General features: G+C 61.7%; 57 protein-coding genes and 3 pseudogenes (1 of these 60 cut by a window edge). 34 read left to right on the forward strand and 26 right to left on the reverse strand.

Features of this window, described 5'->3' with window-relative positions; genetic code table 11:
- Positions 1 to 209, reverse strand: a pseudogene (locus WKB25_RS13985) (hypothetical protein) (its annotated part extends 70 nt beyond the left edge of the window); the annotation flags it as partial.
- 158 nt (positions 210 to 367) lie between these two features.
- Between WKB25_RS13985 and WKB25_RS13990 the strand changes: the two are divergent.
- From WKB25_RS13990 to WKB25_RS14030, 9 genes are all read left to right on the forward strand, one after another.
- The gene (locus tag WKB25_RS13990) at positions 368 to 1,396 is read left to right on the forward strand and encodes an alpha/beta hydrolase-fold protein (protein WP_340571265.1); all 1,029 of its coding nucleotides are present in this window, start codon (positions 368 to 370) and stop codon (positions 1,394 to 1,396) included.
- Between the two features lie 121 nt (positions 1,397 to 1,517).
- Positions 1,518 to 2,897, forward strand: coding sequence for an ATP-binding protein (locus tag WKB25_RS13995; protein ID WP_340571266.1), 1,380 nt, complete (start codon positions 1,518 to 1,520; stop codon positions 2,895 to 2,897).
- 50 nt (positions 2,898 to 2,947) lie between these two features.
- Positions 2,948 to 3,994, forward strand: a complete 1,047-nt coding sequence (locus tag WKB25_RS14000) for an ABC transporter substrate-binding protein (RefSeq protein WP_340571267.1) — start codon at positions 2,948 to 2,950, stop codon at positions 3,992 to 3,994.
- On the forward strand, positions 3,991 to 5,034 hold the full coding sequence (locus tag WKB25_RS14005; RefSeq protein WP_089241109.1) for an iron ABC transporter permease: 1,044 nt from the start codon (positions 3,991 to 3,993) through the stop codon (positions 5,032 to 5,034). Before WKB25_RS14000 ends, WKB25_RS14005 begins: the two co-directional genes overlap by 4 nt.
- Entirely contained in the window at positions 5,031 to 5,792 is a 762-nt protein-coding gene (locus WKB25_RS14010; RefSeq protein ID WP_340571268.1) for a heme ABC transporter ATP-binding protein, read from the forward strand. Before WKB25_RS14005 ends, WKB25_RS14010 begins: the two co-directional genes overlap by 4 nt.
- Positions 5,793 to 5,859: 67 nt before the next feature.
- Positions 5,860 to 6,609 (forward strand): hypothetical protein, encoded by a 750-nt coding sequence (locus WKB25_RS14015; RefSeq protein ID WP_340571269.1) that lies wholly within the window; start codon positions 5,860 to 5,862, stop codon positions 6,607 to 6,609.
- A 366-nt stretch (positions 6,610 to 6,975) separates the two neighbouring features.
- Positions 6,976 to 9,012: an elongation factor G gene (fusA, locus tag WKB25_RS14020; RefSeq protein ID WP_340571270.1), complete on the forward strand. Its 2,037-nt coding sequence runs from the start codon at positions 6,976 to 6,978 to the stop codon at positions 9,010 to 9,012.
- A gap of 301 nt (positions 9,013 to 9,313) precedes the next feature.
- A complete protein-coding gene (locus WKB25_RS14025) occupies positions 9,314 to 9,586 on the forward strand; it encodes a hypothetical protein (protein ID WP_025877210.1) in 273 nt (90 codons plus the stop codon).
- 111 nt (positions 9,587 to 9,697) lie between these two features.
- Entirely contained in the window at positions 9,698 to 10,453 is a 756-nt protein-coding gene (locus tag WKB25_RS14030; RefSeq protein WP_089241308.1) for a SapC family protein, read from the forward strand.
- A 1-nt stretch (position 10,454) separates the two neighbouring features.
- Here WKB25_RS14030 and WKB25_RS14035 read toward each other — a convergent pair whose 3' ends face one another.
- From WKB25_RS14035 to WKB25_RS14045, 3 genes are read right to left on the reverse strand one after another with little or no spacing between them, the layout of a single operon-like run.
- Positions 10,455 to 11,684 carry an ATP-binding protein gene (locus WKB25_RS14035; protein WP_340571271.1) on the reverse strand — a complete coding sequence of 410 codons (1,230 nt, stop codon included), beginning with the start codon at positions 11,682 to 11,684 and terminating at the stop codon, positions 10,455 to 10,457.
- 27 nt (positions 11,685 to 11,711) lie between these two features.
- Complete coding sequence (locus tag WKB25_RS14040) at positions 11,712 to 12,782, reverse strand: transporter substrate-binding domain-containing protein (protein ID WP_340571273.1); 1,071 nt, start codon at positions 12,780 to 12,782, stop codon at positions 11,712 to 11,714.
- Complete coding sequence (locus WKB25_RS14045) at positions 12,779 to 13,405, reverse strand: response regulator transcription factor (protein ID WP_340571274.1); 627 nt, start codon at positions 13,403 to 13,405, stop codon at positions 12,779 to 12,781. The genes WKB25_RS14040 and WKB25_RS14045 overlap by 4 nt, the downstream gene beginning before the upstream one ends.
- Positions 13,406 to 13,619: 214 nt before the next feature.
- Between WKB25_RS14045 and WKB25_RS14050 the strand changes: the two genes are divergently transcribed.
- Both WKB25_RS14050 and WKB25_RS14055 read left to right on the forward strand, forming a co-directional pair.
- Complete coding sequence (locus tag WKB25_RS14050; RefSeq protein ID WP_340571275.1) at positions 13,620 to 14,372, forward strand: hypothetical protein; 753 nt, start codon at positions 13,620 to 13,622, stop codon at positions 14,370 to 14,372.
- Between the two features lie 52 nt (positions 14,373 to 14,424).
- Positions 14,425 to 14,772 carry a hypothetical protein gene (locus tag WKB25_RS14055; RefSeq protein ID WP_340571276.1) on the forward strand — a complete coding sequence of 116 codons (348 nt, stop codon included), beginning with the start codon at positions 14,425 to 14,427 and terminating at the stop codon, positions 14,770 to 14,772.
- Between the two features lie 70 nt (positions 14,773 to 14,842).
- On the opposite strand, the gene WKB25_RS14060 is transcribed toward WKB25_RS14055, so the two are convergent.
- The gene (locus tag WKB25_RS14060; RefSeq protein WP_340571277.1) at positions 14,843 to 15,454 is read right to left on the reverse strand and encodes a DUF3693 domain-containing protein; all 612 of its coding nucleotides are present in this window, start codon (positions 15,452 to 15,454) and stop codon (positions 14,843 to 14,845) included.
- A 300-nt stretch (positions 15,455 to 15,754) separates the two neighbouring features.
- On the opposite strand from WKB25_RS14060, the gene WKB25_RS14065 reads away from it, so the two are divergent.
- From WKB25_RS14065 to WKB25_RS14110, 10 genes are all read left to right on the forward strand, one after another.
- Positions 15,755 to 15,877 (forward strand): hypothetical protein, encoded by a 123-nt coding sequence (locus WKB25_RS14065; RefSeq protein WP_340571279.1) that lies wholly within the window; start codon positions 15,755 to 15,757, stop codon positions 15,875 to 15,877.
- A complete protein-coding gene (locus WKB25_RS14070) occupies positions 15,867 to 16,034 on the forward strand; it encodes a hypothetical protein (protein ID WP_340571281.1) in 168 nt (55 codons plus the stop codon). Before WKB25_RS14065 ends, WKB25_RS14070 begins: the two co-directional genes overlap by 11 nt.
- Positions 16,035 to 16,339: 305 nt before the next feature.
- Positions 16,340 to 16,513, forward strand: a complete 174-nt coding sequence (locus WKB25_RS14075; protein WP_340571282.1) for a hypothetical protein — start codon at positions 16,340 to 16,342, stop codon at positions 16,511 to 16,513.
- Between the two features lie 211 nt (positions 16,514 to 16,724).
- Complete coding sequence (locus WKB25_RS14080) at positions 16,725 to 17,570, forward strand: adhesin (RefSeq protein ID WP_340571283.1); 846 nt, start codon at positions 16,725 to 16,727, stop codon at positions 17,568 to 17,570.
- A 2-nt stretch (positions 17,571 to 17,572) separates the two neighbouring features.
- Entirely contained in the window at positions 17,573 to 17,899 is a 327-nt protein-coding gene (locus WKB25_RS14085; protein ID WP_340571284.1) for a single-stranded DNA-binding protein, read from the forward strand.
- A 247-nt stretch (positions 17,900 to 18,146) separates the two neighbouring features.
- Entirely contained in the window at positions 18,147 to 18,407 is a 261-nt protein-coding gene (locus WKB25_RS14090; protein ID WP_340571285.1) for a hypothetical protein, read from the forward strand.
- Between the two features lie 588 nt (positions 18,408 to 18,995).
- Positions 18,996 to 19,523 (forward strand): hypothetical protein, encoded by a 528-nt coding sequence (locus WKB25_RS14095; protein ID WP_340571286.1) that lies wholly within the window; start codon positions 18,996 to 18,998, stop codon positions 19,521 to 19,523.
- A gap of 80 nt (positions 19,524 to 19,603) precedes the next feature.
- The gene (locus tag WKB25_RS14100) at positions 19,604 to 19,909 is read left to right on the forward strand and encodes a hypothetical protein (protein WP_340571287.1); all 306 of its coding nucleotides are present in this window, start codon (positions 19,604 to 19,606) and stop codon (positions 19,907 to 19,909) included.
- Positions 19,909 to 20,193: a DUF2523 family protein gene (locus WKB25_RS14105; RefSeq protein ID WP_340571288.1), complete on the forward strand. Its 285-nt coding sequence runs from the start codon at positions 19,909 to 19,911 to the stop codon at positions 20,191 to 20,193. Before WKB25_RS14100 ends, WKB25_RS14105 begins: the two co-directional genes overlap by 1 nt.
- Positions 20,194 to 20,203: 10 nt before the next feature.
- The gene (locus WKB25_RS14110; protein ID WP_340571289.1) at positions 20,204 to 21,319 is read left to right on the forward strand and encodes a zonular occludens toxin domain-containing protein; all 1,116 of its coding nucleotides are present in this window, start codon (positions 20,204 to 20,206) and stop codon (positions 21,317 to 21,319) included.
- On the opposite strand, the gene WKB25_RS14115 is transcribed toward WKB25_RS14110, so the two are convergent.
- Together WKB25_RS14115 and WKB25_RS14120 are read right to left on the reverse strand one after the other, a co-directional pair.
- Positions 21,214 to 21,549: a DUF3653 domain-containing protein gene (locus WKB25_RS14115; RefSeq protein ID WP_340571290.1), complete on the reverse strand. Its 336-nt coding sequence runs from the start codon at positions 21,547 to 21,549 to the stop codon at positions 21,214 to 21,216. The genes WKB25_RS14110 and WKB25_RS14115 overlap by 106 nt on opposite strands.
- A 3-nt stretch (positions 21,550 to 21,552) precedes the next feature.
- Positions 21,553 to 22,005: a DUF3693 domain-containing protein gene (locus tag WKB25_RS14120; RefSeq protein ID WP_340571293.1), complete on the reverse strand. Its 453-nt coding sequence runs from the start codon at positions 22,003 to 22,005 to the stop codon at positions 21,553 to 21,555.
- Positions 22,006 to 22,305: 300 nt separating this feature from the next.
- Here WKB25_RS14120 and WKB25_RS14125 point away from each other — a divergent pair, with 300 nt between their 5' ends.
- From WKB25_RS14125 to WKB25_RS14170, 10 genes are all read left to right on the forward strand, one after another.
- A complete protein-coding gene (locus WKB25_RS14125) occupies positions 22,306 to 22,428 on the forward strand; it encodes a hypothetical protein (RefSeq protein ID WP_340571279.1) in 123 nt (40 codons plus the stop codon).
- A complete protein-coding gene (locus WKB25_RS14130) occupies positions 22,418 to 22,585 on the forward strand; it encodes a hypothetical protein (protein ID WP_340571281.1) in 168 nt (55 codons plus the stop codon). Before WKB25_RS14125 ends, WKB25_RS14130 begins: the two co-directional genes overlap by 11 nt.
- A 305-nt stretch (positions 22,586 to 22,890) precedes the next feature.
- On the forward strand, positions 22,891 to 23,064 hold the full coding sequence (locus tag WKB25_RS14135) for a hypothetical protein (RefSeq protein WP_340571282.1): 174 nt from the start codon (positions 22,891 to 22,893) through the stop codon (positions 23,062 to 23,064).
- A 211-nt stretch (positions 23,065 to 23,275) separates the two neighbouring features.
- Positions 23,276 to 24,121: an adhesin gene (locus WKB25_RS14140; RefSeq protein WP_340571283.1), complete on the forward strand. Its 846-nt coding sequence runs from the start codon at positions 23,276 to 23,278 to the stop codon at positions 24,119 to 24,121.
- A 2-nt stretch (positions 24,122 to 24,123) separates the two neighbouring features.
- Positions 24,124 to 24,450 (forward strand): single-stranded DNA-binding protein, encoded by a 327-nt coding sequence (locus tag WKB25_RS14145; RefSeq protein ID WP_340571284.1) that lies wholly within the window; start codon positions 24,124 to 24,126, stop codon positions 24,448 to 24,450.
- A gap of 247 nt (positions 24,451 to 24,697) precedes the next feature.
- Positions 24,698 to 24,958 (forward strand): hypothetical protein, encoded by a 261-nt coding sequence (locus WKB25_RS14150; protein WP_340571285.1) that lies wholly within the window; start codon positions 24,698 to 24,700, stop codon positions 24,956 to 24,958.
- Between the two features lie 588 nt (positions 24,959 to 25,546).
- On the forward strand, positions 25,547 to 26,074 hold the full coding sequence (locus WKB25_RS14155; protein WP_340571286.1) for a hypothetical protein: 528 nt from the start codon (positions 25,547 to 25,549) through the stop codon (positions 26,072 to 26,074).
- Positions 26,075 to 26,154: 80 nt separating this feature from the next.
- Positions 26,155 to 26,460, forward strand: a complete 306-nt coding sequence (locus WKB25_RS14160; RefSeq protein ID WP_340571287.1) for a hypothetical protein — start codon at positions 26,155 to 26,157, stop codon at positions 26,458 to 26,460.
- On the forward strand, positions 26,460 to 26,744 hold the full coding sequence (locus tag WKB25_RS14165) for a DUF2523 family protein (RefSeq protein ID WP_340571288.1): 285 nt from the start codon (positions 26,460 to 26,462) through the stop codon (positions 26,742 to 26,744). The genes WKB25_RS14160 and WKB25_RS14165 overlap by 1 nt, the downstream gene beginning before the upstream one ends.
- Positions 26,745 to 26,754: 10 nt before the next feature.
- A complete protein-coding gene (locus tag WKB25_RS14170) occupies positions 26,755 to 27,870 on the forward strand; it encodes a zonular occludens toxin domain-containing protein (protein ID WP_340571289.1) in 1,116 nt (371 codons plus the stop codon).
- Here the strand turns inward: WKB25_RS14170 and WKB25_RS14175 are convergent.
- Entirely contained in the window at positions 27,765 to 28,100 is a 336-nt protein-coding gene (locus WKB25_RS14175; RefSeq protein ID WP_340571290.1) for a DUF3653 domain-containing protein, read from the reverse strand. The two genes, WKB25_RS14170 and WKB25_RS14175, sit on opposite strands and share 106 nt — an antisense overlap.
- A gap of 623 nt (positions 28,101 to 28,723) precedes the next feature.
- The gene (locus WKB25_RS14180; protein WP_340571295.1) at positions 28,724 to 29,317 is read right to left on the reverse strand and encodes a hypothetical protein; all 594 of its coding nucleotides are present in this window, start codon (positions 29,315 to 29,317) and stop codon (positions 28,724 to 28,726) included.
- Between the two features lie 836 nt (positions 29,318 to 30,153).
- Between WKB25_RS14180 and WKB25_RS14185 the strand changes: the two genes are divergently transcribed.
- The 3 genes from WKB25_RS14185 (at position 30,154) to WKB25_RS14195 (ending at position 35,649) form a co-directional block, all read left to right on the forward strand.
- On the forward strand, positions 30,154 to 33,972 hold the full coding sequence (locus WKB25_RS14185) for a hypothetical protein (protein ID WP_340571296.1): 3,819 nt from the start codon (positions 30,154 to 30,156) through the stop codon (positions 33,970 to 33,972).
- An 819-nt stretch (positions 33,973 to 34,791) separates the two neighbouring features.
- On the forward strand, positions 34,792 to 35,148 hold the full coding sequence (locus tag WKB25_RS14190; RefSeq protein WP_340571299.1) for a hypothetical protein: 357 nt from the start codon (positions 34,792 to 34,794) through the stop codon (positions 35,146 to 35,148).
- A 24-nt stretch (positions 35,149 to 35,172) separates the two neighbouring features.
- A complete protein-coding gene (locus tag WKB25_RS14195; RefSeq protein WP_340571300.1) occupies positions 35,173 to 35,649 on the forward strand; it encodes a hypothetical protein in 477 nt (158 codons plus the stop codon).
- 342 nt (positions 35,650 to 35,991) lie between these two features.
- Here WKB25_RS14195 and WKB25_RS14200 read toward each other — a convergent pair whose 3' ends face one another.
- From WKB25_RS14200 to WKB25_RS14280, 17 genes and pseudogenes are all read right to left on the reverse strand, one after another.
- The gene (locus WKB25_RS14200; RefSeq protein ID WP_340571302.1) at positions 35,992 to 36,468 is read right to left on the reverse strand and encodes a nuclear transport factor 2 family protein; all 477 of its coding nucleotides are present in this window, start codon (positions 36,466 to 36,468) and stop codon (positions 35,992 to 35,994) included.
- A 62-nt stretch (positions 36,469 to 36,530) separates the two neighbouring features.
- Complete coding sequence (locus WKB25_RS14205; RefSeq protein WP_340571303.1) at positions 36,531 to 37,100, reverse strand: TetR family transcriptional regulator; 570 nt, start codon at positions 37,098 to 37,100, stop codon at positions 36,531 to 36,533.
- Between the two features lie 105 nt (positions 37,101 to 37,205).
- The gene (locus WKB25_RS14210; protein ID WP_340571304.1) at positions 37,206 to 37,547 is read right to left on the reverse strand and encodes an ATP-binding protein; all 342 of its coding nucleotides are present in this window, start codon (positions 37,545 to 37,547) and stop codon (positions 37,206 to 37,208) included.
- A 69-nt stretch (positions 37,548 to 37,616) separates the two neighbouring features.
- Positions 37,617 to 37,733 (reverse strand): annotated as a pseudogene (locus WKB25_RS14215) (winged helix-turn-helix domain-containing protein); the annotation flags it as partial.
- A 41-nt stretch (positions 37,734 to 37,774) separates the two neighbouring features.
- Positions 37,775 to 38,428, reverse strand: a complete 654-nt coding sequence (locus WKB25_RS14220; protein WP_340571305.1) for a DUF1345 domain-containing protein — start codon at positions 38,426 to 38,428, stop codon at positions 37,775 to 37,777.
- 24 nt (positions 38,429 to 38,452) lie between these two features.
- The gene (locus WKB25_RS14225; protein ID WP_340571307.1) at positions 38,453 to 38,998 is read right to left on the reverse strand and encodes a mechanosensitive ion channel domain-containing protein; all 546 of its coding nucleotides are present in this window, start codon (positions 38,996 to 38,998) and stop codon (positions 38,453 to 38,455) included.
- A 1-nt stretch (position 38,999) separates the two neighbouring features.
- Positions 39,000 to 39,950, reverse strand: a complete 951-nt coding sequence (locus WKB25_RS14230; RefSeq protein WP_340571309.1) for a Dyp-type peroxidase — start codon at positions 39,948 to 39,950, stop codon at positions 39,000 to 39,002.
- Between the two features lie 19 nt (positions 39,951 to 39,969).
- Entirely contained in the window at positions 39,970 to 40,248 is a 279-nt protein-coding gene (locus WKB25_RS14235; RefSeq protein ID WP_340571311.1) for a chaperone modulator CbpM, read from the reverse strand.
- Entirely contained in the window at positions 40,245 to 41,150 is a 906-nt protein-coding gene (locus WKB25_RS14240) for a DnaJ C-terminal domain-containing protein (RefSeq protein WP_340571312.1), read from the reverse strand. Before WKB25_RS14240 ends, WKB25_RS14235 begins: the two co-directional genes overlap by 4 nt.
- On the reverse strand, positions 41,147 to 43,201 hold the full coding sequence (locus tag WKB25_RS14245) for a cache domain-containing protein (RefSeq protein WP_340571313.1): 2,055 nt from the start codon (positions 43,199 to 43,201) through the stop codon (positions 41,147 to 41,149). The genes WKB25_RS14240 and WKB25_RS14245 overlap by 4 nt, the downstream gene beginning before the upstream one ends.
- Before the next feature lie 9 nt (positions 43,202 to 43,210).
- Positions 43,211 to 44,608 (reverse strand): sigma-54 dependent transcriptional regulator, encoded by a 1,398-nt coding sequence (locus WKB25_RS14250; protein WP_340571315.1) that lies wholly within the window; start codon positions 44,606 to 44,608, stop codon positions 43,211 to 43,213.
- A gap of 117 nt (positions 44,609 to 44,725) precedes the next feature.
- A complete protein-coding gene (locus WKB25_RS14255) occupies positions 44,726 to 45,631 on the reverse strand; it encodes a bestrophin family protein (RefSeq protein ID WP_340571317.1) in 906 nt (301 codons plus the stop codon).
- Between the two features lie 342 nt (positions 45,632 to 45,973).
- Positions 45,974 to 46,615 (reverse strand): annotated as a pseudogene (locus tag WKB25_RS14260) (ATP-binding cassette domain-containing protein); the annotation flags it as partial.
- Positions 46,605 to 47,288 carry a molybdate ABC transporter permease subunit gene (gene modB, locus WKB25_RS14265; protein ID WP_340571318.1) on the reverse strand — a complete coding sequence of 228 codons (684 nt, stop codon included), beginning with the start codon at positions 47,286 to 47,288 and terminating at the stop codon, positions 46,605 to 46,607. The gene modB and the pseudogene WKB25_RS14260, both read right to left, overlap by 11 nt.
- A 3-nt stretch (positions 47,289 to 47,291) precedes the next feature.
- Positions 47,292 to 48,035 carry a molybdate ABC transporter substrate-binding protein gene (gene modA / locus WKB25_RS14270; RefSeq protein ID WP_340571319.1) on the reverse strand — a complete coding sequence of 248 codons (744 nt, stop codon included), beginning with the start codon at positions 48,033 to 48,035 and terminating at the stop codon, positions 47,292 to 47,294.
- An 86-nt stretch (positions 48,036 to 48,121) separates the two neighbouring features.
- Positions 48,122 to 48,490, reverse strand: a complete 369-nt coding sequence (locus tag WKB25_RS14275; RefSeq protein WP_340571321.1) for a hypothetical protein — start codon at positions 48,488 to 48,490, stop codon at positions 48,122 to 48,124.
- On the reverse strand, positions 48,487 to 48,883 hold a 397-nt coding region (locus tag WKB25_RS14280), incomplete at its 5' end, for an NTP transferase domain-containing protein (RefSeq protein WP_340571322.1). The genes WKB25_RS14280 and WKB25_RS14275, both read right to left, overlap by 4 nt.

Consider the following 48,883-nt stretch of genomic DNA (forward strand, 5'->3'; position numbering starts at 1 on the left):
GTGAAGGAGACGCCTTCCTCCATCGCTGCCAGCTTGGCGTTCTGCTCGTCATCGGAAGCGGTCAGGCGGGCCAGCACCTGACCATCTTCGTCGCCGGCTTCCAGGACCGGCTCGCCCTGCAGGTTGCTGGAGGCGCCCAGGCTCACCGCCGTGAACTGCACGGTCTGGTTGAGCTCTTCCAGCCCAAGGGAGGAATGGCCGGCCTCCTCAATGGCGGGAAAAGTAGATGAACACGGACTTCCGGCGCAAGCGCTGCCGCGCGCGTGATACACAGTGTGACGTTTGATCGATGTGATAATCATTCGCGTTTAAGGTAGACTGCGGTCCCTTGTGAACCGGTGGCCGCGTGCCGCTTTCGCCGTCACTGATGAAGTCTTCCGTCCTGCCACCGCGCCGTGGCCCGCTGGTATCCGGCCTGGCCGCCTTGATGATGGGTCTGCTCCTGGCTACCCCGTACGCATACGCGCAGCAACGCAATCCGCTGCAGAAGATGGGCCAGACCGTGCTCGACGCACCGGCGGCCAGCTATCGCTTCGAGCGTTTCGTGATCGATAGCCCCGATCGGCAGCGCCGCTGGCGGGTCAATGTCGCGCTCCCGGCCAAGGCCTCGAAGACCCCAGCGCCGGTGCTGTACGCGCTGGACGGCAATGCCGTGGCAATGGTGCTGGACCAGCCGCTGCTGGCCGAACTGGCCGCACGCAAGGCACCGCCGGTGCTGGTGCTGATCGGCTACGACAACGACCTGCGCATCGATTCGGCTTCGCGTACCCGCGACTACACCGCATGGATCGATCGCGCCGATGATGAGAGCGGCAGGACGCAGGCTGTCGGCGGCGGCGCAGCGGCATTCCTGGACATGATCGAGCGCCGCATCAAGCCCGAAGTCGAGCGCCGGGCAAAGATCGACACCCAGCAACAGGCGCTGTGGGGGCATTCGCTGGGGGGCCTGTTCGTGCTCAGCAGCCTGTACACCCGTCCGGCCGCCTTCCAGTACTACCTCAGCGCCAGCCCGTCTTTGTGGTGGAGCCAGGGCGCGCCGCTGGGTGACGCCGAGCAGCAATTCGTGCAGAACGCACACGGCCAGCCTGCGAAGGTGTGGTTGATGCTGGGTGGCGCCGAGCGCGTCGGCGACCGCGGCAAGCGTGATATGACCAATCCGCGCGTGGTCGCGCATCTGCGCCGCATTGGTGGCGCCACCCCGGATGCGGCGATGCAGCTGTCCGAACGCCTGGGCAAAGTACCGGGGCTGAGCGTGCAGTACCGCGAGTTCCCCGGCCTCGGCCATGGCCCGATGCTGCCTGCGTCCTTCCACGCGGCGCTGCACGAGCTGTATGGCGTGACCGACCGCAGCGCCGCCGACGGCCAGCCGGCCGGTGGAGACAACGCCGCCGAATGACCCCCTCGCACGGCAGCGCCGTGCGACCCCACTACCCAGGCGGACTGTCGATGTGCAGCGGCCAAGGCAACCGATGAATCCCGCGCCACCAGGCGCGGCCTACGTGTGCAAGGAGCCTTCCATGTCATTCCGTCCGTCTTTCCGTCTCACTTCCCTGGCCGCCGGCCTGCTGCTGGCAGTGACCGCCAGCGCACAGCCGGTGTTCGACCAGCCGGCCAGCGCCACCTTCAAGGGCCAGGTTGTCTCACGTGGTGAGAACGTGGTTCCCGGCAGCACCGCCGATGTCACCGGCCGCGGCTTCGTGCCGGGCCAGCAGGTCAGCCTGCTGCGTGGCGACAGCGTGCTCAACAGCCAGCCGGTGGTGGTCGATGCCGATGGCAACTTCAAGACCCAGCTGGCCATTCCGGCCGACGCGGTGCCGGGTACCCACCCGGTAGTGGTGCGCGCCAGCCAGCCGGCCGCCGCTGCCGTGCTGAAGCTGCGTGTGTCGCCGCAGTTGCCGCTGTCGGGCCAGGCGAAGTTCGTCACCCAGTCCAACAAGCTGGTGCCGGGCTTGTACCAGTCGGCCTACAGCGCTGCCAGCAATGCCGTGTTCGTGACCTCGGCCGTCGGCCGTCCGCCGGTCACCCAGTCACAGCTGCTGAAGCTGGACCCGAAGTCGCTGAAGGTGACCAAGGCCATCACCCCGGCGCAGGTGCCGGGCAGCACCAACGGTGCGGTGTTCGCGGTGTACGGCGTGGGCGTGGATGATGCCAACGGCAACGTCTGGGTCAGCAACACTCGCCAGGACACCGTGGCCGTCTATCGCCAGGCGGATCTGTCGCTGGTCCACCAGTTCCCGGTCGGCACCGTGCCGCACGCCCGCGACGTCGTGGTCGACAGCACGCACGGCAAGGTGTTCGCCTCGGCCAGCGGCGAAGACCACCTGTCGGTGTTTGATGCAAAGACGCTGAAGGCGCTGGAGCCGATCACCCTGGCCTCCGGCGTGGACGACGAGAAGTTCGTGCCGATGAGCCTGGTGCTGGATGAGCCCAGCGGCAAGCTGTTCACGGTCAGCATCGGTACGCCGGAAGCGGCGGTGATCGATGTAGCCAGCGGCAAGGTCGACAAGGTGATCGACCTGGGCAATTCAATCAGCGCCTCGGGCGTGGCTTTCGATGCCCAGCGCAACCGCCTCTACGTGGCCTCGCAGGGCACCGACAACCTGCTGATCGTGGACGTGGCCAGCGGCAAGGTCGTGCACGACGTGCCGGTCGGCGCCGGTGCACTGAACGTCGCCTTCGATGCGAAGAGCGGCCTGGCCTACGTCACCAATCGCGGCGCCGGCACGGTCACTGCCGTTGATCGCGATGGCAAGGTAGTCGGCAATCTCGATGGCGGCACCTTCCCCAACCACGTCCGCGCCGATGGCAAGGGCAATGTCTTTGCCGTGAACAAGTCGCGTGGCGCTGAAGATCCGAAGGGTGACCGCATCACCCGCATCAGCCTGCGCCAGCCGTAAGCCACAGGGCAGGGCGGCACCCCGCCGTCCTGCCAGCAAGGAGAACCTGCATGAACATCGCTTCCCGCCTGCGCCTGTGCGCGCTCCCGCTTGCCGTTTCACTGGTGCTGGCCGCCTGTGGCGACAAGGCACCGCCGTCTTCGGGCAACCCCGACGCAGCTGCGCCGGCTGCCGCCACCGCCGAGGTCGGGGCACTTCCCGCAGGCTGGCAGCGGGTGGCGGGCAATGACGTGCCGACCCTGCCGGGGCAGCAGGCGGTGTTGCCGAGCAAGGTCCAGTCCGACGATGGCGCCGGTGTGGAGGTGGACGACACCAGCCGGATCATTGCCGGCGGTGACGACATCATCGCGGTGATCGAAGCACTGGGGCTGGGCAATCAGGTGTTCGCCGCACCGACCAACACCACCACCGAGGCAGGCCTGGCTGCGCCGCACCAGTTCCTCTTCAACCGCACGACCGGCGTGGAAGGCGTGCTGAGCCTGCAGGGCTCGTTGTTCATCGGCAACAGCCTGCGCCGCCACACCGAGCTGGCAAAGAAGCTGCGCGAAGTGGGCGAGCCTGCGGTAGTGATTGATGACCTGCAGCCCGCACCGGACAAGGTGCGCAAGATTGCCGCCGTGCTCGGCGTGGCCGACGCAGGGCAGACCCTGGCCACCCAGGTACAGCGCCAACTGGATGAGGCTGCCGCGATCGGCAAGGGACTGGGGCATGCACCGCGGGTGATCCATGTCTCGGCGACGGGTGCAGGCGGTTCACCGACCGTGGCCGGTGCCGACAGCGCGTCGGCCAAGCTGATCGCGCTGGCCGGCGGCATCAACATCGGCACCGAGGCCGGCGTGGCCAACTATTCGCAGCTGAGCAACGAAGGCGTGGTCGCGGCGGCGCCCGAAGTGATCCTGGTGACCGAGCATGACCTGCACTTGTTCGGTGGCGCCGAGGGCCTGTGGAAGGCCTACCCGACGCTGAAGCAAACCCCGGCCGGACAGGCCAACCGGGTCTGGGTGATGCCGGATGCGCAGCTGAAGTACGCCAGCATCGGTTCCGGTGCGGGCGCGTTGGCCCTGGCCCAGGCGCTGGCGGCGCTGCCGAAAGCATGAGTCCTGCGGATCGACGCCGCCGTCGCGGGCGGACGATGTTGTTGATTGCGCTGGTCGCGCTGCTGGGTGCGGTGCTGGCGTCGTTTGCCGTGGGGCCGCTGCGGCTGCCGCCGCTGGAAGTGATGCAGGCGCTGGCGGTAAAGCTGGGCCTGCTGGATCCGCAATCGGTCAGCAGCCGTGACCTGGCCGTGGTGTGGCAGCTGCGCATTCCGCGTGCGCTGCTGGGTGCCATGGTGGGGGCGGCGCTGGCGATGGCCGGTGCCAGCCTGCAGGGTCTGTTCGGCAATCCGCTGGCCGATCCGGGCATTGTGGGTGTCAGCCAGGGTGCTGCGTTGGGCGCGGTGGCGGCGATCGTGCTCGGTGCCGCGGGTGCAGCCGGTTGGCTGGTGCCGGTGGCGGCATTCGGAGGCGGCGCTGCCGCGATCGGGTTGACCTACGCGCTGGCACGGCCGGGCAAGGGCAGCGGCAATGCCACGCTGTTGCTGGTGGGCATTGCGATGGCCGCATTCTGCTCGGCGCTGATCGGTTTCCTCACCTACATCGCCAACGAAAGCGAGCTGCAATCGCTGGTGTTCTGGCAGATGGGCTCGTTGGCGCGCGCCAACTGGGCCGATGTCGTCGCGGTGTTGCCGCTGTTTGCCATCGGTGCATTCGCGCTGCAGCGCCTGGCCACGCCGCTGGACATGCTGGCGCTGGGCGAGCGTCAGGCGCAGCACCTGGGCCTGGATGTGGCGCGTACACGCCGCCTGCTGGTGGCGTTCAGTGCGCTGCTGGTTGGCTCTGCGGTGGCGTTCGCCGGCTCGATCAGTTTCGTAGGCCTGGTGGTGCCGCACGTGGCGCGGTTGCTGGTGGGCCCCGGCCATCGCTGGCTGCTGCCGTTGTCCGGCCTGCTGGGGGCGCTGCTGATCGTGGTGGCCGACACCGCTGCACGCACCCTGGACCCGCCTGCCGAAATTCCACTGGGCCTGTTCTCCGCCGCGCTGGGCGCGCCGTTCTTCCTGTGGCTGGTGCTGCAGCAGCGTCGCAAGGCAGCCGCATGAGCGCCTTTCTGCAACTGCGCGACGTGCTGGTGCGCCGCCAGCAGCGCGAGATCCTGCATGGCGTCACCCTCGCATTCCAGCCCGGTACGGTGACGGCGCTGGTGGGGCCCAATGGCGCCGGCAAGTCCACCCTGTTGGGCGTGGCGGCCGGCGATCTGCGCGCCGACGGTGGCGACGTGCATCTGCGTGGGCGCCCGCTGCGCGACTACAAATCCGGTCCCTTGGCGCGCGAGCGGGCGGTGATGCCTCAGGAACATGGCGTGCGTTTCGCCTTCAGCGTGGAAGAAGTGGTGGCAATGGGGCGCCTGCCGCATCCGCCGGATCCTCAGGTGGACGATGTGCAGGTGGAACGCGCGATCGATGCTGCCGAACTGCAGGCGCTGCGCCTGCGCGAAGTGCAGCAGCTATCGGGCGGTGAATCGGCGCGGACCACCTTTGCCCGCGTGCTGGCGCAGGACACACCCTTGCTGTTGCTGGATGAGCCCACGGCTGCATTGGATCTGCGCCACCAGGAGCGCACCCTGCGCAGCGTGCGTGCCTGCGCCGAAGCGGGCGCGTGCGTGATCGTGGTGCTGCATGACCTCAATCTGGCGGCCGGTTACTCCGATCGCATCGTGCTGCTGGAGCAGGGCAGGGTGGCGGCTGATGGCACGCCTTCGGAGGTGCTGACTGAAGCCAACCTGCAGCGCGTCTACCAGCAGGACGTGGTGGTGCTGCAGCATCCGCGCCGCGGTGTGCCGCTGGTGGTGGTTGCCTGAGGCGAAGCGGGCACGCCAGGCTGTGCCGCGTATCATGTGCGGCTTGTTTTCTCAAAGGAATGGCCTGATGAATCTCTTCCGTCCGCGTTGCGCGCTGTTTGTCGCCTTGATCGGTGTTGTCGGCGCTGCAAACGCCGCTGCGACCAGCAAGGTCTCGCTGATGACGGCGTCCGAGCAGGCGTCGCTGATTGAGACGCGGCATTCGATCGGCGAGGATGCCGCGGTTTCATCGTTCACCACCGAGTACTTCGGCAATGGTGAGATCGGCATGGCCTGGGAGGACAAGCGTGTGCTGCTGCTGTGCAAGAAGGCGGCCTATCTCAACCTGCCTGGCATGAAGCCCGACGCCAGCAAGCTGTCGGTCGAACAGCGGCAGATGGTGGCTTACGAGGCGATGATGGCCGGCTTCGGCGGCATCGCTGCGCTGGGCGCGGTCACCGGCGAGTCGATCGAAGTGGCCGATGACGGCACCGAGACGCGTCGCCCCGGTGAATCCAAGTGGGCCTACGGCGTGGAGCGCTACGAGGTGGCGACCCAGCGCATGCCGGACGGCGTCCTGCGTGTGCGCGTGCGCAAGCAGGCGACGGTCAACAACGCAAAGCCGTCCTCGCCGGGCGACACCTTCAGTACCGATGAAGACCAGGCCGCGCGCCTGGCTGAGCTGGCACCCACCGGCAGCTGGACCGAAGTGCTGATCCATGGCGGGCCGCGCAAACCGCGCACCGACCCGGCGATGTCTCTGAAGGGCTGGGTGTCGACCGTCGAGCAGCAGGCGGCGACCGTAGGTGATGCGCGCCGTCTGCACGGTTGCAAGTAACGAACCGGTTTGCAGCTCATTGTTCCATCCATGTGCGCAATATTCACTTGCGCGCCAGATTCACAGCTCTAGAATGCGCCGCATGAACCGGATGCCGCTCCTGAAGTTTTTCACCCTGACCCGCGCAAGCGCGGAACGGGCGTGTCTGCCTGGAGCCCCACGAGGCCGCTGATCGCGGCCTTCGCTGGACCATCCACAGAGCGCCCTCCGGGGCGCTCTTTTCGTTTTCGCTTTCCACCCCTCAACCCGCTCCACCGCAAGGAGAACGTGCCATGCACCAGATCGCCGAGACCGAACGTCAGCCGCACATCCTGTAGCCAACCGGGGTGTGCGGCCCCCGAAGTTGGCCCAGCAGGAACCCATCTCATGAACACCCATACTCTGTCGCGTCTTCGCAACCTCGGCATCATTGCCCACATCGACGCAGGCAAAACCACTCTTACCGAACGCCTTCTGTGGAAGACCGGCGAGATCCACCGCGTCGGCGAAGTGCACGACGGCAATGCGACCACCGACTTCTCGGCGATCGAGCGCGAGCGTGGCATCACCATCGGCGCCGCTGCCGTGCACGCGCAATGGGCGCCGCGCGATCTGCCGTTGCATCAGCTGACCCTGATCGACACCCCCGGCCACATCGACTTCGCCATTGAGGTCGAGCGCTCGCTGCGCGTGCTCGACGGTGCCGTGGCCGTGTTCTCGGCCGTGGACGGCGTGCAGCCGCAATCGGAAACCGTGTGGCGCCAGGCGCGCCGGCATGGCGTGCCGTTGATTGCGTTCGTCAACAAGATGGATCGCATCGGTGCCTCGTTCGAGCGCGTGCTGGAGCAGCTGCAGGACAAGCTGCGGGCGCGGCCGTGGGCGCTGGGCGTACCGTTGGGCAGTGAAGGTGACTTCCATGGCTGGGTCGACCTGGTCGATGGCCGCGTGCTGCACTGGCAGGACGGTGGCGCGGCGACAGTGACGGCATGGAGCGACGCCGAGCGCGTGCAATGGCAGCCGCAGCGCAATGCGCTGGTGGAGGCCGTGGCCGACCATGATGATGTGCTGGCAACGGCATGGCTGGAAGGCCGTGACATCGACGCGGCGATGCTGCGCGCAGCGATGCGTCGCGCGACGCTGTCTGGTGCCGGCGTGCCGGTGCTGGCTGGCGCTGCCTTCAAGGACAAGGGCATAGAAACGCTGCTGGATGCGGTTGTCGATTACCTGCCGTCGCCGCTGGATCGTCCTGCCGTTAGCGCTGAAAGCGAGGGCGGCGACGTCCTGTTGCCGCCGGACCCGGACGGCCCGTTGGCGGGCCTGCTGTTCAAGATCACTCACCAGCAGCACGGCGCATTGAGCTTCGTGCGGCTGTACTCGGGCACCTTGAAGGTGGGCGACAACGTGGCCAGTTCGCAGCACCCGCAAGGGCGCCGCATCAGCCGGCTGGTACGCGTGCAGGCCGACCAGACCCAGGACATCGGGCAGGCCGTAGCCGGCGACATCGTTGCAGTGCTGGGCTGGAAGGATGCGGTCAGCGGTGAAACGCTGAGCGGGCGAGGGCAGCCGTTGCGTCTGGAGAGCATCCAGGCGCAGGCCCCGGTGCTTGCGTGGCGGCTGGAACCGGCCCGTGCGGCCGACCTGATCCGATTGGCGCAGGGGCTGGCCAGCCTGGCCCAGGAAGATCCCTCGTTCCGGGTGGAAACCGATCGCGACACCGGTGAAACCCTGGCCTGGGGCATGGGCGAGCTGCACCTGGAAGTGATGGTCGAGCGCCTGCGCAGCGAATGGAAGCTGGACATCGGCATTGGCGCGCCGCGCGTGGCGTACCAGGAGACACCGCAGCGTGCCGTTGAAGGTGTGGTTGGGCGGTTGGTCAAGCAGACCGGTGGCCAGGGCCAGTTTGCGCACGTGGTGCTGGATGTGGCGCCGCGCGACGACGGCGAGGTCGTGTTCAATGACCGCATCGTTGGTGGCGTGGTGCCGCGCAACTTCATCGCTGCGGTGGAGAAGGGCGTTCGTGCCGCGCTGTCGGAAGGCCCCCAGGGCCATCCGGTGGTCGGCATCGAGGTCAGCCTGGTGGATGGCCAGGCCCACGCGAAGGATTCGTCGGAGATGGCGTTCCATCGGGCGGGCAGCGAGGGCATCAAGGCTGCACTGGCGGCCAGCGGTACGCAGCTGCTGGAGCCGGTGATGGCGGTGACGGTGCATTCGCCGTCCGCCTCGGTGGGTGACGTGGTGGGCGATCTGAACCGTCGCCATGGTCGCGTCGCCCGCATCGACGACCAGGACGGTCGCGCCGAAGTCAGCGGGTTCGCGCCGCTGGCGCAGCTGGTCGGTTACACGACCTCGCTGCGTTCGCTGAGCCAGGGGCGGGCCAGCAGCGAATCGCATCTGCACGGCTACGAGCCGATGCGTGCGTCGTAAGGAAGGAGCAGGGGAGCCCGTTCGCGGGTTCCCCTTTTTGCGTATTGGCGGGGGGCTTATCCACGCATGGCGTGGATCTACCAATCTTGTATGGGCGGGGTCGTATCCACGCATGGCGTGGATCTACTGCAAAGCTGGCCTTGCTGGCCTTCGGTAGATCCACGCCATGCGTGGATGAGGCCATCCGTGCACCACGCACCTGCACTGCATTGCAATAAAACTGCAGAAAAAGCTGGATTAAAGTGATGCCTCACGATAAATTGCGCACCCCCCGTTGCTTGCCGCCGCCCGCACCCTGCCCATGCGTGATGACAATGATCCCGGAACCCTGGAGCTGACCCTGCCGCGCAAACGCGGTCGGCCGCCCAAGTTCGGGTACGCAATGAGCGACGCACAGCGGGCCGCACGCTATCGGGCGCGCCGCGCAGGACAAGCCAACCATGCCGATGTGCGGCACTGCAGCGACATGGTCCTGCTGGACAAGATCCGCGCGGCCGTCAGTGCGCGCGATACCGAGCTGGCCGGCTTCCTGGTCCACGTTCTGTGGCAGCGTTACCCGTTGCAGCTGAAATAAGTCGGCTGCGGGGTGGCCGTTGTCACCTACCTTGTTGATAATGCGGGATTCAGGTTGTTCCCGCTGGCGCGCCCGGGATGGCAGGCGCGCATGATCGACATGGTTTCCACGATGACCACCACCAGCGACACCACCACCGAAGCTGCGCCGAGCAGCGCGCCCCTGTTCTACACCCGTCCGGTGCCGCTGCAGGCAGACCTGCACGCCGATCTGCGCATCCTGCCGGGCAAGCTTGAGTTCGCTGCCAGCAGCAACTCGATCCCGCTGGTGCTGGGCGAATTCTCGCTGGCGCTGCACCACTTCCCGATCCTGTTCGCAGGCCCGAGCGCAGTGCCGATGGCCGCCGTGGGTGTGACCACCGACAACCTGTTCATCACCGATGGCCTGTGGGACGACGAGACCTACATCCCGGCCTACCTGCGCCGCCATCCCTTCATCTTCATCGACACCGGCGCGGACAATGACTTCCTGCTCGGTATCGACGAAGACAGCCCGCGCATCGTCCGTGGCGGCGAAGAAGGCCAGCCGCTGTTCGTCGATGGCAAGGCCACCGACATGGTGCAGCAGGCGCTCGAGTTCTGCGGCCAGTTCACCCGCGAGCACGAACAGACCCAGGCGTTCTCCAAGGCGCTGGTCGACAACGGCCTGCTGGTCGAGCGCAACGCCACCGTGCGCCTGCCGGATGGTCGCGAGTTCAACCTCAACGGCTTCTTCGTGGTTGACGTGGAGAAGTTCATTGCACTGCCGGACGCGACCGTCGTCGAATGGCATCGCAACGGCTGGCTGGCGCTGATCCACCAGCACCTGATGTCGCTGGGTCGCTTCAACGACCTGACCCGCCGCCAGGCGGGCCGAAACGCCGCCTGATTCAGGCCGCCGGCGTGGCTTCCGTACTGCGGGAGCCACGCCAGCTTTGCATCTCCGCCAGCACCTGGCGCGCATCGTCCCACCTGGGGGGCACGCAGTCGCCCAACTCCCAGAGTTCACCGGCAAGCGCCGCCATGCCGCCCGCGCCGAGCATCTGCAGCGCTCCCTGCAGTCGATGCGCGTGATGGCGCAATCGCGCGGCATCACGACGAACGATCGCCTCATGTAGGCATTGCAGCTCGTGATCGATATCTTCTTCGTAGGCGGCCACCAGTTCGTCGGCACCATCCGCGCTGGTGTTGGCCGACACAGGCTGATCCAGCGCTTCCAGCAGCGCATCGACCTGCAGCGGCTTGACCAGCGCCGCGTCGATGCCGGCCGCCTGGCAGCGCAGCGCGTGGTCACGACCGGTGAAGGCGGAGAGCGCAAGCAGGCGGGTGCGAGGTACGCCTTCCGTCTCACACAGCCGCAATTGCCGGGCCAGCGCGTAGCCATCCATTCCCGGCAGGCCGATATCCAGCATCACCAGCGGGCAAGGCGCCTCCTTCTGGAGTGCCAATGCATCGTCGGCGTTGGCAGCCTCCTGCACCGTCGCACCCCAACACCGCAGTTGGGCTGCAATGACCTGTCGGTTCAACGCGTGGTCCTCGACCAGCAGGATGCGCATGCCGTCCAGCCGGGGCAGGGTGGGTGTGGCTGCAGTGGTCCGCGCAATTTCCCGCACCCGCTGCACGGGTAGGCAAAGAATGAAACGACTGCCACGGCCATGCACGCTATGGACATCCAGAGTGCCGCCCATGGCTTCGGCCAGTGTGCGACAGATCGACAGACCCAGTCCGCTGCCTCCGCGCTGCCTGCCAGCGTCGGCCTGCTGGAAGGGGGCGAACAGCCTTTTCATCTGCGCTGGCGCGATGCCGATGCCACTATCGATGACTTCTATCAGCAGTGATGCGGGCTTTGCTGGCGTATCCAGCTGCAGGCGCAGTTCAATGCCGCCTACATCGGTGAACTTGACGGCATTGCCGAGCAGGTTGTCGAGGAGTTGTCGCAGGCAGTACGGGTCCGTTGCCAGTAAAGGAAATGGCGCCTGCGGCGCGGACAGCTGCAGGCGCAGCGCCTTCTTCTGCGCCTCCGGCGCAATGGCCTGCAGCGCCTGCGTGCATACCGCATGAGCGTCGCAGGGCAGCAGCTTCGGCCGGAAAGTGCCACTGGCCAAACGGGAAAAATCCACTGTGCGATTGAGCAGTCCGCGCAGTGCCTAGCCCGCATTTGCAGCGGCGGCCACCAGCTCGCGCTGGCCAGCTGGCAATGGCGCCTGGCCCAGCAGGTCGATTGACGCCATGACCGCCTGGGCCGAATTGCGCACCTCATGGCTGATCATGCCGGCCACCTGGATCTGCTTCTGATCAAGCCCCCGCTGCAGGCGTAGTCTGCGCGCAGCCAGCAACGGAATCGCCAGCAGCAGCGTGGCGACGGGGAAGAGCCAAAGCGAAGCGCCATCGAGGCCCTCGCGGACCTTCTGGCTGAACGCTATCGGCAGCGCCTGCTGGGCCCAGCGCTGCAGGAGCTGGGCGTGCTCGTCGATGGTGATGTCATCCAATGCCACTTCGATACGATCAAGCAGCTTCTGGTCTTCGTGCCTGGCAAGCAGGTGCAGCTGGGTGGGAAAACTGGCATCAAGAACCTGCAGGCGCAGGCTGCGGGAGAAGTGCCGCCGCGTCATCGCACGCGCAGTGGATTCCAGGCCGATCGCTACGTCGGCGATGCCGGCATCCACCGCAGCCAATGCCGCGCGCATGCTGGGCTGGGGCAGGACGGTTGCTGCAGGGTGGTGTTCGGCCAGCCACGCCGGATAGGGGCCGCCTTCAACGGCTGCGATCCGCAGCGTGCCGACATCGGCAACCCGGCGCGGCAAGCGCTCGCCAATGCGGCCAGCCAGGATGCTCGCGCCACCATGAAAGCTGCGCGAGGGCGCCAGGCTGGGGCAGGGCAGGCGTGCGCCATCGCCGTCGGCCTGCACCAGTACAAGGTCCGCCCGTCCGTCACAGACGGCTGCCATCGCTGCGAGGGTGCTGGGAAACGGGACTTCGACGAAGGTCAGGCCGGAATGGCGGGCGACGAGCGCAGCATAGCCATGCGCCAGCGTCTGCAGCACCTCGGGGTCGGCCGCATCTTCCGGGGCGGGATGCAGTGTGGGGCCCGCGGCCACCCGGACCTCGCGTCCAGGCGCCCAGACTCCGTGCTGGACGTCGCCTGCGGACGTGCAGGGAAGCAGGGCAAACAGCGCCAGCAGCATGAACCTGCGTGCGCGCTTGAACAGCGCAGTCACAGTGCCTCCAGCTGCTGGCGCATCGCGAAGATCTCCGCATCATTGCGCAGGCCCAGCTTGCGCAGAGCCGCGATCTTCTGCGTGCTGACGGTCTTGACGCTGCGGTGCCGGTGCAGGGCGATTTCCGAGACGGTCAGCCCGTCCAGAACCAATCGAATGACCTCGCGCTCATTACGGCTCAGGGCATCGCAGGGCGTCAGCAACTTGCACGAAGGCGGTATCCGGCAAAGCCCTTGGGAGACGCGCACAACCGCGTCGGAGAGTTCAGCCAAAGGCTCGGATTTGCCGACAAAGCCGCTGATTCCCGCATCCAGCAGGTGGTTGATGATCGCCACCGAGTTCTGCCCGGCGAAGCCAAGCAGCGTTACCCGCGGCAGCGCCTGTCGCAGATGCTGGACGAGCTCGGCTCCGCTGATATCACCCGGCTCCAGAGTGATGTCGATGATCGCCACATCCGCGTGGCACTGCTGCAGGGCCAGCACGAAGGCCTGGCTGTCACTGTGGCTGGCGACGATCTCGAAGCGGCTGTCGTTGCCAAGATGAAAGGCCGTGCCGCGGCGGACGACGTCATGGTCATCGAGCAGTGCCAGGCGAAGCCGGCGCGGTGCAGGGAATCCGTTCATGCGCAGCAGTGTTGTCAGCGCCGAGTGGCGTGGTGCCTATTCTGGCGCTGCTGTCGCGTCGAGCATCGAAAACGTTCGATTTTTGAGACTTTTCTTAGAGCGCAATTAGGAAAAATTGAAGTTTTATGTCGGGATCGGCACCGGGTATCTGTAGCGAAGTAGTCTGTTGCGTCTGCCAACTTCTGAACAATGTCTGCAAGGAGTGTGTTGAGCCATGGACACCTGTTTCTCTGATATCCGCAACGCCGATCTGCAGCGCCGGATGGATGCGTCCGGCACCCTGTCGATCTTCGATGCACTGTTCGTAGCCCGCTCACCACTGCTGTTGAAAGCCTTGTTCCCGAAACTGGAAGCAGCGCATGCGGAAGGTGCGCTGGAGGATCGCGTCGTTTCGACGTACCAGCGACAACTGCAACGGGAACTGCGGCAACTGCATGCGGCAGTGGAAGACGCCGAGTCGGCCGATCGCGACTGCCGCATCGAGAAGGCAAAGATCGACGCTCTTGGCCGTCGGCCTGCAGTGGACTCCCTCGGTGCATTCCTGACGATGTGTGATCGGCTTTGGCCGGGTGTCCGCGACCTGCGCGTGCAACGCTGCCAGCAGCTTCAGCCTGACAAGGATGCGAAGGCCTATGTGGATCGGCATTGCCACGTGTTCGAGATAGGGGCACTGCTTTACCAGGAGTACCTGGACAGGCGAGGGCTGCTTGATCGTTTCCACGCCCCCTTTGCAAGCGAGCTGGCGGCGATCTACAAGGGCAGGGGCGTTGATCTTGCGGCGACCGACCAGCAGTTCGACAAGTACAAGCTGCTTTCACTCAACAAGCCTCTGCGTATTGTGAACGAGAAGGCATTCCAAGGACTTTCACATGAGGGCTGGGGCCTGTACTTCGGCATCGAGGTACCCCGGCAAGCCGTTCCAGCTGACGGATCTGCAGGCCCCGTCGCTATCGAAGTTCTATGGTGACAGCTGTTATGACGACGCGCTCTGGATCAAGATCGAGCAGAACCCGCCGAGCATGACGTTTGAAGAGCTGTGCGCCGACGTGCCAGCGCTGGATGGCCAGGTGGTTACACAGGTGGTGCACCTGCAGTTCGCTGGAGCCGCCGGGCAGGAGGTCATCTACCACCTTGATCACGAATACATCCTGTACTCCGAGGCCGACCATGCACGCCGCCGGCAGGACGCCCGCATCAAGGGCAATGCCCGGTACAAGACGTTCAAGATCGATGATGCGCGCATTCCAATCGATTTCCAGGTCGACGGGCGCTACTTTCTGTACCTGGTGCTGGACGCATTCTTCGAGAACAAGGCGCTGATCCGTGAGTACTTTGGGGTGATCGACGGCTCTGGTGGCGCCAATTAACGTGACGCATCACGGTGAATGCGGGGATGCGTAGTGTTGAAATCTGCAAGGCTGAGAGCCTGGATGGTCCTCAGAATTCAACGTTCGTCCAGTTCGGAATGCCTGGCGCGTTGGTGGCGTGCGTGCGGGTTGAGGCCGGGGTGTGCTGCAAAGCTGTGCTGACCTTGCGTGGCTGTTCGTAGTTGCGTGGGAGCGGTTGCCGCAGGTGCTCTGGTCCAGCTGCGGCTTTGGCGATGTACGAGGCGTTGGGGTGAGAGGCTGAAGGGCTGGAGGTTGGAACCGACTGCCAGTCCTCGTTGAACATAATATACATACCGCCGTTCTCGGCACCGCTAACCGCCTGAATTTGGGCGGTTTTTGCGTTTGCGAGGCCCGGCATCGACAGCGCTACCAGCGCGACGACCGCAGCCGCCGCGCTCAGCCTGTCCAGCATTAGGCGCCACAGGGCACGTTCCGTTGCTGTGGTGGCTCGCTCCGCGTGTACCAGTGCAATCCATGTCGGTCCATCAAGCTTTGCCAGTGCGCAGATTTGCGCAATTCGTTCGTCTGCCAGCGGCGTGTCCCCTTTCCGCCACCTGGACACCAGCGAGCGTGTGACCGTCAGCCGTTCGGCCAAAGCCATGTCTGACGCGAGGTTCAGGCGGTTTTTCACGTTGTCAAGTAGTTCGTTGACGGCGGTCATGGCGGCTCCAGTTGATCGATCAGTTGACACGTGTTTCCCGATCAGTTTACATGCGCCTCGTTGAGTGATCACTCAACACCCGCCCCCGGCCTCCCCTGTGCCGGTGAGGCGGGGTCTACAGGGACACAGGGACGCGTAGGGGGCTCTATGAGCTTGTGGCTGGCGGTACAGCCACCGGGGGTTCTACTTCTCCTCGGGGCTTTCGTGACACTCATGGCGCTGGGGGCAGCGCTCACGGCGGTTCGGCTCTACCGCTACTGGCAGTGGGCCAGGTCAGCGGAGCAACGTCAGCGGGATTTCATGGTCGTAGCCGTCGCCGCCACGCTGGCCGCGGGAGCTGCCGCATCGACCGACACAACGCCACCCGATGAGCCGGAAACGGTCGCCGAGCTGCAGCAGGGGAGGGTGGGTTATGGCGACTGACACCACGTCCACCGTCGAGGTGGTTGGGGCTCCGCCTCTTGGCTTCCCTGAATCTCTTATCGAACAGAACCGAGACCTGATTGGTGCCATCGCACTCGGCGTGGCGCTTCTGTGGGCCTTGTTTGCCGATCTGCAGCGCCGCAAGCGCATGCGCTAGGTCCATGGCGGGCGCTACTTGCAACGCAAGTTGCGTTCGACGTGGACCCAGCACCGGGCCGATTCACCTCACTACTGCAGCAACCCCACACCGGGGCTTACAGGGGCTTTCTATGACGCGTACCGAATGGAAACAGGCGTGGCACCTCGCGCGCCTCTACGACTACGAAACCGTTGGCATTTCGCCTCTGGCGAAGCGTGTTCGTGCCGCGTGGAAGTGCCTGCAATGCCGCGAGGCGCGTAGCGCCGAGCTGGGCTTGTCTCCTTATCCGACAAGTCATAAGTAATCAGGACGCCACCGCAGCCATGAACCAAAATCCTTTCTTCAAGCTGTTGAAGGTTGTTGCAACCATCGCAGCCGCAGCGCTGGCCTACACGGCGCTTTGCATCGCATCCCCTGAGTTGGCCGTGGGTCTGTTCGCCCTGGCAGTCATCACCGCCCCGTGGTGGTACGGCGCAGTGCGCCGGGGTGGTCGCTAATGGCTACTCAGGTTCAATGGCGCGTTGATCCGATTCCCGCCCGTGGTTTTGGGCCGCATCAGGTCATGGTCTACGTGGCTTCCGTCTATCTCGGCACTTGCTGCCTTGACTCCGTTGTCTGCGCTCGTAGGAGCGACGCCCGCAATCTCGCCATCGAGATGGCCATGCAGCATCACAACGTTCGCCTTGCGCGGCCTGCGGGGGCTGAGTGATGGAAATCACTACTGCCTCCATGAAGCAAGCTCGCCTCACAAAGCTGGCGAAAGGCGTCAAGGCGTCGGCCCTCTCCATCGATCTGAAGTTTCGTGATGCGTTCGGTGCACCGATTCTCAGGCAGGGCGGGAAGAAGGGTATCTATGCGCGCAACAGTCCTTATCGAGTGGCTTTGATCACGCTCACGTACCGTCATGACGGCCAGTGGGATCCGGGTCATATCTCGCTGCTGTTGAACCACTACCGCAACTGGTTTCGCCGTAATGCGAAGGGAAAAGACGTTCCGGAGTTCCACTACGTGTGGGTGATGGAACTGACCGAAATTGGTCGTCCGCACTATCACATCGTGGCGTGGTTCCCGAAGGGTGTTACTCCGCCGTTGCCCGATCAGCAAGGTTGGTGGCCACATGGCTCAACCAATGCCGTGTTCGCAAAGTCCCCTGTTGGTTACATCACTAAGTACGCGAGCAAAGCTGAGTCGAAGTCGGGGCATCACTTGCCCAAGGGTGCGCGTCTGTGGGGCTTCGGCGGTTTGAAGATGCTGGAGCGTGCACCGGTTGCGTTCGCCACTGCGCCCAGGTGGTTGAAGGGCGTGATTCATCACGAAAGCCATCCCAAGAAAAAGCACATCTCGATCACTGAAAAAACCAAGTACGGCGCCTCTGTTACTACCAAGGTGTCTGCGTGGGTTCTCACGGCTGGCCTGTCCTCAGGTTGGGCCTTCTTCTCGCCGTTCGATTACGACGGCTTCACCGGTACCGGTATCGCCCTTAGCCATCGGGGTCATATCGAAGTGCTTACACCCGATGGCGATCAATTCCACATACAGCACAGGAGCGCATAGCTATGTCCGACGTTCGCATTGAAATCGTGTCGAAGGCCGTCAACACCCTTGAGGGTGTCTCAAAGTCCAGCGGCAAGCCCTACAAGATGCACAAGCAAGAGGCCTACCTCCACAACGGTCATCACTACCCCGACCGCTTTGAAATCAGTCTCCAGGACAGTGACCTTGGCCCGGTCGCTTATGAGCCCGGTTTCTACACGCTTGCTCCCGGTTCCATTTCGGTGAACCGCGAGTACGGCAATCTCGAAATCAACCGTTACGAAATGAAGCTGCTCCGCATCGAAGACGCACCGGGTAAGCCTGCTGCTACTTCCAAGGTCGGGGGCTAAGTGTCATGGCCGGTACTGAGCACACAGTGACCAAGTACGCGGCCTGTGCAGAGTTCGATTCCAGCAGCGGGCAGTGCACCACCGTTGTCTGGGTCGATCCGCCTACGTCCATTCCGCCTCTCACAGCAGAGCAGGGTGCGGCCCTCGGTGGGGCCACGATCCTTGTGTGGGTCGGCGTGGTGGCGGCGGTGTTGGTTCGCAAAGGTGCACGCCTTGATCGTTAACCCATCAAAACAGGAGTGTTGCAATGGAAAAGAACATCGTGCTCGTCGCCAAGCGTCCGTCCTTCAAGGCCCGTGCAAAGGCTGCTGCGTCGAAGATGACTGCAGTGGTTGTGGGCTCCATGGTTTCTGCCTCGGCGTTCGCACAGAGCGAGATGCCGACCAGCGTGGACGATGCTGCCTCGTTCATCACCACCAAGGGCCTCATTGCCATTGCGGTCGCTGCCGCAATCACGCTGATCGTCCTGGGCATCAGTGCCGCCAAGCTGCCGCGTAAGGGCACCTGATCGCGGTGCATCGCGGGGAGCCCTTCGGGGCTCCCTTTTTTTGTTTCGAAGGGAGGCTTTATGGAACTGCTACAGCATCCTTACATCGGTTACTTCGTGTACGTCTGCATGGTTGGCGCCATGTGGCTCGGCAGTCAGGAGTTAGAGTGATGGGCGCCCGTTGGTTAGTGGCATTGCTGTTTCTATCCCCGGCTGTTGCTTGGGCTGACTGCAGCCCGGCTTATCCGCCTGATAGGGATTCGGGTTGTGCTGATCAGGGCATGGCTTACGCCGCTGCGGCTTCAGCTGCAGCTATGGCCAAATCGAAGATGGATATACCGAGTCAGACGTATCAGTACTGCCTTACATCGGCAACGGCCGGTGAGGTGCAATTTGTAGTTGCCCTCAATAGTTGCACCTCGGGCATCAATCGCACTGTGATCGGTCGTCTATACCCTTCTGGAAGCTTGTGTTTGTCGCGCCCTGAAGAAACCGGCTGGGCTTCTAGCACTCAGCGTGTTTGCCACAACGGCTGCACCTATGGGTTGTATGGCGATGGCGCTGGCGGTCACTACTACTCCACCTTCAACGACGCAACCGGTGCAGGCTATGGCATGTGTACCGCGTCTGCTGAAGCGCCAGCACCTACGCCTGATACCGGCATTGATCCCGGTGATGGTGGGGGTGATGGTGGGGGTGATGGTGGGGGTGATGGCGGCGGTGATGGTGGCGGTGATGGTGGTGGTGATGGAGGTGGTGGTGGGGACGGCGGTACCGAGCCTGAGCCGTGCCCGGCTGGCTCTACTGGTACCGATGGGAAGCCATGTCCAGGAGATGGCGGCGGGACAGATCCCGGTGGTGGTACCGATCCCGGTAGCGGCGGTGGGTCTGGTACCGGCAGCAGTACCTGTTCGCAACCTCCTGCTTGCAGCGGTGATGCGATCCAGTGTGCGCAGCTATTCCAGCAATGGCGTGCTGGGTGCCAAGCGGAAGGCTTGGGCGGCAAGGTCACTGGCAACCCGGGTGATTGCAAGGCCACGTACACGTGCGAAGGCAACGCGGTTGCCTGCGCTCAGGTTGCGGTTGTTCGTCAGCAGTTGTGCGGCACCGGTCAGGGGGACGGCGACGGCACACTGACCGGTGACGGCACATGTGCGCAGCAGTTTGTATGCACTGGCGGCGATCCCGTTGCATGTGCTGAGTTGAAGCAAGTGCATATGCTGCGTTGTGCCGTGGAAAAGCTCACGAAAGAGGGCAACGGTGATGAGGACTATGGCGAGTCTCTCGACCCAGCAGACTTCGTTGGCATCAGCGATAGCGTCGGCATTGATGGCCTCGATGCGGGCGGTTGGCTCGGTGGCGGCTCTTGTCCCGCATTGAACAACACAGTTCTGTCTCAGATGGGCGTTAAAGGCCTTGACGTGTTGTGCCAGGGCGCTTCAGTTCTCGCTGCGTACGTGCTGTTCCTCGGGTGGCTGCACGCTTCCGTGATCCTTGGTCGTTCACTCACAGGGGGTGGCTAATGTGGGCTCCATTGTTGGCCGGTCTTTCCCGGCTGTTCGGTACACGGGTCGGTCAGTGGATCTTGTCGGCGCTTGCGTTCTTGGGCATCAATTTCATGACCCAGACCTTTGCGGTAACGCCACTGCTGGATCAGATTAAAGCGTCGATGAATGGCGCGCCCGGCGAAATTCTTGCGTGGGTTGGCTTCCTCAACGTGGATAGGTACGTCACGTTGGTGTTGTCGGCGTACGCCACTGCAGCAGCTGCAGGCGCGCTGAAAATGCGCCTTGCTAAGAAGAAGTAGGGGGTAGGGCATGCTGCACTTGATTACCGGTCAGAACGGCGCAGGCAAGTCGCTACGTGCAATTCAAATGATGTACCGGCGTCACGGCGAAGGCATGGATGTGTATGCGTTCGGCTTCCGTGGGCTAAGGGCGCCTTTCGTCAAGCCTTTCGAAGATCCGCGTCGGTGGCGTGAGTTACCTTCTAACGCGGTGTTGTTCATTGATGAGGCTCAGAACGTCTGGCGCCAGCGTGCTGGCGGTCGTCCTGTTCCGCCCGAAGTGCTCGATCTGGAAACGCATCGGCATCAGGGCATTGATATCTATCTGATCACACAGAGTCCCATGTACCTGGACTCGCACTTGCGTCCGCTGATTTCATCGCATGAACACCTCATCAGCTACGACAAGGGGTCTGCTCGACTGTTCCGCTTCACTGAGTGCTATGAAGACGTCAAGTCATCAGCCTTGCGTAGCAAGGCTCAGTTCGAAGTTTGGAAATACCCCACCGAGCATTACGCTGACTACGATTCGGCCGAGGTCCACACGGCCAAGGCGAAGGTTCCTTGGCGCCAGCGCATCGCCAAGCTGTTTTTCGTGATGGCCGCACTGTTGATCCTTGGTGGGCTAGGGTGGTTCTTTTGGGGGCCGAGCACACCTAAGCCGGAAGCTGCAGCTGCAGCTTCGCCTAAGCAATCTTCGTCTGCAGGTTCCTTGTGGGGTGGTATGGGTGCAGCTTTGGCTCAACCTTCAGAAAAGCGCTACAGCAACACCCAGGACTATCTGGCTGCTCACACACCGCGCTTGGCACAGCTTCCGTGGTCCATGCCGGCAATGGATGGCCGCGAGGTCAAGTCGGAGCCTCGGCTCTACTGCATGTCATCTGGTGAAGGGATCGACCGCACGTGTACCTGCCTCACGGAGCAAGGCACGAAATGGCAGATCCGCATTGATCAGTGCGTGCAGATGGCCCGCTGGGGCCCGGCCTACAATCCGTATAAGGAAGCGGCTGGGGCGGCGCCTGCTGCGGCGCCTGTGGCTGCTCAGGAGCTGCGCGGTGGCAAGATGGCCAGTGGCGGCACACCCGGTGCCGTGATCGGCGCTGAGGGCACTTTTGAGCGGGTCGAGCCCATACCGTCGCTGTGGTGACGGTCGGCTATGGCGTCGGCAAGGCAGACCACGCTGGCTGCAGTGAACGGACGGGGCTTGGCTGGCCTCCGGCGTCCTTCCATCAAGCGACGCCATTCCTGTGCCTGTGCTGCAGTCAGTGACAGCCAGGCCAGATCCTGCGGTTCCAGCTCGCGACCTTCGGGCGTCACCAGTCGGCCGCCCTTAAACGAAAAACCGGCCCAAGGGCCGGTCAGTTTCCGATCACGCATTGATCAGGCTCCATGCCAACGTAGGAGCCGTGGGGTGGGCAAGATGCGTGCCAGCCACCCCTGCAGGATCTTGAACATAATATACATACCGCCGTTCTCGGCACCGCTAACCGCCTGAATTTGGGCGGTTTTTGCGTTTGCGAGGCCCGGCATCGACAGCGCTACCAGCGCGACGACCGCAGCCGCCGCGCTCAGCCTGTCCAGCATTAGGCGCCACAGGGCACGTTCCGTTGCTGTGGTGGCTCGCTCCGCGTGTACCAGTGCAATCCATGTCGGTCCATCAAGCTTTGCCAGTGCGCAGATTTGCGCAATTCGTTCGTCTGCCAGCGGCGTGTCCCCTTTCCGCCACCTGGACACCAGCGAGCGTGTGACCGTCAGCCGTTCGGCCAAAGCCATGTCTGACGCGAGGTTCAGGCGGTTTTTCACGTTGTCAAGTAGTTCGTTGACGGCGGTCATGGCGGCTCCAGTTGATCGATCAGTTGACACGTGTTTCCCGATCAGTTTACATGCGCCTCGTTGAGTGATCACTCAACACCCGCCCCCGGCCTCCCCTGTGCCGGTGAGGCGGGGTCTACAGGGACACAGGGACGCGTAGGGGGCTCTATGAGCTTGTGGCTGGCGGTACAGCCACCGGGGGTTCTACTTCTCCTCGGGGCTTTCGTGACACTCATGGCGCTGGGGGCAGCGCTCACGGCGGTTCGGCTCTACCGCTACTGGCAGTGGGCCAGGTCAGCGGAGCAACGTCAGCGGGATTTCATGGTCGTAGCCGTCGCCGCCACGCTGGCCGCGGGAGCTGCCGCATCGACCGACACAACGCCACCCGATGAGCCGGAAACGGTCGCCGAGCTGCAGCAGGGGAGGGTGGGTTATGGCGACTGACACCACGTCCACCGTCGAGGTGGTTGGGGCTCCGCCTCTTGGCTTCCCTGAATCTCTTATCGAACAGAACCGAGACCTGATTGGTGCCATCGCACTCGGCGTGGCGCTTCTGTGGGCCTTGTTTGCCGATCTGCAGCGCCGCAAGCGCATGCGCTAGGTCCATGGCGGGCGCTACTTGCAACGCAAGTTGCGTTCGACGTGGACCCAGCACCGGGCCGATTCACCTCACTACTGCAGCAACCCCACACCGGGGCTTACAGGGGCTTTCTATGACGCGTACCGAATGGAAACAGGCGTGGCACCTCGCGCGCCTCTACGACTACGAAACCGTTGGCATTTCGCCTCTGGCGAAGCGTGTTCGTGCCGCGTGGAAGTGCCTGCAATGCCGCGAGGCGCGTAGCGCCGAGCTGGGCTTGTCTCCTTATCCGACAAGTCATAAGTAATCAGGACGCCACCGCAGCCATGAACCAAAATCCTTTCTTCAAGCTGTTGAAGGTTGTTGCAACCATCGCAGCCGCAGCGCTGGCCTACACGGCGCTTTGCATCGCATCCCCTGAGTTGGCCGTGGGTCTGTTCGCCCTGGCAGTCATCACCGCCCCGTGGTGGTACGGCGCAGTGCGCCGGGGTGGTCGCTAATGGCTACTCAGGTTCAATGGCGCGTTGATCCGATTCCCGCCCGTGGTTTTGGGCCGCATCAGGTCATGGTCTACGTGGCTTCCGTCTATCTCGGCACTTGCTGCCTTGACTCCGTTGTCTGCGCTCGTAGGAGCGACGCCCGCAATCTCGCCATCGAGATGGCCATGCAGCATCACAACGTTCGCCTTGCGCGGCCTGCGGGGGCTGAGTGATGGAAATCACTACTGCCTCCATGAAGCAAGCTCGCCTCACAAAGCTGGCGAAAGGCGTCAAGGCGTCGGCCCTCTCCATCGATCTGAAGTTTCGTGATGCGTTCGGTGCACCGATTCTCAGGCAGGGCGGGAAGAAGGGTATCTATGCGCGCAACAGTCCTTATCGAGTGGCTTTGATCACGCTCACGTACCGTCATGACGGCCAGTGGGATCCGGGTCATATCTCGCTGCTGTTGAACCACTACCGCAACTGGTTTCGCCGTAATGCGAAGGGAAAAGACGTTCCGGAGTTCCACTACGTGTGGGTGATGGAACTGACCGAAATTGGTCGTCCGCACTATCACATCGTGGCGTGGTTCCCGAAGGGTGTTACTCCGCCGTTGCCCGATCAGCAAGGTTGGTGGCCACATGGCTCAACCAATGCCGTGTTCGCAAAGTCCCCTGTTGGTTACATCACTAAGTACGCGAGCAAAGCTGAGTCGAAGTCGGGGCATCACTTGCCCAAGGGTGCGCGTCTGTGGGGCTTCGGCGGTTTGAAGATGCTGGAGCGTGCACCGGTTGCGTTCGCCACTGCGCCCAGGTGGTTGAAGGGCGTGATTCATCACGAAAGCCATCCCAAGAAAAAGCACATCTCGATCACTGAAAAAACCAAGTACGGCGCCTCTGTTACTACCAAGGTGTCTGCGTGGGTTCTCACGGCTGGCCTGTCCTCAGGTTGGGCCTTCTTCTCGCCGTTCGATTACGACGGCTTCACCGGTACCGGTATCGCCCTTAGCCATCGGGGTCATATCGAAGTGCTTACACCCGATGGCGATCAATTCCACATACAGCACAGGAGCGCATAGCTATGTCCGACGTTCGCATTGAAATCGTGTCGAAGGCCGTCAACACCCTTGAGGGTGTCTCAAAGTCCAGCGGCAAGCCCTACAAGATGCACAAGCAAGAGGCCTACCTCCACAACGGTCATCACTACCCCGACCGCTTTGAAATCAGTCTCCAGGACAGTGACCTTGGCCCGGTCGCTTATGAGCCCGGTTTCTACACGCTTGCTCCCGGTTCCATTTCGGTGAACCGCGAGTACGGCAATCTCGAAATCAACCGTTACGAAATGAAGCTGCTCCGCATCGAAGACGCACCGGGTAAGCCTGCTGCTACTTCCAAGGTCGGGGGCTAAGTGTCATGGCCGGTACTGAGCACACAGTGACCAAGTACGCGGCCTGTGCAGAGTTCGATTCCAGCAGCGGGCAGTGCACCACCGTTGTCTGGGTCGATCCGCCTACGTCCATTCCGCCTCTCACAGCAGAGCAGGGTGCGGCCCTCGGTGGGGCCACGATCCTTGTGTGGGTCGGCGTGGTGGCGGCGGTGTTGGTTCGCAAAGGTGCACGCCTTGATCGTTAACCCATCAAAACAGGAGTGTTGCAATGGAAAAGAACATCGTGCTCGTCGCCAAGCGTCCGTCCTTCAAGGCCCGTGCAAAGGCTGCTGCGTCGAAGATGACTGCAGTGGTTGTGGGCTCCATGGTTTCTGCCTCGGCGTTCGCACAGAGCGAGATGCCGACCAGCGTGGACGATGCTGCCTCGTTCATCACCACCAAGGGCCTCATTGCCATTGCGGTCGCTGCCGCAATCACGCTGATCGTCCTGGGCATCAGTGCCGCCAAGCTGCCGCGTAAGGGCACCTGATCGCGGTGCATCGCGGGGAGCCCTTCGGGGCTCCCTTTTTTTGTTTCGAAGGGAGGCTTTATGGAACTGCTACAGCATCCTTACATCGGTTACTTCGTGTACGTCTGCATGGTTGGCGCCATGTGGCTCGGCAGTCAGGAGTTAGAGTGATGGGCGCCCGTTGGTTAGTGGCATTGCTGTTTCTATCCCCGGCTGTTGCTTGGGCTGACTGCAGCCCGGCTTATCCGCCTGATAGGGATTCGGGTTGTGCTGATCAGGGCATGGCTTACGCCGCTGCGGCTTCAGCTGCAGCTATGGCCAAATCGAAGATGGATATACCGAGTCAGACGTATCAGTACTGCCTTACATCGGCAACGGCCGGTGAGGTGCAATTTGTAGTTGCCCTCAATAGTTGCACCTCGGGCATCAATCGCACTGTGATCGGTCGTCTATACCCTTCTGGAAGCTTGTGTTTGTCGCGCCCTGAAGAAACCGGCTGGGCTTCTAGCACTCAGCGTGTTTGCCACAACGGCTGCACCTATGGGTTGTATGGCGATGGCGCTGGCGGTCACTACTACTCCACCTTCAACGACGCAACCGGTGCAGGCTATGGCATGTGTACCGCGTCTGCTGAAGCGCCAGCACCTACGCCTGATACCGGCATTGATCCCGGTGATGGTGGGGGTGATGGTGGGGGTGATGGTGGGGGTGATGGCGGCGGTGATGGTGGCGGTGATGGTGGTGGTGATGGAGGTGGTGGTGGGGACGGCGGTACCGAGCCTGAGCCGTGCCCGGCTGGCTCTACTGGTACCGATGGGAAGCCATGTCCAGGAGATGGCGGCGGGACAGATCCCGGTGGTGGTACCGATCCCGGTAGCGGCGGTGGGTCTGGTACCGGCAGCAGTACCTGTTCGCAACCTCCTGCTTGCAGCGGTGATGCGATCCAGTGTGCGCAGCTATTCCAGCAATGGCGTGCTGGGTGCCAAGCGGAAGGCTTGGGCGGCAAGGTCACTGGCAACCCGGGTGATTGCAAGGCCACGTACACGTGCGAAGGCAACGCGGTTGCCTGCGCTCAGGTTGCGGTTGTTCGTCAGCAGTTGTGCGGCACCGGTCAGGGGGACGGCGACGGCACACTGACCGGTGACGGCACATGTGCGCAGCAGTTTGTATGCACTGGCGGCGATCCCGTTGCATGTGCTGAGTTGAAGCAAGTGCATATGCTGCGTTGTGCCGTGGAAAAGCTCACGAAAGAGGGCAACGGTGATGAGGACTATGGCGAGTCTCTCGACCCAGCAGACTTCGTTGGCATCAGCGATAGCGTCGGCATTGATGGCCTCGATGCGGGCGGTTGGCTCGGTGGCGGCTCTTGTCCCGCATTGAACAACACAGTTCTGTCTCAGATGGGCGTTAAAGGCCTTGACGTGTTGTGCCAGGGCGCTTCAGTTCTCGCTGCGTACGTGCTGTTCCTCGGGTGGCTGCACGCTTCCGTGATCCTTGGTCGTTCACTCACAGGGGGTGGCTAATGTGGGCTCCATTGTTGGCCGGTCTTTCCCGGCTGTTCGGTACACGGGTCGGTCAGTGGATCTTGTCGGCGCTTGCGTTCTTGGGCATCAATTTCATGACCCAGACCTTTGCGGTAACGCCACTGCTGGATCAGATTAAAGCGTCGATGAATGGCGCGCCCGGCGAAATTCTTGCGTGGGTTGGCTTCCTCAACGTGGATAGGTACGTCACGTTGGTGTTGTCGGCGTACGCCACTGCAGCAGCTGCAGGCGCGCTGAAAATGCGCCTTGCTAAGAAGAAGTAGGGGGTAGGGCATGCTGCACTTGATTACCGGTCAGAACGGCGCAGGCAAGTCGCTACGTGCAATTCAAATGATGTACCGGCGTCACGGCGAAGGCATGGATGTGTATGCGTTCGGCTTCCGTGGGCTAAGGGCGCCTTTCGTCAAGCCTTTCGAAGATCCGCGTCGGTGGCGTGAGTTACCTTCTAACGCGGTGTTGTTCATTGATGAGGCTCAGAACGTCTGGCGCCAGCGTGCTGGCGGTCGTCCTGTTCCGCCCGAAGTGCTCGATCTGGAAACGCATCGGCATCAGGGCATTGATATCTATCTGATCACACAGAGTCCCATGTACCTGGACTCGCACTTGCGTCCGCTGATTTCATCGCATGAACACCTCATCAGCTACGACAAGGGGTCTGCTCGACTGTTCCGCTTCACTGAGTGCTATGAAGACGTCAAGTCATCAGCCTTGCGTAGCAAGGCTCAGTTCGAAGTTTGGAAATACCCCACCGAGCATTACGCTGACTACGATTCGGCCGAGGTCCACACGGCCAAGGCGAAGGTTCCTTGGCGCCAGCGCATCGCCAAGCTGTTTTTCGTGATGGCCGCACTGTTGATCCTTGGTGGGCTAGGGTGGTTCTTTTGGGGGCCGAGCACACCTAAGCCGGAAGCTGCAGCTGCAGCTTCGCCTAAGCAATCTTCGTCTGCAGGTTCCTTGTGGGGTGGTATGGGTGCAGCTTTGGCTCAACCTTCAGAAAAGCGCTACAGCAACACCCAGGACTATCTGGCTGCTCACACACCGCGCTTGGCACAGCTTCCGTGGTCCATGCCGGCAATGGATGGCCGCGAGGTCAAGTCGGAGCCTCGGCTCTACTGCATGTCATCTGGTGAAGGGATCGACCGCACGTGTACCTGCCTCACGGAGCAAGGCACGAAATGGCAGATCCGCATTGATCAGTGCGTGCAGATGGCCCGCTGGGGCCCGGCCTACAATCCGTATAAGGAAGCGGCTGGGGCGGCGCCTGCTGCGGCGCCTGTGGCTGCTCAGGAGCTGCGCGGTGGCAAGATGGCCAGTGGCGGCACACCCGGTGCCGTGATCGGCGCTGAGGGCACTTTTGAGCGGGTCGAGCCCATACCGTCGCTGTGGTGACGGTCGGCTATGGCGTCGGCAAGGCAGACCACGCTGGCTGCAGTGAACGGACGGGGCTTGGCTGGCCTCCGGCGTCCTTCCATCAAGCGACGCCATTCCTGTGCCTGTGCTGCAGTCAGTGACAGCCAGGCCAGATCCTGCGGTTCCAGCTCGCGACCTTCGGGCGTCACCAGTCGGCCGCCCTTAAACGAAAAACCGGCCCAAGGGCCGGTCAGTTTCCGATCACGCATTGATCAGGCTCCATGCCAACGTAGGAGCCGTGGGGTGGGCAAGATGCGTGCCAGCCACCCCTGCAGGATCTTGAACATAATATACATTATGCGAAATCAAGGATCTCCCGAATCCACACCTTCGCGGGCTCCGCATGGCAATGGCTGCGGCTGTGGCTCGGCTCTTGCCTGCCCGCTAGCTCACCCGACAAGGACGAGCTCGCAGCATGATCAAGATCGATCCGCACGACCGCATAGATCTGACCGGCCCTTGGGCCGGTTTCGGCTTTCAGGGCGGCCACATGTTCACCCCCGAGGGGTCACCAGCTTGAACCCTGCGATATGGCCAGGTGGTCCCTGACCTGCAACATTGCACGGGAATGGCGGCTGATGATGGCTGAGGAACGGACCGAGGTGGTCACCCGATCGGTACGGCCCCGGCAGGCTTCTGCTGCAACGAAATCCAGCGCCATCCACCTTGCCGATGCCCTCAGAATTCGCCGAGAGCGGCGATTGGGCACGGATGTGTCCGGTTCCGACGGCGAACCGTCCAATGAGTTCTATGAGTTCTACATGAGCCATGGGCCGAGGCCACGCCAGCGCGTGTAAGGCGCTTTCGTAGTGGCGCCGTCCCCATACCCCCATCAAGCAATTGGCGTGGAAAGTGCCGCTATGAGCATGGCATCAAGCCTCTGGAAGCTGTCGACTGCAAGTTTATGTGAGCTTCGAATTGAATCTGTATACATAACCATGGCTTCAGCGCGTTGCTTGAGCTCTACGCCATTAGCCTCTGTTGGATTTCGCATAAATTCCAAGTGCGCGGCCTCGTGATTGCCTACGAGCTCGTTGTTGAAGCGGTAAGTGTCAATCAGCGACTTGGTGAGCGTGTAGCACTCAATGATTGCGGTGCGAAGTGCAACGTTTGGGACGTGTCCAATGTGGTCGGCGTTCTCCCGAAATACAGTGAAATAGTCCTCTGCAATCGGATAATAAATCTGTAGAGGTTGGCCCTCCGGAAGGTGTTCAATCCGCACGGTCATCGTCAACTCGTAAAGCCTGTGTACCGTTCGAACCTCAACGTGAATTGCCTGAAGCGTTGCCCTGATCAACGACCTAGCATCGTCGGCAGCCTGCATCCGCTGTGACCTAAGCGTGAGCCAAGTTCCAAGCAGGGAAGCGCCACCACCAATGACGGCGCCAAAGATTGCGCCAACGAAACCTTCGTTCCAGATATCCATCCCCTACCCCCTAATGTAAGTAGACCCTGTTGATCCAGTTCGTCCTGCAGATCGCTTAGCGTTCGCGGCAACGCTGCCAGCCGCCTGCGGGAGCGTGGATCTGCTCCCAGCCGTTCGGCAGTTTTCGGAATGCCTGACCACCGATGCAGGCGGTTCCCGAGCGTTTGGAAGCCTCCGACCCCAAGGGCGGCAGGCCGATAACGCTGCTCGATGGACCTGGCCGCCCAGCGCGCTGGGCTTCACTCGACAGAGTGCGTGCCTCAACTTGTTCGCAGTACGCCTTCATACCCGGATGCGGATGATTCGGCCATGCCGATTCTTGGCAGTTGAAGGGCGTGGTGCTCTTCGACATTGAGTTGTAGGCAGCCTTGGGCGCGGGCGGCAATGGCTTGGCTCTTGGGCCCGTTGCGGACTGCAACTGAGCCTGCGCAGAGCAGGCAAGCGAAATAAGCAGCAATCCTGCTGAAATCCTTTTAAGCATGAGCTTCCCCTTATAATTGCGGGAAGCTTATCGCCTCAGCCCTGCCGCTGGCGAGCGAACGCCCGATCCATAGCGATGCTCACGCTTCCGTTGCAGTGGGCGGCGTCGCTTGGCAGCAATGCGAAATCTCCATCTGCTCAATGGCCTCGTTTGTGTCATTGGAAATCCAATTGTCCGGTTAGGTAATGGCACGCCGGACATAATCCGGGAACCTGATGGAGTGAGGGCTGTTGAAGATCGCAGGGCGCCCAACGGGAGTGCGGCACCGAAGGCCGAGCCCCCGGCCGACCACTGTTTCCACGCCTCGGCCTGCGCTACGCTTGGCATATCGCATGAGGCACTTGGACAGGAAGTCATGAACGGCCAAAACTCGCCTGAGGACGGATTTCAGGATGCGTCGATCCCCTCCCTCAGCTCAGATGCTGTATTCGTAGAAGCCGCTACTGGGAAGGAAGAGCACGAGTACCCGGAGGAGTCCCCTCCCTTGGGGTTGTTGCCTCTTACCCCAGAATACGAGGAAGCTGACCACGGGGTGTACTTCAGAGAGATTCAGCATGCGCTCGGCAACCAGAGCGTGCGCAATATTGCCCTTTCTGGCAACTATGGCGTCGGCAAGAGCAGTATTCTCAAGCGTATAGTGCAGCAAGCGCCTGACAAGGTCGTGGAGATCTCCCTTTCAGCACTTTCGCCTGCGGCTCCAGGACTGGATCCTGCAGATGTGTCCAATAGTGTTACCAATCGAATTCAGCGCGAGATCGTCAAGCAGCTTCTCTATCGGGAAGATCCGCGGAGGACGCCAGCCTCCAGATTCAAGCGAATCGAGCACTTCGACACGTCCTGGGAGGTCGCTGCCGCGTGCCTGATAGGTGTCGCGGTCTCAGTTGGATTTATGCTTCTGGGGTGGTCAGACAAGCTTGCCGACGCACTCAGCTGGAGTGGCTCGTCCCAATGGGCCCATCTCAATGTGTTCGCCGCGTCGGCAGTTTTCGCCTTTTCATTCAGGCGGCTTACCTACGGCAGGTTGACGGTAAAACAGCTTTCGGCGGGACCCGCAACCGTTACGTTGGATAAGCACAATCCGACTTACTTCGACCAGTACCTTGACGAGATCTTCTACTTCTTCGACGTGTCCGGGAGGAACATCGTTGTCTTTGAGGACATCGACCGGTTCGACGATACGCACATATTTGAGACACTGAGAGCGCTGAATACCTTGCTCAATGCTCGTCGCAATAGCCCAGTGCGCTTCATCTATGCAATGAAGGACAGCATCTTTGAGAAGCTGGGCGCGGACGCCGAGGCGGAGCCCGTCAAAGCGACGCATTTTACCGACGGCACGAATCCCGATAAGGGCTCGCCCGGTGAACAGAAGCCGCCGACGCACTGGATACAGGAGGTCAACGGACTTATTGGACTGGATGGCGATGACGCTGCAGAGTCGCATCTGGAGAGCAGTCGTGCGAACAGGACCAAGTTCTTTGACTTGGTCATTCCTGTTGTTCCGTTCATAACTCATTACAACGCCAAGAACGTTGCTATCCGGCTCTTCGGCTCCAACGACTTTGAAATCAGCCCTGAGCTAATCGATCTGGTTAGTCGCTACGTGCCAGACATGCGGCTACTCAAGAACGTCCGTAACGAGTTCATCTTGTTCCGCGAGCGGATTCGATCAGGGGACGGAAAGCGCCTTCTTATATCTGAAAGCGAGCTGTTTGCAATGATGCTCTACAAGAGCACGCACCTATCTGACTTCGAAGCCATCCGTCTTGGAGCGAGTCGCCTTGATGCACTCTACAGGGTTGGACGAAAGTTGTCGGGCGATGGGTTGCGGTCGGTAGCGATTGAATCGGCGAGCCTGTCTGAGCGCATCTCCACCATCGATGGGATTGAGGGGCGGAGCAAAGTCTTAGGAACGAAGCTCTCGGCGTTTGTCCAGCAGGTCGCCAAGGCGAGCGAGTACGCCTTTGATCGCATTTTGATGCTTAGAGGCGGGAGCTCTGTTTCGGACGAGGACGTCCAAGGCGCTTCGTTCTGGCGCGATTTCATCGAGGCTACAGACGATACTTTGATCCAGGCGCAGCTGTATTTCCGTCAAAGTCACATTGCCACTCTATCGTTTCAACGTGAAAACCTTCAGGCAGCCATCGGCCCCTTTTCTAAAGACGAATGGGACAAGAGCGATCGCGACTCCGTTGTGGCATCCCTGTCCGCGCTGGGGGACGTTGCGGGATTCCTTCGGCGCGCGGATATCCATGAGCTGATAGCGCGCCGTGATCTGTGGCCGCGCCTCGGTGTCGGTGACCTGCGTGAGTTGGTGCGTAAGGTGCTCCCCTCTCGGCTTGCCTTTGAGCTGGTGCGTGCGGGCCACATCAATCGCAACTTCGCGCTCTGTACCGCAATTTTCCACGGAACTCGCACCACATCTGCCGCGATGAACTTCGTTGTCCATCATTTTCAGCGAGCAGAGGCAGATATCAATTTCCAGCTGGAGGAAGAGGACGCGAAGGCTGTCATCCTCGAAGTCGGTGCGGGTTCCCTAGCCGATTCTGCGCTTTACAACATACGACTTCTTGATTACCTCCTGCGTGACAAGGCTCGCGCAAGCCTCGCGAAGGTCATGATCGAGTCCATTGCTGAAGGTGGAGAGGCTCAGCTCGCCTTCGTGAGAGCTTATGTGAGTGGCGGCGAGTTCAGCGGCGAACTCATCCGACAGCTAGCGCCTCTAACGCCTAGTGTTCTCACATGGTTGGTCGCGCTTGACCCGATCACCGATACTCTGCAGAGAGAGCTGGTCGGGATTGCCCTGGCTTCGTTGAAGGCTGGCGTTGACTACAAGACTGATCTGCCCGTCCGCCATTATCTGGCCGAGAACTACTCCAAGCTCCCCGACCTATTGAGCGAGAACGTACAAGTTCAGGATGTTGCCGCAAAGGTCGCATGGCTTTTCGCGAAAGCCCAGTTGAAGCTTGTTGATCTGACCCCGCTACCTCGCGCATTGGTCCAAGAGCTTGCGTCACGCAACCTCTATGCCATCAGCCGGGATAACCTTGCGCGCATCAATGACGGGGATTTAGATATCGCACTGGATGTTCTGCTCGGCAAGCACATCTATGTGTACAACTATCTTATCGCCAATCTTCCAGTTTATGTCCAGTTGCTGGAGCCAAAAGAGCGGTCCATTCGATCTGTCGAACGATTCACTCAGATCCTTCAGGATGTCCGTCAGCGGCCCATGCCACTGATTGCCACGCTCGTAGAGCACTCTTCTACCGAGTGTGTTGTGGATGACTTAAGCAATGCACCACCCCCCGTGTACCCTGTATTGGCCGCCCAACGAAGATTTCCTGCGTCCCTTCGCAATGTTATTGCCTATCTTGATCACTACGGTAAGGTTGATGAGGGTTTGGCTGCGGTGCTGAAGCGCGAGCGTGGCATCAGAGTGGAGAGCGATTCGGGGTCGGAGCAGAAGTCCAGGGCGGCCATGGCAGTGCTTCAGGCCAAAGCTACGCTAGCAGCCAAGCTGCGCGCCTTGATCGTACGGAAGCTTGACGTAGTGTTCGCCGCAGAAGATGTGCCGGTTGAGGATGGGGACCTGTTCCCGCTCCTTGTAAAGAACAAGATCATTAAGGACGAGGCTGCGACGTATGAGCATCTGAAAGCCGCTTCGTGGGACACCCGAGAGCGCGTCATATCAGTGTCTAATGGCTTTGTGCAGTATATGAGCCCGGCCTTGGTTGGACCTGACCTGCCCAAGCTGATGGCAAGCGCCTTGGTCGACGTGACTGTAAAGCATGCGGTCATGGAGAATTCTGTTACGTATGCTGAGGGAACAAGCCTGCCAGCGATGGTGGAGATCGCTCGGTATGCTGCAACGGATGGGTGGGAACTTCCTTTAGAGCTAATGATCAAGTTCGCCCAGGCCGGAGTGTCTCCGACCCTAATGGTTCACTTGCTTGGGGATCACTTGGATAGCATCGCGGAAGATCAGCTGAAGGCGATACTTGTTGGCATGCGTGATCCTTACCGGAAATTAGCCAAGCCTGGTCGAGACAATCCTAGCGTGCCGGATGATCCGGCCCATGTTGCTCTGCTTACGCACCTCAAGATTCGAGGAATCGTTAGCACTTGGAACCCGAAGAAGGGACGGCTCATCGTTTTCAAGAAGCGGCGCTAACTGAGTTTGCTCAATCTCTCGCCTTGCAGCAGAGAATAATTTGCGACTTTGCTCGACCTGCACTAGTAATTCGGATCTGTCGCGATCAAAGGCCAAGCTTGACTCCAGATCGTGAACACTAACAGAGTGCTTGAAAGCCCTAAAACTGATGTAGGCAGATGCAAGGCTGACCATCAACGCCAAGGCCGCAATTGCGTCTGAAGTTCCCATAGACCCCTGACTATCTGTTGAATGACCCCGTATTTCCGCTCGATCTTAGGGCGATCGGGTGCGGCTAACAAGCGATCGTATCGCCTGGCTCTGTGGTGGGGTCCAATACCGTCTAGCTGGATCGAGCTGAGGCGACGACAAAAGGGCTTCTAACGAGCCCCGACTCTGCCGACCAGTTGTCGCATCTGCCCCACCCGCGAGACCGTAAGACGGGCGGCAGCAACAACATCCCCAGTAAATGGCAATAGTCGAAAACCCTTACAGGCCAAGCCTCTAGCGCCCTTCCCTGCTATGCAACGATTCTGAAAACGTCGAAAACGGTGACGGCATTGCCCTTACTGTATTGGCATCGCGCACAACCGGGCGTATTCCTTGCCATGCCACCGAACACCGGTGGTCGGGCTTCGAAACCCCGGTTGTACGCTGATGTTTACGCTTGCCAGCCGGCACCACCGCGCGTGGTGCCGGCTGGCAATCCGTCTGCCGGCTATGGCGGGCGGTGCGTGGGGGCCTTGTGCCCGCCGGTTTAGCGTACGCCGGGTTTCGAACCACGCATCGTCCGCCACCTTTATCGGTGGCGGCTTCTGCCTGCACGCAAGGAGCCCTGCCATGACCACGCCCTACTCCCCTGCCCCTCAGCCTATCCACGAGGCACCCTCGGCCGGGCCTGCCGTGGATCCCAACACCCTCATCGCGCTGTTGCACAGCATCGGCTCGGGCGTGGCCGCCAACGGCCAGCCCTGGCCAGAGCGGCACCAGCTAGGTGGCCGGCAGATGGCGCTAGCCGATGCCGACTGCTCGCTGACAGGCCTGCGCGTGGTGCTGGAAGTGCTGCTGGCTGCCGAACGCGCCCGCCAGAACGGCGAGCCGGAGCAGTACGTCGGCGACCGGGTGATGGAAGGGCTGATCATGGCCGGCCTGGGGCTCGCAGCGCACGCAAGCGAACGGCTGCAGCCTGCAGAGTGAAGGATCACTTCGGTGGGGCCTGAAATGAAGGTGCGCCACGGCGTGATGTGGGTGCTCATTCTGGCGCTGGTCGTTGCAGTACAGATGCATTGGCCAGAGCCTGTTGAGCCGGAAGTGCTCGCGTACCGTGGCGTTCCCGATGAGACATTCTGGACGCTGCGTCGCCACGCGCTTCGATTCGCAGAGGCGCGGGCGCGGGAAGGCTTCGAGTTCCTGGAGGGGACGCCCGCTTCGGCTTCCTTCCAGATCCAGTGCAAGGGCGTGCCGGTGCTGCACGTGGAGAGGCAGCCGCCGCTTCTGTTGATCAGGGTTGCGCTGGGTACCGAGCATCGGGCGCCTGCGATCTTCCCCCTGAAGGCCACGCTGCGGTGGCCACTGGAGCCGTTGAGCTATCTGGAGCAGATCCTGTCCGGCGTGCAGGAGCCTACGCTGCAGGATCGGCTGCTGCTGACGCTTGCTGGCGATATGCCTGAGGATGAGCGGTGTGGCGTGCGGAGGTAGAAGTGCAGCCCCGGCGACGCCTCCGCCTCACCCATCCTGCCCCAGCCCGCGCGCAAGGAAAGGCGCCGTCCTGCTGCCCCACGCAGACATGCAGCATGCCGCCGTCCCTGCTCCGATGGTGGCGATGCAGTCATTCGCAGTAGCGCCAGCACAGCGCGCTGCCCGCGACTCCGCAAAGTGGGCCGCGAAATCGCAGGCAATGAACGGGCCTGGATGCAGCCTAGCAATGAGGATGCTTACTGCGTGGACCCATGTGTTGACGGCGCAGCCGGCTACGGTCGCGCAGGACGACCGCGCATGCAGCCGCTGCAGCGGGCCGTCGCGCCTATCGACCGGCTCCCCTCACAAGCCCAGATCAGAGAGCCCCGGGTGATCGTCCGGGCGACGCCCCAGCGGCCAGTGGAACAGGCGCTCGCTTTCCTTGATCGGCATGTCGTTGATGCAGGAAAACCGCTGCTCCATAAGGCCATCGGCGCCGAACTCCCAGTTTTCGTTTCCATAGGACCGGAACCAGTTGCCGGAGTCGTCATGCCATTCGTAGGCGTAGCGCACCGCGATACGGTTCCCGGTGAAAGCCCACAGCTCCTTGATCAAACGGTACTCGAGCTCCTTCTTCCACTTGCGGGCGAGAAAGTGACGGGCTTCGTCGCGCCCATGGGTGAACTCGGCACGATTGCGCCACCGGGTGTCGGGCGAATAGGCGAGCGAGACCTTGTCGGCATCGCGGGAATTCCAGCCATCCTCGGCGAGGCGGACCTTCTGGATCGCCGATTCAAGGGTGAACGGGGGAAACGGGGGACGGACTTGTTCAGCGGACACGGTGGGGCCTCCAATCAAAATGGATGAACGGGTTGCTTCGAGGGATCGGGTTTACCCAGGCCTTAGCGCCTGGCCTGCTTCAACAACAGTTGCGCAACATCCCTTGCGGTGTCTGCGGCGTCGTAGTCACCCATCACGCGTGACACGGTAATGGCGCCTTCCATGAGAACCAGCAGCTGCCGCGCCAGTGCGGCGGGCTGCTCGATATCCAGTTGCTCGGCAAGTTCCAGCGTGTAATCGAGCAACTTCTGCTTATGGTGCTTGGCGATCCTGCGTATCGGGTCATCGGGGTCGCCCACCTCACCGGCCGTGTTGATGAACGCACAGCCGCGGTAGCCCTCCGAGGTGAACCACCCCTTGAGCACAGTGAACATGCGCAGGATGCGCGCTTCGGGGCTGTCGGCCTTGTCGCATTCCTGGCGAAACCAGGCCAGCCAGCGGACATCGCGCGCGTTCAACGCCGCAGCGGCGACCTGATCCTTGTTTTCAAAGTGGCGATAGATGCTTTTCCGCGCCACGCCAGAGGTCTTCACCAGCAGGTCCATGCCGGTGGCATGGATTCCGTTCTGATAGATCAGCGCCTCAGCCGTCGTGAGGATCCTGTGTTGGGTGTCGTTCGTCGTCTTGTCCACGCGCCCAATGTAGAACGATCGTTCTACCTTGTCAACAGGTTTGGCACCACGTGCTGGATGACACCTGCCTGCAGGCGCTTCAGCTTGTTAGTGCGTCTGATATTTTCAGGTCAACGACAGATCAATCAGCGGCATACGCCGGCCATCCCACGCGTACCTCCAGGCCGCCCAGCCGAGCGCACGGTAGAACCTGTCGAAGACGCGCTCGCGCTCCTCCACCGCGATGCCCGGACCACTGTCGGCCACGATCAATGTCGCCGTGTTTCCCTGGCGGCGGACGCAGACGAAGAAGATGCTGCCCTTCACAGGTGTGTAGCGGATGGCATTCTCCAGCACGTTGCGGATCAACGCGGTCAGGGCTGCCTCGTTTCCCTTGACCTCCACGCTTTCCAGTTCAAGCGCAAGATACTGCCGATTGAGGTCGAAGAATGTGCGCAGGGCATCCACTTCTGTCGCTGATCGGCGTGCGCAACTCGTGAGCGGCATCGGCAACGAAGCGGCGCTAGCGCATCGAGCTCACTCGTTGGTCTCAGAAGAAGTGCCAAGGGCATGGCCGATACCGCGGACAGTGCGGACGATACCGGCGTCGACTTTGCGTCGCAACTGATGGACATGCACATCCACTGCGTTGCTGGGACATGTCGCCCGTTCGCTAGAGGCGCGGGACGATCAGGCTAAGCCAGCGCCACCACAACATTCACGACTGCGGCCAGAAGTACGGTGTTGAAGGTGAAGGCCACCAGTGAATGCAGCAGACTTACTGTTCGAATTTTCGACGAAGAGATGGAGACATCTGCAGTCTGTGCAGCCACTCCGATGATGAACGCGAAATAGAGAAAATCGCGCGCCCCTGGCGGTTTGTTTCCGGGGAAAAGCAGTCCCCCGTGATAGCCATCCTGTTCGTCTTTGTTCTCGCAACTATTGTTAGATTGTCTCCAGTACATGTGCGCATAGTGCCAAGCCATCATTGCGTGGATGGTGGACCAGGCAAGAGGCAGCGACGCCAGGGTCAGCCCCAGCTCTAGCGGCTCGTGTTGCGTTTTTCCACTTACGGAAATGACCAGCCCCACGGCCAGAGCTGCCGCTCCCAAGGTGATGATGAGTACCAGCCACAGGGGTTCGTCCCGGTGGCCTGCGTTCTGCCGCAGGCGTTGAGCGTCGTAAGAAGGAACGGACGCCAAGGTCCTTATCAGATAGGCAACGAAGAACACATCAACGCCCACCACCAGCGCCAGATAGGGTGCGGTGTGAACGGCCCAACCCCAAGCAAGGATCCCAGCCCCGGCGGCCAGGTAGAAGCTTGCCCTAGCATGCGAAAGCTTGTTCACGTTCTCTCTCCGCTGGCGCTGCATTCAGTCAGTTTGCTTTGTAGAGTCTGGATGGGCAACTCGAACAATGGCGCTACCCATGGCAACACCATTTGGAATTACGACCTCGTTCCCTTGCGCATCCCGGAGGGTTGTGAAACCAAGCGAGATACCCTCCACCCGGGCTTCGATGACCCCATTGGGTGCATAGACGCGAACGGTATCCCCCACGCGCATCGCTTTTGACATCAGGAGCGAGAACCCCGCTATCAGGTTGCCGAGGGTGTCCTGCGCTGCCAAGCCTACTACAACTGAAAGGATGCCCGCCCCCGCAAGCATCGTAGACCCGAGGGTCCTGAGCTCAGGGATAAGGTGTGCATAGAGCCCAACGGCCAGCAGGTAGATCAACCACTGCCCTAACACGCTTGCAAACTGGAGCGTGGTCCCATCCGTAAGCCGTGCACCGATGCGGTGAGCTGACCTCCTCAGAAGTGCGGCACTGACCGTGGCGAGAAGGGCGATGAGCGCCCCAATCGCCACTGCACCTATGATGGATGAGGGATTCACCAGCGCGTCAAGAGTGTTCTGCATCTTAATCAGCCATCGCGGCGAGCGCGTTTCGGGATGGGACAAAGAAAACGTTGCCAGTCACCGCTCTTGAGAAGTCAAGAATGCGATCATGAAGCGGTGGAGGGTTGCCGATGAACATTCGTTCAAGCATCTGTTCGACTACCCAAAGATGCCTTGAATAGCCGATGAAGTACGTCCCATACTCGCCGCTAGACGGTCTTGCAAACGGCATGTTGTCCCGCAAAATATCGTGTTCGATCCCATCCTTTGTAATGGTACACAGCGTTTTGTGCGACTTCTGATCTGCCTCTGCCGCGTCGGGAAGCTCGACATTTGTGAATTTCCTGCGGCCGATGATCTGCTCTTGGAGCTCGGTGCCAAGACCCTTCCAGGCTTTGAGATCGTGAAGATACTTCTGTGTGACGACGTAGCTCCCGCCTGCGTGTGCGGGATCTTCGGTCCCGACGATAGTCGCCTCGGGGAGCGCCAAGCCCACTGGATTGGCAGTGCCGTCGACAAACTCCAGCAGATCGCGACCGTCGAAGTATCTGAATCCGCTGACGTCGTCCTGCCCTGCAACTGAGCCTTCCAAGCACTCGAGGAGCATCTGCTGGAACGCGACAATAAGATCCATTGACCTGGCGCGGATGTGGAACAGGAGATCGCCTGGCGTGGAAACTGCGGTATGCGCTGCGCCTCGGATCTCTCGGAAGGGACGCAGTTCAGCCGGTGGCGCTGTCCCAAAGAGCGGGCCCCAGACGTCGGCGCCAATCCCGAGATTGCAGGTAAAGGTTCCGGTCAGGTCCCTGACGAGCACGTTCTTGATCAGGTCGTCGAGGCTCCCTATCACCGATCGCACCGTGGATAGAGACGAGGTGTCCCGCTCAATGGTCAGAACAAGGAAGGATGCACAGATCGACAATGGCGCATCGATCGGCTGTGGTTCTGGGGCTTGAGGCGTCGCGTAGCTCATTGAACGCTCCTGAAGTGGGTCACCGATCACGCATGGCCAGCAGCAAACGCCGCAATCCATGCACCTGCTCGATCAGCTGAAGCGCGACATCCACGCCCGCCTCATTGACCTCCATTTCAAACATGAGGTCGCGAACCAAAAGTGCTCTACTGAGGTCTACACGCGTGTAGACCGGTCCATTTTCACTTTGCTGTGGACAGATCCACTCCAGCTGGACCCAATGGCTCAGCACGCCCTCCTCGACGCCGGCCCGGTCGAGGATATCCTGGACACTGACAACCTCGTTCAATGCGCTCATGCTGCACCTCCCTCTCGCGGATTGAAGGATGCCCCTGTCTCCCAGTTCTTCACGAACTGGGCCAGCTCGGCATCCATGGGTTTCTGAAGAACGATCTTCAATCGGACGAATTCATCTCCACGGCCACCGGAACGTAGTGGCATGCCCTGCCCCTTCAGCCGAAGCCGGGTGTTGCCATCTGAGCCGGCAGGTACGCCTACCTCGGCATGACCGGTTGGGGTCGGCACGGTAATGCGTGCGCCGATGACGGCTTCCTTCAAGGAAATGGGTACATCGACCGTGAGCGAATCGCCCTCGGCAAGGAAGCGTGGATCCGGTGCTATCTCCAGTTCTATGAAGGCATCGCCGTTTCCGCCGGTGCCGGCACCCTTTGCGCCCTTGCCCCGCAGGCGCAGTGTTTGCCCTTGGGTCACGCCCGGAGGGATGTTCACGTCCAGCGTCCCGCCATCGCCCAGGACAACGCGTTCCGGGCCACCCTCGATGGCGCGCGCAAGACTGATCTGGAGCCGATACCGGAGGTCCTGACCACGACGGTTGGCGCGGGCACTGGATGTGTTGCGGAAGAATTCGGCAAAGGGGTCGCCGCCCTCGGCAAAGTCGGCATACCCGCCAAAGCCGCCATCGCCATAGCCCGCATCGGCCTGGGCATAGTCGCGGTAGTATTCGCGACGTGGGCGCTCCGCTCCGGTTTCGTCGATTGCGCCCTGGTCAAACAGTGCCCGTTTCTCCGGATCGACGAGCAGCCTATAAGCGTTCGCGACATCCTTGAACTTTTCTTCCGCAGCCTTGTCCCCTGGATTCAGGTCGGGATGGAGCTTCCTGGCCAGCCTCCGGTACGCCTTCTTGATTTGGTCCGTTGTGGCATCACTGGCGATGCCAAGTGTCTCGTAAGGACTGCTCACTCCAACCTCCACTCGTTCATATCATTTGATGAGTTCAGCGCGCTGGAACCGTCGTCGGTCGCCTCCGGCATCCATAGTTCAATGACGGTTCCCGCTGCCCCTGTGCTCGCCACAGAGAGGGTTCCTCTTTGACGGGAAGCGAGCATTTGGCTGATAGAAAGGCCCAGCCCGGTGCCCTGGTGATGCTTGGTCGTGAAGAAAGGCTCGAAGATCCGTTCCAGGATGTCCTGCGGGATGCCGCTGCCGGTGTCGGAGATCCGCAGCGCTACCCCAGACACACCGTGAATGTCATCCCTGTCCTCGGTGGCTAGGCCTAGAACGCCGCCGCCGGCCATGGCGTGAAGTGCATTGATCATGATGTTGACCAAGATCTGCTGGACCTCTCCTCTGTTCGCCGTGATGAGTCGGGTCGAATGGAATGCCTTCTCGATCACGACGGGCTGCCGCTTGGTCAGATGCTGTATCAGTGGCAACGTCTCCAACAGCAGCGCCGAAGGCTCCAGCAGCTCGTGTTCCCCGGAGTGTTCGCTGGGCTTGGAGAACTGCAGCAACTTGGACACGATGGTACTGATACGCTGGATCTGATCCTCGATGAGGTCAAACTCCTCCTTGCATGCTGGTCCGGCGTCGTGGATCACGGCGTCACGCAGTAGATCGAGGTTTCCCTGCATCACGGCCAATGGGTTGTTGATCTCGTGCGCAACACCTGCGGCGATCTCGCCAATGGTTGCCAGCTTCTCTTTCACGATGAGGTGCTGCGTCGTTTCCTCCAGTCTGCGGTTGGCCAACACCAGCCCTGCCGTCCGCTCCCCCACCCGCGAGTTGAGCTCTTCGTTCCAGGCCACCAGCTGCCGCTCGTTGTCCTGCAATTGGGCGAGCATTTGGTCCAGCTGCGATGCCAGACGTCCAATCTCATCGTTGGAGCCGCCTGCGCCTGCGCGGGCGTTGCGATCCCCTGCCTTGACCCGCGCAATTGCCGCGTCCATTTTCTCCAGTGGCCGGAACACCCCACGGGCGATGTACAAAAACAGGGGGACGGTGATGGCGGCAACCAAGAGGCATCCGAGCACAATCATGCTGACTGCATTCCGACGCGCGGTGGCGAACGGCTCGTCCGAAAAGCCGACGAACAGCATCCCGACCGGCGCGCCATGACCATCCCGGATAGGCATATAGCCTGAGACATACCAGTCGTTGACCACGAAGGCCTTCGCCAGCCAGGTCTTGCCTTGGCCAAGAACTGCTGCAGCTACCTCCGCTGACGCATCTGTGCCAGATGCTGGGCGCCCACCGGGCAGCATGGCGTTTGTGCTGATGCGGGTGTTGCCGAGGAACAGGGACGCGATGCCGGTGCTTCCCGAGCGCAGGCCGTTGTCCCGATAGATGAGGTCGGTGATCTGGTCAATGAAGTGGGTGTTATGGTTCAGCAGTGTGCCCGCGACCAGTACTCCTGGCTGCTCGCCGGGCAAGTTCACCGGCGTGGCGGCTTGGATCATGAGTCCGCGCTGCTCATGTGGGGCTGGAGGCTCTTGCTCTCCTGGCTGTGGCAGGCGGACGATCTCCGCGCGTGCTGCCAACTGAGGAGAGAGCGCTCGCAGATCACCCGCTTCCACTACACCGACTTGGACGTCCGAGACGCCGTTGGCGGCTTTCTCAATCACTGGCCACTTCAGCACCAGCCCTTTCTTGGATGACGGCTCGCTGCTGACCAGAAGACGGCCATCTCGATCAAGCAGTGCAATGAAGTCCAGTGCACCTGAACGGGCCTTCGATGCAAGCAGCGCGTTGAGAGCGGCCCTGTCGCCGCCGACGGCGCTATGGAAGCTCTCCGAATCGGCGATGGCAGATAGTGATGCACCGTCGTTGATCAGCAGCTGGTTCATGTATTGCCCAGCGATCTTCAGGTCGCTGCCAACCTTGGACGACAGTAGCCCGTCGAAACGCTTGTCCCACTGGTAGATGAGCACACCGACGATCAACGGTAAGATCACGATCATTGGCAGGACCGCAATCAGCAGCAGGCGGTAGCGGACGGAGCGCACACGATTCATTGTGATTCCCTATGCGGAGACATTCCAGCTGGAGCATTTGCGGTCGATGGTCTTCCGCGAAATCCCCAGAATGCCGGCTGCCTGCTCGCGATCACCACCTGTCTCCCGCAGTACGGCGAGGATGTGTCGGCGCTCGACCTCGGACAGCAGCCGACTGCGCGGATCGGACAAGGATTCCAGCCGCTCAAGGTTCGAGGGGAAATGGCCGAGGATGAGGCTGCGCTCAACGTAGTTGTGCAGTTCGCGGACATTGCCCGGCCAGGCGTAGTGCTGGAGATAGGCACGGGTGCGTTCATCGAACGGAATAGGATGCAGGCCAAGCTGCAGTCCCAGCTCGCGCATGAACCCAGCTGCGAGTTCCAGAACGTCGGCCCCCCGGTCATGCAGGCGCGGAAGCTGCACCTCCAGAACATTGATCCGATAGAAAAGATCGGGTCGGAACGTCCCCTCCTTCACCGCCTCTACCAGATTCTTGTTGGTGGCGAAAACAAAACGGACGTCGATGGGCGTCTCGCGTTCCGCTCCGACTGGGCGTATGCGCCTTTCCTCCAGCATGCGCAGGAGCTTGCCTTGGAATGCCAACGGCAGGTCGGCGACCTCATCGAAGAACAGTGTCCCGCCTTGGGCATAGGCCACCAAACCCTGGCGCGTCGCATGAGCCCAGTTGAACGCACCCTTCATGTGACCGAACAGTTCACTTTCAATCAGATCGGCCGGGAACGCGGCGCAGTTGATGGGAACAAAGGGGTGTGATGCGCGTGTGGAAAGCGAATGCAGCGATCGAGCAGCCACCTCCTTGCCAACGCCAGACTCCCCGGTGAACAACACGCTGCTAGGGAGCGGCGCCACCTTGGCGATCAGATCGCGAGTTGCCTGGATGGCGCGCGAACTTCCAGTGAGTTTGTCGCGTAACAGTGAAGGGGTGCCGGTACCATGCAGTTCGTGACGAAGGACGGCGTTCTCGCGCTGCAGCCGGCCGCGCTCCAGGCAGCGAGAGAGAGCCGCCAGCAGCTGACTGGTCCGGAACGGCTTAAGCAGGAAATCGGCTGCCCCGGCACGGATCGCGCCAATCGCCGAGTCCAAGTCCGCATAGGCGGTGATCAGGATGAAGTCAGCCGACGTTCCTTCCCGGCGCTGTTCCTCCAACCAGGTGATGCCATTCTTCCCAGGCATCACATTGTCAACGACGACAATGTCGAAATGCCGTTCGGCCAGGTGCTTTTCCGCTTCTTCAGTGTTCGCTGCCGCCTCCACTGCCTTGCATCGTGGCCGTAGTGCGCGTACCAGGAAACTGCGCATGCCGGGTTCGTCGTCGACAATCAGGATCGACGAATCGGAAAGATCTGGCCATGCGGCATCACTGTCGGCGTGTTCTTCGGTTGTACGGGTGGCGCTCTTGGGCGTCATACTCCCCTCAGTTCTGTAAGTGCATCGTTAGAAGCAGTGTGTTTTACGCTGGTTCAGTGCGTCGGCGCTGGTCCATAGCCACGACTTCATCCTCCCCCTGTCCCGCTGGATAGCGTCTCATCGCTCGCCTTCATCGCGGGTACCTGCCAGCTCCAGGATCGACATCATTTCGCATTCGACGGTCCGTCGCAGCGAATAAAGCGGAAGCGCATTCGGGGCCAGGCTGAAAGGCTCTTCCAACTGATGTCCGAGCGCGTCAAGACCAAAGAACGTATAGCCCACGATTAGCACCGGCAACAGCGTCCACCAGCCAAGCGAGCCTGCTATTGCGAACGGCAGCGTCGTGCAGAACACTATGGCGGTGCGATGTAGCAGCAATGAGTATGAGAAGGGCACCGGCGTATTGAGGATGCGCTCGCAGCCGCCCTGGATCCGCGCCAGCGTACTGAGCTGGCCATCCAGGACGGAGTACTGGATGGAGTCAATACTTCCGCTTCTGACAAGCCGCAGGCACCGCTCACCGATGCTGTTGAGGACCGCATTGGTGGGATTGGGCCCTTGCGCGGCGGGTCCGATATCGCACCAGAGGCAAATCGCATCGGCCTCGTTGTTCCTCCTCAGACGGGCCGAGAGCCCAGCTGTGAAGCCGCAGAGGCCACGAATGATCTGCTTCCGGTCGTCAGGGTCGAGTGCCGCTGTCTGCCGCGCGAGCGATCTGCAGGCAATGATCAACTCACCCCACAGATGCCGTCCTTCCCACCACCGGGAATAGCAGGCGTTGTTGCGAAAGCTCATGAACACCGACAGCGCGATGCCGATGAGCGTAAACGGAATCGAGCCGAATTTGGCAAAGATGCCGGGGTGCTCGAGCGATGCAAGAATGGCAACGACGCTGATCAGCGCAATCAGGATCAAGTGCCTCGCAATCTTCGGGAGAATTGTGCCCTTGACCGCAAATGCAATGTCCCACATCGTCGGCTGTCGCCGCATCCTCATTTCGACGTCTTGGCGAACATTCCTCATGTCGACCTCTCGTTCGTCAATGGGACTGCCGAAGCGCGCCGCCGCCCGTCGATGGATTGGCGGGCCCGCATGCCTGGAGCCTGGCAAGATCTTTTGCCCCTTGGCGGCATGATCATGTCAATTGAGCCGATTGGGAAGCTGCCAGGATTCTGGAAGGAAGCTGACTCACTGGGTGTCTTGAAGCGTTGCATGAGTATTAGCGGCCGGGAATGTTTGCTTGGGAGGACGTGCTGCAACGGCTGTTGACGGTAAGCTGCTTGACACAGAGATTGGAGGGAACTGGACGGACATATGTGTCCGATTCGGGCGGGCCTCTGCTCCAGGCCCCCTCTGACCTGCGGCCATTCGCACCACCTGTTGCCCGAAGATGTCGATGTCCTTTGGGTCGTGACTGATCAGCAGCAACGGAATGTTGGTTTGGCCCAGCACGGCCTCCAGCTCCTGGCGCAGGTGCTGGCGCAGCTCATGGTCCAGCGCAGAGAACGGCTCATCCAGCAGCAGCGCCTGCGGCTGTGTCACCAGGGCACGTGCCAGCGCAGTGCGCTGACGTTGGCCCCCGGAGACCTGTGAAGGCAGCAGATCGCCCACCATGTCGATGCGGAATGCGTGCAACCACTGCTCCACCGCATCGAAGCGCTGACTCACACGCGGATTCAACCACCCCTTTTCCAGCCCGAACGCCACGTTCTGGCGCACGCTCAGGTGCGGAAACAGCGCGTAGTCCTGAAACACATAGCCCAGCCGGCGACGTTGTGGCGGGAGATCCACACCGGTGGCCGCATCGAACAAGGTCTGCCCCTGCACGCGTACATGCCCCTGCCCTGGCCGCAGCAGTCCGGCCACCGCCTTCAGGGTCAGGCTTTTGCCCGCGCCCGAGGGCCCGAACAGCACCACCTGCTGCTGCGTGCACTGCAGCGATACGTCCAACACGAAATCCTGGCCGGCCGCCTGCAGGCGCCGCTTTACCTGCAGGTCAAGCCACATCGCGCTGCTCCCGGCGGCGCCCACCCACCAGCCGCGCGGCCAGCAGCAGGGTCACGATGCATACCACCGATGTCAGGATCACCAGCGCATTGGCCTTGCCATCCTGCCCCGCCTGCACGGCTTCATAGATGGCGATCGACAAGGTCTGCGTACGACCGGGAATGCTGCCGGCCACCATCAACGTGGCACCGAATTCGCCCATCGCGCGTGCAAACGCCAGCAGCAGGCCGGCGAGGATGCCGCGCCAGGCCAGCGGCAGCGTAATGCGGAAGAACACCGCCGCTTCGGAAACACCGAGCGTGCGCGCGGCCTGCTCCAGCTGCCCGTCCACTTCCTCGAACGCCGCGCGTGCCGGTTTGAACACCAGCGGCAGCGAGGCCACCGCTGCGGCAATCACCGCCGCCTGCCAGGTAAACACCAGGTTGATGCCGAACCACGACTGCAGCCACGCACCGATCGGACCGTTGCGGCCGATCAGCACCAGCAGGTAGTAGCCCAGTACCGTCGGTGGCAGCACCATCGGCAGGGTCAGCAGCGAATCCAGCAGCTCACGGCCGGGAAAGCGCCGACGCGCCAACAGCGCGCCCAGCGCCACGCCCAACACCAGATTGATCGCCGTGGCCCAGCCCGCCACTTTCAGCGACAACCCCAATGCGCTCCAGTCCAGATCCATGCCTCAGGGCTTGCCGAATCCGTGCCGGGCCAGGATCGCCTGGCCCTGCGGCGAACCTACGAAGGCAGCGAAGTGCTTGGCCTCTGCCGGCTGCGTACTGGCCTTGATCACCGCCAGCGGATAGGCAATACGCCCCGCCACCGGTACCGCGAAGGCGCGACGCACCCGGTCGGGCATCGCCTGCGCATCGGTGGCGTAGACGAAGCCGGCATCCACTTCGCCACGCGCGACGTAGTCCAGCGATTGGCGCACATTCTGCGTGGTGATGGCCTTGCTCTGTACCGACGACCACAGCCCGGCCGCTTCCAGTGCGCCCTTGGCATAGCGCCCGACCGGCACGCTGTCCGGGTTGCCCAGCGCGATGCGCTGTACGCCGGCACCGGCCAGATCCTTCAACGTGCGCGGTACGGCGGTGGCCTGCGGTGGCACCATCACCCACAGCGCGTTCACCGCGAACACCTCGCGGGTGCCGGCGGCGAGCAGACCCTGCTGCTGCGCCTGGTCCATCGTGGTTTCATCGGCCGAGGCGAATACATCCACCGGTGCACCGCGGCTGATCTGCTGCAGCAGTACGCCAGACGCAGCGAAGTTGAAATCGACCCTGGTTCCCGGGTGCGCCTTCTCGTAGGCCGCGCCCAACTCGCGGAAGCTCTCGGTCAGGCTTGCCGCCGCCGACACCGTCAGGTCGGCCGACCAGGCCGGCATCGCAGCCAGAATTCCCAGCAACAACAGTCCCGCTCGTTTCATCTTGGCTCCCCGTTTGGTTGGGTACAGATTGGTTTCTCCGCCAATCCTTGGCATTGCAGGCGGTACATGGTCTGTCCACCCCCCGCTCAGTGTTGGGCAGAGCGGGCGCGACGGTGCGGCCCTCGTTGGCGCAAGCTGTCACGCACATCTACATCGAATTGAAGCTGCAACACGCTGTCATCATCCAGCGCGATGCGAATACCCAGGCCATCTCGACAGGGCAAACGTGTTGCCAAGGCCTGGATCATTTCGTGAGGCAGCATCAGTCGGCAGTACGTGCCTCCTCCGTGGAGAAGCTCCGCCTGTTCTCCTGCGTGCAATGAAACCGCCACGCCCCAGCCGTAGTCGCTGCCAAACTGCGTCAGGTTCTCGACCGAATCGCCGGCTAGCAATCGCGCCAACTCTTCTTCATTGACGCGCAGACGAATGGCTTGACGCTGCAGCAGGACTTTCATGATGCGAACAACTCCAACTCGGCTGGGGTGTTGCAGTTAAGAAGCAGGTTGTGTTCGCTGTCACCCAGTGGCAGTTCGATCGCCCCCAAGCGTTCCTGCACGGCGCGTATTGAACGGTGCACCGTCGGATTCTCGATCAGTTCCTGCAGCACACGCCGACAACGGTCATCAATCTGCAATCGCATCGGCAACGGTTCGCCCGCAAACAATGTGCAGGCTGCTGTGGGCCGAGCACGTAACCGCTGTAGCAGCGCCGGGGTCACATTGGGCGTATCCACCGGCACCACCCAGGCCGGGCCATCAGGCATCTGCATCGCCACGCTGTACAGGCCACCCAGGGGCCCGCAACGCGCCACGCGGTCGGGAATGCTGCCGAAGGCCGGATAGTTGCCA

Source organism: Stenotrophomonas sp. G106K1 (genome assembly GCF_037969685.1).
Taxonomy (GTDB): Bacteria; Pseudomonadota; Gammaproteobacteria; order Xanthomonadales; family Xanthomonadaceae; genus Stenotrophomonas; species Stenotrophomonas lactitubi.

What these genes read in the sequence shown, in the direction of transcription:
- WKB25_RS13990 (WP_340571265.1), top strand. Translation starts at nt 368, where the DNA reads ATGAAGTCTTCCGTCCTGCCACCGCGCCGTGGCCCGCTGGTATCCGGC.
- WKB25_RS13995 (WP_340571266.1), top strand. Translation starts at nt 1,518, where the DNA reads ATGTCATTCCGTCCGTCTTTCCGTCTCACTTCCCTGGCCGCCGGCCTG.
- WKB25_RS14000 (WP_340571267.1), top strand. Translation starts at nt 2,948, where the DNA reads ATGAACATCGCTTCCCGCCTGCGCCTGTGCGCGCTCCCGCTTGCCGTT.
- WKB25_RS14005 (WP_089241109.1), top strand. Translation starts at nt 3,991, where the DNA reads ATGAGTCCTGCGGATCGACGCCGCCGTCGCGGGCGGACGATGTTGTTG.
- WKB25_RS14010 (WP_340571268.1), top strand. Translation starts at nt 5,031, where the DNA reads ATGAGCGCCTTTCTGCAACTGCGCGACGTGCTGGTGCGCCGCCAGCAG.
- WKB25_RS14015 (WP_340571269.1), top strand. Translation starts at nt 5,860, where the DNA reads ATGAATCTCTTCCGTCCGCGTTGCGCGCTGTTTGTCGCCTTGATCGGT.
- fusA (WP_340571270.1), top strand. Translation starts at nt 6,976, where the DNA reads ATGAACACCCATACTCTGTCGCGTCTTCGCAACCTCGGCATCATTGCC.
- WKB25_RS14025 (WP_025877210.1), top strand. Translation starts at nt 9,314, where the DNA reads ATGCGTGATGACAATGATCCCGGAACCCTGGAGCTGACCCTGCCGCGC.
- WKB25_RS14030 (WP_089241308.1), top strand. Translation starts at nt 9,698, where the DNA reads ATGACCACCACCAGCGACACCACCACCGAAGCTGCGCCGAGCAGCGCG.
- WKB25_RS14045 (WP_340571274.1), bottom strand. Translation starts at nt 13,405, where the DNA reads ATGAACGGATTCCCTGCACCGCGCCGGCTTCGCCTGGCACTGCTCGAT.
- WKB25_RS14050 (WP_340571275.1), top strand. Translation starts at nt 13,620, where the DNA reads ATGGACACCTGTTTCTCTGATATCCGCAACGCCGATCTGCAGCGCCGG.
- WKB25_RS14055 (WP_340571276.1), top strand. Translation starts at nt 14,425, where the DNA reads ATGACGTTTGAAGAGCTGTGCGCCGACGTGCCAGCGCTGGATGGCCAG.
- WKB25_RS14060 (WP_340571277.1), bottom strand. Translation starts at nt 15,454, where the DNA reads ATGACCGCCGTCAACGAACTACTTGACAACGTGAAAAACCGCCTGAAC.
- WKB25_RS14065 (WP_340571279.1), top strand. Translation starts at nt 15,755, where the DNA reads ATGGTCGTAGCCGTCGCCGCCACGCTGGCCGCGGGAGCTGCCGCATCG.
- WKB25_RS14070 (WP_340571281.1), top strand. Translation starts at nt 15,867, where the DNA reads ATGGCGACTGACACCACGTCCACCGTCGAGGTGGTTGGGGCTCCGCCT.
- WKB25_RS14075 (WP_340571282.1), top strand. Translation starts at nt 16,340, where the DNA reads ATGAACCAAAATCCTTTCTTCAAGCTGTTGAAGGTTGTTGCAACCATC.
- WKB25_RS14080 (WP_340571283.1), top strand. Translation starts at nt 16,725, where the DNA reads ATGGAAATCACTACTGCCTCCATGAAGCAAGCTCGCCTCACAAAGCTG.
- WKB25_RS14085 (WP_340571284.1), top strand. Translation starts at nt 17,573, where the DNA reads ATGTCCGACGTTCGCATTGAAATCGTGTCGAAGGCCGTCAACACCCTT.
- WKB25_RS14090 (WP_340571285.1), top strand. Translation starts at nt 18,147, where the DNA reads ATGGAAAAGAACATCGTGCTCGTCGCCAAGCGTCCGTCCTTCAAGGCC.
- WKB25_RS14095 (WP_340571286.1), top strand. Translation starts at nt 18,996, where the DNA reads ATGGCATGTGTACCGCGTCTGCTGAAGCGCCAGCACCTACGCCTGATA.
- WKB25_RS14100 (WP_340571287.1), top strand. Translation starts at nt 19,604, where the DNA reads ATGCTGCGTTGTGCCGTGGAAAAGCTCACGAAAGAGGGCAACGGTGAT.
- WKB25_RS14105 (WP_340571288.1), top strand. Translation starts at nt 19,909, where the DNA reads ATGTGGGCTCCATTGTTGGCCGGTCTTTCCCGGCTGTTCGGTACACGG.
- WKB25_RS14110 (WP_340571289.1), top strand. Translation starts at nt 20,204, where the DNA reads ATGCTGCACTTGATTACCGGTCAGAACGGCGCAGGCAAGTCGCTACGT.
- WKB25_RS14115 (WP_340571290.1), bottom strand. Translation starts at nt 21,549, where the DNA reads ATGCGTGATCGGAAACTGACCGGCCCTTGGGCCGGTTTTTCGTTTAAG.
- WKB25_RS14120 (WP_340571293.1), bottom strand. Translation starts at nt 22,005, where the DNA reads ATGACCGCCGTCAACGAACTACTTGACAACGTGAAAAACCGCCTGAAC.
- WKB25_RS14125 (WP_340571279.1), top strand. Translation starts at nt 22,306, where the DNA reads ATGGTCGTAGCCGTCGCCGCCACGCTGGCCGCGGGAGCTGCCGCATCG.
- WKB25_RS14130 (WP_340571281.1), top strand. Translation starts at nt 22,418, where the DNA reads ATGGCGACTGACACCACGTCCACCGTCGAGGTGGTTGGGGCTCCGCCT.
- WKB25_RS14135 (WP_340571282.1), top strand. Translation starts at nt 22,891, where the DNA reads ATGAACCAAAATCCTTTCTTCAAGCTGTTGAAGGTTGTTGCAACCATC.
- WKB25_RS14140 (WP_340571283.1), top strand. Translation starts at nt 23,276, where the DNA reads ATGGAAATCACTACTGCCTCCATGAAGCAAGCTCGCCTCACAAAGCTG.
- WKB25_RS14145 (WP_340571284.1), top strand. Translation starts at nt 24,124, where the DNA reads ATGTCCGACGTTCGCATTGAAATCGTGTCGAAGGCCGTCAACACCCTT.
- WKB25_RS14150 (WP_340571285.1), top strand. Translation starts at nt 24,698, where the DNA reads ATGGAAAAGAACATCGTGCTCGTCGCCAAGCGTCCGTCCTTCAAGGCC.
- WKB25_RS14155 (WP_340571286.1), top strand. Translation starts at nt 25,547, where the DNA reads ATGGCATGTGTACCGCGTCTGCTGAAGCGCCAGCACCTACGCCTGATA.
- WKB25_RS14160 (WP_340571287.1), top strand. Translation starts at nt 26,155, where the DNA reads ATGCTGCGTTGTGCCGTGGAAAAGCTCACGAAAGAGGGCAACGGTGAT.
- WKB25_RS14165 (WP_340571288.1), top strand. Translation starts at nt 26,460, where the DNA reads ATGTGGGCTCCATTGTTGGCCGGTCTTTCCCGGCTGTTCGGTACACGG.
- WKB25_RS14170 (WP_340571289.1), top strand. Translation starts at nt 26,755, where the DNA reads ATGCTGCACTTGATTACCGGTCAGAACGGCGCAGGCAAGTCGCTACGT.
- WKB25_RS14175 (WP_340571290.1), bottom strand. Translation starts at nt 28,100, where the DNA reads ATGCGTGATCGGAAACTGACCGGCCCTTGGGCCGGTTTTTCGTTTAAG.
- WKB25_RS14180 (WP_340571295.1), bottom strand. Translation starts at nt 29,317, where the DNA reads ATGGATATCTGGAACGAAGGTTTCGTTGGCGCAATCTTTGGCGCCGTC.
- WKB25_RS14185 (WP_340571296.1), top strand. Translation starts at nt 30,154, where the DNA reads ATGAACGGCCAAAACTCGCCTGAGGACGGATTTCAGGATGCGTCGATC.
- WKB25_RS14190 (WP_340571299.1), top strand. Translation starts at nt 34,792, where the DNA reads ATGACCACGCCCTACTCCCCTGCCCCTCAGCCTATCCACGAGGCACCC.
- WKB25_RS14195 (WP_340571300.1), top strand. Translation starts at nt 35,173, where the DNA reads ATGAAGGTGCGCCACGGCGTGATGTGGGTGCTCATTCTGGCGCTGGTC.
- WKB25_RS14225 (WP_340571307.1), bottom strand. Translation starts at nt 38,998, where the DNA reads ATGCAGAACACTCTTGACGCGCTGGTGAATCCCTCATCCATCATAGGT.
- WKB25_RS14230 (WP_340571309.1), bottom strand. Translation starts at nt 39,950, where the DNA reads ATGAGCTACGCGACGCCTCAAGCCCCAGAACCACAGCCGATCGATGCG.
- WKB25_RS14235 (WP_340571311.1), bottom strand. Translation starts at nt 40,248, where the DNA reads ATGAGCGCATTGAACGAGGTTGTCAGTGTCCAGGATATCCTCGACCGG.
- WKB25_RS14245 (WP_340571313.1), bottom strand. Translation starts at nt 43,201, where the DNA reads ATGAATCGTGTGCGCTCCGTCCGCTACCGCCTGCTGCTGATTGCGGTC.
- WKB25_RS14250 (WP_340571315.1), bottom strand. Translation starts at nt 44,608, where the DNA reads ATGACGCCCAAGAGCGCCACCCGTACAACCGAAGAACACGCCGACAGT.
- WKB25_RS14255 (WP_340571317.1), bottom strand. Translation starts at nt 45,631, where the DNA reads ATGAGGAATGTTCGCCAAGACGTCGAAATGAGGATGCGGCGACAGCCG.
- modB (WP_340571318.1), bottom strand. Translation starts at nt 47,288, where the DNA reads ATGGATCTGGACTGGAGCGCATTGGGGTTGTCGCTGAAAGTGGCGGGC.
- modA (WP_340571319.1), bottom strand. Translation starts at nt 48,035, where the DNA reads ATGAAACGAGCGGGACTGTTGTTGCTGGGAATTCTGGCTGCGATGCCG.
- WKB25_RS14275 (WP_340571321.1), bottom strand. Translation starts at nt 48,490, where the DNA reads ATGAAAGTCCTGCTGCAGCGTCAAGCCATTCGTCTGCGCGTCAATGAA.